A 57,671-nucleotide genomic window follows, 5' to 3' on the forward strand; every position below is an offset into this window, starting at 1 on the left:
TTCCCCCACCGGAATCATGCACCAATTCTACCGCTAATTCCATTGCGACAGAACAGAAATAACCATGTGATATCGAAATCTTCAGTTCGACTGCTCACACTTTCGGATTTTTCGGACAACCGATCAGGCTCACACATCGAAATACAGATCGAATTCGAACGGGTGCGGCCGTACGTTGATTTCAGCGATTTCGGTGTAGCGCTTCAGTCGGATCCAAGTGTCGATGAGGTCTTCGGTGAAGACGTTGCCTTGGGTGAGGTAGTCGTGGTCGGCTTCGAGGCGGTCGATGACGGCTTCGAGGCTGGGTGGGGTTTGGGTTACCTCGGCGGATTCTTCGGGGGTGAGTTCGTAGAGGTCCTTGTCGATGGGGAGGGCCGGTTCGATTTTGTTCGTGATGCCATCGAGTCCGGCCATCATCATGGCGGCGAAGGAGAGGTAGGGGTTGCCGGAGGAATCGGGGCAGCGGAATTCGAGGCGTTTGGCGCTGGCGCTGGCTCCGGTGACCGGGATGCGGACGGCGGCGGAGCGATTGCGCTGGGAGTACACCAGATTGACGGGGGCCTCGAAGCCGGGGACGAGGCGTTTGTAGGAGTTCACCGTCGGGTTCGTGAAGGCCAGCAGGGACGGTGCGTGGTGCAGCAGGCCGCCGATGTAGTGACGCGCCAGATCCGACAGTCCGGCGTATCCGGCCTCGTCGTAGAACAGCGGGGTGCCGTCCTTCCACAGCGATTGGTGCACGTGCATTCCGGAGCCGTTGTCGCCGAAGAGCGGCTTCGGCATGAAGGTCACCGTTTTGCCGTGCGCCCAGGCGGTGTTCTTCACGATGTACTTGTAGTGCTGGAGGTCGTCGGCGGCGGCCAGCAGGGTGTTGAATTTGTAATTGATCTCCGCCTGTCCGGCGGTGCCGACCTCGTGATGGCCCTTCTCCAGTTCGAATCCGGCGCGTTGCAGATTGCCGCACATGTGATCGCGCAGATCCACATCGTGGTCGTAGGGCGCGACCGGGAAATAGCCGCCCTTGGGCCGTATCTTGTACCCGCGGTTGAGGGTGCCGTCCGCGTTGTACTCGGCGCCGGTGTTCCAATCCGCCGACGCCGAATCCACCTCGTAGAAGGCCCCGTTCATGGTGGTGTCGTAGCGCACCGAGTCGAAGATGTAGAACTCCGCCTCCGGACCGAAGTACGCCGTGTCGGCGATGGCGGTGCTGCGCAGATACTCCTCCGCCTTGCGCGCCACATTGCGCGGATCGCGGCTGTAAGCCTCGCGGGTGTGCGGATCGTGGACGAAGCAGTCCAGATTGAGCGCCTTGGCGGCCCGGAACGGATCGAGCTGCGCGGTCCGCAGATCGGGCAGCAACAGCATGTCGGATTCGTGGATGGCCTGGAATCCGCGCACCGACGACCCGTCGAAGGCGACACCGTTCTCCACCAGTTCCTCGCCGAACATGGCGGCGGGAATCGAGAAGTGCTGCTGCACCCCCGGTACGTCACAGAAGCGGATATCGACGTATTCGACATTCTCGGCACTGATGAAGTCCAGGATTCCGCTGGTCGTGGGAGTGATCACCGCTGGCTCCTCAAAATTCGCGCGGCACCCGTGCAATCTCCCACGATACGACTCCGGCCCGACCTTTGTACCCGAAACCGATTGTGGCGCAAGATCATTCGTGTCCACGGTGGTTGACGACCCGCTGAGACCGCGCCGCGCCGATCCGGCCACCGAATTGGGCATTGTGCACAAATCTCCCCGTCGGCAACTGCCCGGTTGGCGGTACCGCGACCGCCCCGCGTGGGGTGTCCTGGAACACACGATCGAGGCCGACTGCGGCCTCGACCAGGAGTGAACCAGAGGTAGGTCGTGAGTTCATCGTCAATCGCGGGCCGAGGCGCGCCACGCACCCTTTGTGAGGCGTTCCAGTCGGTGGTCGCCGCCTATCCCGACGCGGTGGCGCTGCGCACCCTCGGCGGCGGGGTGTCGCTCACCTGGCGCGAGTACGGGGATCGGGTGCGCGCCATCGCGTCGGGGCTGGCGGCGCTGGGCATCGGGCGCGGCGACACGGTGGCGCTCATGATGACCAACCGCCCCGAGTTCCACCTGTGCGACACCGCCGTGCTGCATACCGGCGCGACCCCGTTCTCGGTGTACAACACCAATCCGGTGGACCTGCTCGTCTACCAGTTCGGCAATGCCGAGAACAAGGCCGTGATCTGCGAGGAGCAGTTCGCGCCCACCGTGCTGGAGGCGGTGGCGAAGGCCGCCGCGCAGGGCATTCGGGTAGAGCACGTGATCTGCGTGGACGGCGCCCCGGCGGGCACCATCGCGCTGTCCGCGGTGGAGTCCGCCCGCTCCGACGACCTCGATTTCGAATCCACCTGGCGCGCTGTCGATCCCGAGGATCTGCTGACCATCGTCTACACCTCCGGCACCACCGGCCCGCCCAAGGGCGTGGAGCTCACCCACACCAATTTCATCGAGAACGCCCGCGTCATCGACGAATTCGGCGGCGGCGGTCCCGACGACCGGGTGGTGTCGTATCTGCCGGACGCGCACGCCGCCAACCGCTGGTTCGCGCACTACCTGTCCATGCTGACCGGCGGCCAGATCACCACGGTGCCGGATCTGAAACAGGTCGCCGAGGCGCTGACCGAGGTGCACCCGTCGGTGTTCCTGGGGGTGCCGCGGGTCTGGGTGAAGGTCAAAGCCGCACTGGAGGAACGCTTCTCGGCCGAACCGCGGCCCAAGCGCGCGCTGGTGGAGTGGGCGATCCGCACCGGACGCGCCCGCGCCCGCGCCATCTCCGACGGCCGCGCACCGAACCCCCTGGACACCCTGCGCCACCGGGTGGCCGACCGCCTGGTGCTCGCCGCCGTCCGGGAGCGGCTCGGCCTGGACAAGGTGCGGGTGGCGGTCACCGGCTCCGCGCCCATCCCACCCGACACCCACGAGTTCTTCCTGGCCCTGGGCCTGCCGCTGTGCGAGGGCTACGGCATGACCGAGTGCACCGCGGGCGCGACGATCTCCCGCCCCGGGCGCATCAAGATCGGCACGGTCGGCCTGCCGCTGCCCGACACCGAGGTCCGCATCGGCGCGGACGGCGAGGTGCTGGTGCGCGGTCGCAATGTCATGCGCGGCTACCGCAAGGCCCCGGAGAAGACCGCCGAGACCGTCGACGCCGACGGCTGGCTGCACACCGGCGATATCGGCAGCCTCGACGACGACGGCTACCTGCGCATCGTCGACCGCAAGAAGGAGCTCATCATCAGCGCGGCGGGCAAGAACATGTCGCCCACCAATATCGAGAACACCGTCACCGAGAACTGCCCGCTGGCGGGCACGGTGGTCGTCATCGGCGAGGCCCGCCACTACAACACCGCGCTCATCTGCCTGGACCCCGATCTGGCCGCCGCCTTCGCCGAGCGTCATCAGCTACCCGATCGCGACGTGGCCGCCCTGTCGCAGCACCCGCTGGTGCGGCAATCCCTGCAAGAGGGCATCGACGCGGCGAACGCCAAGCTCTCCCGAGTGGAGCAGATCAAGCGGTTCGCGGTGCTCCCGGATGTGTGGACACCGGGCAGCGACTGCCTCACGGCCACCGGAAAACTACGCCGCAAACCAATAGCTACCCACTACGCCGCTACCATCGAATCGCTGTACACGACATGAAGGCGGTACCCGAGATGAACGCGGAACAGCCATGCACCCGCTGACCCGCGACCGAGCGCTGGAGGACCTCTACCGGCGCGCGACCGCGTTCCGGGACGATACGGCGGCCGCGCTGCCGCCGTATCGCACCCTGCCCGCGCCCCTGGTCGCCGACGGACTCGAGCGCGGCGCGAAGCTCAATATCGACCTGTTCTTCGACTTCCTGCGCACCGGCAGCCTGCCGAGCGAGACCGACACCCGGGAAGTGGTCGAGATCGCCGTGGGCCGGGTACGCGACGGCGAACCCCTCGAAGAGGTCCTCGACCGCTACCGCATCGGCGCGGAGTACATCTTCTCCAAGGTGCGGGCCACGGCGCCGGACGCCGAGCGCGACCTGCTGCTCGACGCCGCGCTACCGCTGCTGCAATACATCACCCTGGTGACCGGCCGCATTGCCACCGCCTGCGTGCACCGGGTCAGCGATCCGCGCTGGGAACTGTTGGAACGCCGCCGCGCCATCGCCGACGCGCTGCTCACCGGCCGCGATCCGGTGGAATGGGCCGACGAACCCGCCATCACGGTGCCGGACTCCTTCCTCATCGCGGTGTTCCGGCTGGGTACGGGCCGCTCCGCCGAGACCGGCGAACTGCGCCACCGCATCGAGGCCATCCCCGGGGTGTTCCTGCGCCTGGACAGCGGCGGCTGGACCGCGCTGCTGCCGCTGCAACCCGGTGACGACGGCACGGCCACCGCCACCGCCCTCAGCGCCCGGCTGCCGGTGCGCCCGCCGGGCCGTCCTGCCCCGTTCTGGGTGGGAGTCGCCACCGCGACCCAGCGCGCGGACATCCCCGACCGCGCCACCGAGTCCCGCACCCTCGCCGAGCTGGGCCGCTGTCTGGAACGCTCCGACACGCTGTGTCGGCGCAGGCAGCTGTTGTTCGAGTACACCATCGCCACCAGCGGCCCGGCCCGCCCCGGCCTGGCCGCCGTGCTGGCGCCGCTGGATCCGCAGCCGCTGCTCGCCGAGACCCTGGAAGTGTTCGTGGACAGCGGATTCAACCAGCTGGCCACCGCCCGCATGCTCAATATCCACCGCAATACCGTGACCTACCGGCTGGCCCGGGTGCACGAACTCACCGGCCTGGACCCGCACCGCCCGACCGACGCCATGACGCTGTCGGCCGCGCGCATCGCCCGCCGCCTCGAGGCCGCCGACTTCGCACCCTGAGCCCGGCGGCGGCACCGTCTCGCCCGGGCCGCCGCGACGCGGCGCGCAGCCGCCGCCCGTCCGCGCGATGTGGGCCGAGTGCACAATCCGCCCGCCCCCGCTCTTGGCTATTGCCGGTACCGGCCACCCGGGACTGTGCGGTGTGCTGAATCCGACGAAGAGGTCGTGTCGCGGCACCGGGTGCGTCCCGCCCCGCGCGGCGGCCTCCTGACATCCGCAGAGGTAGATCGTTGAGAATTTCGACCCGGCCGCGCAGGGGCGGCCGTCTCGTCACCCTGGCCGCCGCGTGCCTGACCGCGGTCGCCGTGACGGCGACCCTCGCGCCACCGGCGTCGACGGTGCCCGCCGCGGGTCCGGTGCCGACCGCGCCCACGAACTTCGGACTCCCGGACGGCTATCAGCCGACCCCCGAAAAGTACGGCGTCGGTTACGAATTGGGCCATGTGGTGCCGCTCGCCGACGGCACGCAGATCCAGGCCGAGGTGCGCTACCCCACCGATCCGGCCACCGGGCAGCGCGCCGCCGGTGAGTTCCCGGTGGTCCTCAACGTCACCACCTACGGCGCGTTGAGCAGTGCCCTCACCGCGGCCCTCACCGGCGTGATCGACCAGTTCCAGATTCCGCTGCCCGATCAGCTGCGCGATGTGCGCCGGGTGATCAACCAGGCCACCAGCGCCCAGGATGTGCTGGTGCGGCGCGGCTATATCGAGGTGGTCGCCGATGTGCGCGGCACCGGCGGCTCCACCGGTGCGTGGAATCCGGCGTCGAAGCAGGACGGCCTGGACGGCGCGCAGCTGGTGGACTGGGCGGCGCAGCTGCCCGGCTCCAATGGCAAGGTCGGCATGTACGGGTACTCGTTCCCGGCGCTCACCGCACTGCGCACCGCCCAGTCGGTGGGCCCGGATTCGCCGCTGAAAGCCATTGTGCCCATGGCGATGCCGAACAATATCTTCAACGAGGTGCTGGGCCACGACGGCATGATGAGCCCGATCCTGCTCACCGCCATCTCGCTGCTGGTGCCCTATCTGAGCCTGATCGGCCCGTTCATGACGGCCGTGGTGTCACCGCAGCAGTTCATTCCGGCGCTGGTCGATCATCTACAGGCGCTGGTGTCCTCGGACAGCACCATCAAACTGCTCATCGAGGCGTACGCGGGCGGGCCGCTGGCCTACGACACCGCCTGGTGGCAGGAGCGCCGCTTCGAGACCGAGATGCACAATCTGGTGGACAAGGGCATCGCCATGTACCAGGTGGGCGGCTTCTGGGACCTGTATCAGGAAGGGCCGCTGCGCAATTACTCGCAGCTGCAGAATCTCGCGGCGGGTCGCGACCAGTTCGCGCCCATGGCTGCCGACCAGCGCGCCGACGGCCGCTATCAGCTGCTCATGGGCCCCTGGTATCACGTGGGCCTGGGCGTCGGGCCCGGATCGCGGCTGGACACGAATATGATCACGCTGGCCTGGTTCGACCGGTGGCTCAAGGACATTCCCAACGGCGTCGACGAGACAGACACGCCGCTGCACGTCATCGACGCGAACAACAATGCCGCCGATACCGCCCGCTACCCGTTCGAGCAGGCGCGCATCGAGCAGCGCTGGTTCGACGGCGACCGGCTCACCGCGCGGCCGCCGACCGTCGACGACGCCTCGGATCGCCTGGACTACACCGGCATCGACAATATCTGCAACCGGCAGAGCCTGGCCCAGTACACCGGCGGCCTCCTCGACTTCCTGTTCCGGGTGTTCAATGCCTACAACCCGTGCACGGAGTGGGTGCAGGAACCGACGGCGGGCCTGAAGTACACCACCGATCCGGTGGCCGAGGCGACCGTGCTGGCCGGACCGGCGAGCGTCACCCTGTACGCGTCCTCCACCGGAACCGACGCGGCCTTCCAGGTCTGGCTCGACGACGTGGCTCCCGACGGCACCGTCGTCAACATCACCGGGGGCTCCCAGCTGGCCAGTCAGCGCACCCTGAACGAGGACAAGACCTGGCGCGGACCCGACGGCACGATCTACGCGCCGGAACATGTGCTCAGCAAGGAGACCGAACAGCTGCTGGTTCCCGGCGAGGTGACCCGGATGGAGATCAAGCTGCGCCCGGCCTTCCACCGCCTGGAGCCGGGTCATGCGCTGCGCCTGCGCATCACCAGTGGCACGTTCCCGTCCACCATGCCGATTCCGACCGATCTGCCGCGCCTGCTGGGCACCTCGCAGCAGATCCACCGGGACGCCGTACGGCCTTCGAGCCTGGTACTACCCCTGGCACCGGCGGGTGCGTTCACCCGCTGAGCGCAGGAGGTCCGCCGACGGTGGCACGGCCGGTCGCCCCGGCCGTGCCACCGTCCCGGCGGTCTCGGGCACCAGCCGCCAACCTTGGCGTCCGGCGACTTCGGGCACTGTCGTCCGGCTCGTGGCCGTGCCACACTGGGGCAGTCGATCATCGGAGGTCAGAGATGCCCGATCCGCGACCGGGGGGACTGCGTCGGCTGTCCCGGCGCACCCCAGCCGATCCCAGCGGTGATCCGCCGACCCGGTCGGCCGTCCGCAATGCCAAACTCGCGGCGCTGCCCCTCGCGTACGCGGGACGCCGGGTGCGCGGGGTGGGGCGACGCGCCTTCGGCGAACCGGCGGGCGCGGTCGAACTCGACATCCAGGCCCGCACCGCCCAGCACATGTTCGAGGTGCTCGGCGAACTCAAGGGCTGCGCGGCCAAATTCGGGCAGATCCTGGCGCTCTACGAACTCGCCCTGCCGCCTGATCTCGGCGCACCCTACCGGGAGGCGCTCAGCCGCCTCCAGGACTCGGTGCCCGCCATGCTGCCGCGCGCCGTCACCGGTGTGATGGCCGCGCAGCTGGGGCCGGACTGGCGGCGCGCCTTCACCGATTTCGACACCCGGGCCTGCGCCGCCGCCTCGGTCGGGCAGGTGCACCGGGCGCGCTGGCACGACGGCCGCCGGGTCGCCGTCAAGATCATGTATCCGGGTGCGCGCGAGGCCGTCCTGCACGATCTCGAGCACCTGCGCCGCATGGCACCGCTGACCTCGGTGCTGCTGCCGGGCGCGGATGTGCGCGCGCTCAACGACGCGCTCGCCGCCTGCATCCACGAGGAACTCGACTACGCGCGTGAAGCCGAGACCCAGCGCGTCTTCGCCGCCGCCTATGCCGACGACCCGGATTTCGCGGTGCCGCGCGTGGTGCATCAGCAGGGCGATGTGCTGGTGTCGGAATGGGTGGACGGGATTCCGCTGCAACGACTGCTGGTGTCGGGTTCGCCCGCCGAGCGCGACCGGGTCGGCAGGCTGGTGCTGCGTTTCGTCGTATCCAGCATCGTGCGCACCGGCCTGCTGTACACCGACCCGCATCCGGGCAATTTCCGTGTGCTGCGCGACGGGCGGCTCGGCGTGGTCGACTACGGCGCCTGCTCCCCCGTTCCGGCCGATTTCCCGGCGCTGGTGGGCGATATCGCCGACGCGGTGTTCAACGGCGGGCCCGATGATCTGGAGACGGCCCTGCGGCAGTACGGATTCGTCCCGCCCGGCGGCGGTTTCGACGCCGTGGCGTTCAGCGAACTGATCGACCCCATTCGCACCCTGTTCCGCACCGATACCGTGCGTATGACCACACCGTGGCTGCGCGAGCAGGTACTGCGCATCACCGATCTCAGCCTGTCCAATGTGAGCAGGCAGCTGACCGCGCCGCCCGCGCTCACGCCCGTGGGCCGCACCATCGCCGCCACGGCGGGCGTGCTGTGCCAGCTCGGCGCCGGAGGCGCGCTGCGCGCGGAGATCCTCGCCCATCTGCCCGAGGCCGCCGACGCCCTCCACCGCGCCGAGCGCGGTGCGGGCATGCGGCCGCGTACACCGGTCGAGCGGTTCGGCAACTCGGCCTGAAGCAGCACCGAGAATCCTCGCGCCCGCGTCGGCGCGTCACCCGTGCGGGGCCGACCGCGTCATCCGTGCGGATGGCATTCGGTCACTCTGCGATGCGCGCCTGGACGTAGTACTCCGCCCGCAGCGCCACCAGCCACTGCCGGACGCCGACCGGGGCCCAGCTGGCGCTGGCGTCGTGGCCGACCACCGGATCGGTGAGCATGACGGTGCGGCCGCGGGACTCGAAGCCGAAGGCTCCGGCGGCGCGAATATTCTTCAGCCAGTCCACGTCCCGGCCGTAGGTGAGTGCGATGCGGTAGCCGCCGTCGCGGTCGAATACCGCGACCGGGGTGCGGTAGACGCGTCCGGACTTGCGCCCGACGTGCACCACGACGCCGAATCCCGGTGTGTAGCGGGCCAGCACGCCCAGCACCGGATTGGTGACCCGCCGATTGATCCTGGCCAGAGCCTGTGGCAGCGGCATGGGAATCGTCCTCTCCGACGAAAGCTGTTGCGTCCCAGAGGCTACGCCGCGCACGCGCCGACCGCTCCGGACTCGCCATCCGGATGCGCCGACGCGAGTGCTCAGCCGGTTCGGGTGCCCGACCGCATCCGCCACCCCGGTCGGCGACGACGAGCGCGGACAGCGGTCCCATGACCGATTTCGCGCCGACGCGGGTGATCCCGCGCAGGGCGGGGGACCTCGACCGGCTATCGTGCCCCGAGATAGGAGCGGAGCGCCCTGCGCGAGCGGGTCCGGCGTGGAAACCGGGTGGGCAGCCGCCGCGAATGCGGAGCTGGGCGACGGGCAAGCCTCATCCGGTCGCGATGGGTCGCCGGGATCCGCTTCCGAGCCGTGAAGAGAGGCAGGGCCGCCATGGTGGAGATGATCGCGCTGTACGACGCGGCCGGGCGTGAGGTCGGGGCCGAGGACCGGTCCGTGGTGTACGCCGAGGGGCTGTGGCATGCCAGTGCCGGGGTGCTGGTGCGGTCCGGGGACGGGTCGCGGGTGTACGTGCACCGGCGCACCGAGACCAAGTCGGTGTTCGCCGGTATGCACGATTGTCTGGCGGGCGGGGTGGTGGAACCCGGGGAGCGTCCGGCGCAGACCGCCGTGCGGGAACTGGCCGAGGAGCTGGGCATCGTGCTGGACGACGCTGCCGAGCCGCCGCGACCGGTGGCGCGCGCGTCCTGGGACGGCAGCTGGGCCGGTCGGCCCATGCGATGTCATCTGTTCGCCTACGAGCTGCGCTGGGACGGGCCGATCCGGCATCAGCCCGAGGAGGTCGCCGACGGCTGGTGGTGGACCGATGCCCGGTTGCGCGAGCGGCTGGCCGATCCGGTGTGGCCGTTCGTCCCCGACACCCGCGTGCTGGTTCCCGATCTGCTGCGCTGAGCGCCCGCGCTCGGCACCCGGAAACGCCGACAGCCCACCGGACCCGCGCGATCCGGTGGGCTGTCACGTCTGCGACTACTGGCCGCCGGCGCTGCCCGTGAACAGGCCCTGAACCATCTTGATCAACACGTCGGCCAGGAAATCGGAAGCGGATCCGGACATGCGTATCTCCTCATCTCTGTGTCTTGCCATGTCGGACATCTGAAGCATGACCGATTCACAAAAGTCGTACGATGATTTCACGTGACTGTGAGATGGATCACATCCTCAGCTCGACGAGGTCACCCTCCCGATCCAGGCCGAGAAAGCCCCGGGATTGCGCGTCTGCAACAGCACCCGACCCGGCCCGGTGAAATCGAAGACGAAACCCTCGCCGGAGGTCAGCGACTGGATGGACCGCCCCGACACCGCCCGCCGGATGGTGAACCGCATGGCCAGGTCGTAGGCCACCACATGCCCGGTGTCGATGGTGACCGGCTCCCCCGGCGCGAGATCGATGACATCGATGGCACCGAAGACGCCGAGCACCACCTCACCCTGCCCGTGCGCCCGCAGCCCGAAACCGCCCTCGCCGCCGAACAGATTCGCGAAGCCACCCCATTTGGCCTCCACGGTCACCCCGTGCGAGTTGGCGATCCACCCGCCGCGATTGATGAAGAACGGCCGGTCCGGGGTGATGGTCAGCGGCAGCATATCCCCGGGCAGCGCGGGTGCGACATCCACCCATCCGCCCTCCGGCGGCGCGGTGAAGGTGGAGACGAAGAACGACTCCCCCGCCAGCACCGACCGCTTGATCCCGGCGAGGATGCCGCCCTCGGCCCGAGCCTGCAGGGTGACCCCCGCCGAATGTGCCACCATGGCACCGCTTTCCACCCGCAGGGGCTCGCCGCCGGCGAGGAAGCAGCGCGCGATCGTCGACGACGGGCTGTGCCGCAGTTGAACTTTCATATCCGGCGACGCTAGCAGCGCGCGGTGACCGGACGGCCCGGAATCCGGTTGCTACCGGCCGCCCTCGGTCAGCACCACCTGCACCGGCGCGTAATCGGTGCCGGTGACGTCCACGCCGTCGGCCTGCAACAGGTCCAGCGCCCGGGTGACGTAGGTGTTGGTGTAGGCGTCGGCATCCGGCTCCCGGGTGAGCACCGTCGCGCCCTCCTGGTTGCGGGTCTGCCGGGCGATGGTGACGGTCTGGTTCCACGCCGTCTCGTCGACCGTGCCGATGCCGTCCGGCGAGGGCCAGATGAGCTTGTTGACCTCGTTGATCTGCCACTGCTGATGGCTGGCCCCGAGGGTGCTGCCCGCCGCCACGGTGATGTCGCGGCACTGGTCGACATTGTCGCGGCAGAAGATCCAGCCGCGCAGCGAGGCGGCCAGGAACCGCACGGTCAGATCCTGGTAGGAGCTGTCACCCAGCCGTTCGGTATTGGCCCACACCGCGTCCTGGAGCATGGCCACACCCTGTTCGTTCCAGTCGATAGTGGTGAAATCGGCGGGGGTGTAGAGCTCTCCGGTGGCCGGGTTCCTGGTTTCGAGCAGCTGGGCGTACTCGTTGTAGGACATGGCCTGGGCGGCCGCGATATCCCCGGCGAGGAAGGCGTTCATATCGAACTGCTGCTGAACGAGGCGCACATCCGCGGCAGGGTCGAGTCCGGCCTTGGTCATTCCGGCGAAGAGTTCGAATTCGTTGCCGTAGCCCCAGTTTCCGACGGTCTTGCCGCGCAGGTCGGCCGGGCCGTCGATACCGGCGGAGGCGAAGGCCACCTGTTTGGTGCCCGAGCGCTGGAAGATCTGCGCCACCTCGGTGATTCCGGCACCGGCCTCGCGGGAGGCGAGCGCCTTGGGCACCCAGGCGACGGCGAAGTCGGCCTGCCCCTGGGCGAGCACGGTCTGCGGGACGATATCGGTGCCGCCGTCGAGGATGTCGACGTCGAGCCCCTGTTCGCGGTAGAAGCCCTGGTCCACGGCGGCGAGGTAGCCCGCGAACTGGCCCTGTTTGAACCACTGCAACTGCAACCGCACCTTGGTGAGCCCGTCGGCCGTCGTGGTGGTGCCGCCCTCGGTGGTGCCGCACCCGGTCAGTGCCGCCAACGACACCGCCACCACGGCCAGGCAGGTGCGCAATTTCCTTGTGGTACTTCTCATTTCGATCTCCAACTAATGGTGCGGGGTCGGCGGGTCAGCTGTTCGGCGACGACGACGGCGGCGAGGAAGAGCAGGCCGAGCAGCATGGCGGCGATGACATACGCCCAGGCCCGCGGATAGGCGGTGTTGGCGGCGGCGGAGATGATGCGGCTGCCCAGCCCGTGCTGCAGCCCGCCGAAGTACTCGGCGATGATGGCGGCGATGACCGCACCGGGCGCGGCGATGCGCAATCCGGTGAACAGGTGCGGTAGGGCGGCGGGCAGCCGGATGGCGCGGGTGACCTGCCAGCCGGTGGCGGCATAGGAGGTCATCAGGTCCACGTGCACGCGCGGAGCCTGCCGCAGCCCCTTGACCGTGCTGACGTACACCGGGAAGAACACCACGATGGCGGCCACCATCCGGCGCGGCAGGTCGGTGGTGCTGGAGTACAGCGAGTTCAGCAGCGGGGCCAGCGCCACGATGGGGACGGCGGCGGCCGCGGCGGCCAGCGGTCCGAGCAGGCCGTCGACGACCCGGAACCGCACCGCCACAATGGCCGCGGCGATGCCCGCCGCGATGCCGACCAGCAGCCCGATGAGGGCATTGCGGCCGGTGGCGATGGTGGCGTCGAGTATGCCGGACCGATTGTCCCCGAACGCCTCCGCGATGGCGCTCGGCGAGGGCAGCAGGAAAGAGGGCACCCCGGCGGCGACCGTGAGCACCTGCCACAGGCCCAGGATCGCCACGCCCACCAGCAGCGGCGGCAGCCAGGTGCGCATCACCGCTCCCGTCCCGCGTGCCCGTCGTGCAGGGCCGCGCGCACGGCCGCCACCGCCTCGAAGAACGGTTCCGTCGCCCGGACATCGATGTCCTCCGATTCGACGCCGGTGCCGCCGGTGTCGAGGACGGCGGTGATGCGGCCGGGGCGCGGCGACATGACCACCACCCGGTCGGACAGGTACACCGCCTCCGGAATGGAGTGGGTGACGAAGACGACCGCCGCACCGGTCTCCCCGGCGATGCGCAGCAGTTCGCCCTGCATGCGTTCGCGGGTCATCTCGTCGAGCGCGCCGAAGGGTTCGTCCATCAGCAGCAGCGGTGGTCTGCGGGCCAGGGCGCGGGCGATGGCGACGCGCTGCTGCATGCCGCCGGACAGTTCGGCCGGATAACGGCGGGCGAAGTCGCCGAGACCGGCCATCTCGAGCAGTTCGGCACTGCGCCCGCGGCGTTCGCGTTTGGGCACGCCGTGCAGTTCCAGCGGCAGCTCCACATTCTCCTGCACGGTGCGCCAGTCGAGCAGGCCCGCCTGCTGGAAGGCGATGCCGTAGTCCTGGTCCAGCCGCGCCCGCCGGGCCGTCTTGCCGTGCACGGTGACGCTGCCGCCGGTGGGCTCCTCGAGGTCGGCGATGATCCGCAGCAGGGTGGACTTGCCGCAGCCGGACGGCCCGATGAGGGAGACGAACTCCCCGGCGGCGACGGTGAGCGAGACGTCCTCCAGCGCGGTGACCGCACCGGCGGAGTAGATCTTGCCGACCGCGCCCAGTGCCACGGCGGGCACCGGACCGTCCGGCCGATCGGGCGGATGGTGTGGTGGCACCTGCGCCGCGGGCGCGGCGGTGGATGGTTCGACGGTCAACGGGTACCTCCTGACGAGCGGCCGCCCCCGGCCGGGCGGCTGTAGCGCCGCAGCGCCACTTCCACGAGTGCCACCAGTCCCGCGATGGCCACGCCGAGCAGGGCGGCGGCCAGCACCGCCGCGTACAGGCGCGCGGCGTCACCGGTGGACTGCTGGGAGAAGACGATGATCTGGCGGCCGATGCCGCCCGCGGTGCCGGTGGAGATCTCGGCCACCACCGCGCCGATCACCGCCGCCGCACCCGCCAGCCGCAGCGCGGGCAGCAGATGCGGGACGGCGGCGGGCAGGCGCAACCGCAGCAGCGTCGCCCACCAGCCCGCGGCATAGCTGTGCAGCAGCTCCACCGCCGCCCGCGACGGCGATTGCAGGCCGCGCAGCATCCCGATGGCGACCGGGAAGAACACCAGATAGGCGGCGATGACCACAATGCTCATCCAGGGCTGCCAGGGCCGCCCCGCGATGGCGATCTTGCCGCCCCACCCGGCGACCAGCGGCGCCAACGCGATGAGCGGAACGGTCTGCGACAGCACCACATACGGCAGCAGTCCGCGCTCCACCCAGCCGAAGCGCTGCATGAGCACCGCCAGCGTGATCCCGACGACGGTGCCGAGCAGCAGGGCCAGCAGCGCCAGGCCGAAGGTGAATCCGGCCGTGCGCAACAGGGTTCCGCCCACGGTGCCGGCACCGTCGGGTTCACCCAGCACGGTCAGCACCGACCAGGTGTGCGGGAGTGCCGCGTCGGTGGTGCGCGGCAGCACGCGCTGCTCGCCGATGCTCACCCCGTCGGCCGGAACGAGCGCCTTCACCAGTTCCCAGATCGAGGCCACCAGCACGAAGGCGGCGATCGGGTACAGCACTGTGCCCCAGCGCGATCCGGCCGTATCCCCGCGTGCGCCGCGACCGCGCCGACGGGACGGGCGCACGACCCGCTGGGCGGCCGCGGTGCGGCCGCCCTCGGACAGCGCGGTCATGTCGTACTCGCCGTCGCCACGATCGGTTGCGCCAGGCGCGGCACGATCGACTCCCCGTAGGCGTCGAGGGTGGCGGTCTTGGCGTCGTGCTGGAGGTAGACGGCGAACTGGTCCACGCCCAGCGCCTCCAGCTCCCGCAATCGCACCACATGCTCGTCGGGGGTGCCGAGCAGGCAGAACCGGTCCACGATGGCGTCCGGCACGAAGTCGGCGTGGGTGTTCCCGGCGCGGCCGTGCTGGTTGTAGTCGTAGCCGCGGCGACCGGCGATGTACTCGGTGAGCGCGGCGGGCACCTCACTGTCCGCACCGTACTTGGCGACGATATCGGCCACATGGTTGCCGACCATGCCGCCGAACCAACGGCATTGCTCCCGGGCGTGTTTCATGGCCGCGTCCGAGCCGTCGGTCACGTAGGCGGGTGCGGCCACGCAGATGGTCACCTCCTTCGGGTCACGTCCGGCGCGTTCGGCGGCGGCGCGCACCCGGGCGACGGTCCAGGCCGTGATATCCGGATCGGCGAGTTGCAGGATGAACCCGTCGGCCACCTCGCCGGTGAGATCCAGTGCGCGCGGCCCGTACCCGGCCACCCACACCGGCAGCCGGGAGGCGTGCGCCCACGGGAACCGCACCGTGGTCTCCCCCACCCGGGCGCTGCGGCCGTTGCCCAGTTCCCGGATGACACCGATGGATTCGCGCAGCGTCGCCAGGGTGGCGGGGGCGCCGCCGAGGGTGCGCACGGCGGAATCGCCCCGCCCGATCCCGCAGACGGTGCGGTTGCCGAACATATCGTTGAGCGTGGCGAAGGTCGAGGCGGTGACGGTCCAGTCCCGGGTGGACGGATTGGTCACCATCGGCCCGACCACGACTTTGCGGGTGGCGGCCAGGATCTGGCTGTAGATGACATAAGGTTCCTGCCACAGCAGATGCGAGTCGAAGGTCCACACGTGCGAGAAGCCGTGCGTCTCCGCGATTCTCGCCAGTTCCACCACTCGCGACGCGGGCGGTGTGCATTGCAGCACCACACCGATATCCATGGGGCACACTCCGTTCCGGATCAGATGAGGTTCTGGGAAAGTTCGCGCTTCACGAACCGGCCGTGGCCAGCACGCCCCAGATAGTCGCCGTTGTCGACGATCACCCGGCCGCGTGAGAGCACCGTGTCCACATGACCGTCGACCTCGAAACCCTCGTAGGCCGAATGGTCCATGTTCATGTGGTGGGTCTTGCCCATCCCGATGCTGGTGTGGCCGTTCGGGTCGTAGAGCACGATGTCGGCGTCCGCGCCCGGGGTGATGGCCCCCTTGCGCGGATACATGCCGAACATGCGGGCCGGGGTGGTGCAGCAGACGTCCACCCAGCGCTCGAGCGAGATGCGGCCGTCCTTGACGCCCTGGAACATCAGGTCCATGCGGTGTTCGACGCCGCCGATGCCGTTGGGGATCTTGGAGAAGTCGCCGATGCCGAGTTCCTTCTGATCCTTCATGCAGAACGGACAGTGGTCGGTGGCGACCGAGGTGACGTCTCCGGTGCGGATGTAGCGCCACAGCTCGTCCTGATGCCCCTCCGCCCGGGAGCGCAGCGGCGTCGAGCACACCCACTTCGCGCCCTCGAAACCCGGTGCGCCCAACTGTTCCTCGAGCGAGAGGTACAGGTACTGCGGGCAGGTCTCGCCGAAGACGTTCTGGCCGTTGCCCCGCGCGGTGGCGATCTGCTCCAGCGCCTGCTTGGCCGAGACGTGCACGACGTACAGCGGTGCGCCGGTGACCTGGGCCAGCATGATGGCGCGGTGGGTGGCCTCCTCCTCCAGCTGCCACGGCCGCGAGGTGCCGTGGAAGTACGGCGCGGTATCGCCGCGCTGGAGCGACTGTTCGACGAGAACGTCGATGGCGATGCCGTTCTCGGCGTGCATCATGAGCAGTGCGCCGAGGTCGGCGCTGCGCTGCATGGCGCGCAGAATGCGGCCGTCGTCGGAGTAGAACACCCCCGGATAGGCCATGAACAGCTTGAAGCTGGTCACCCCCTCCGACACCAATTCCGCCATGCCCTTCAGGGATTCGGGGTTCACGTCACCGACGATCTGGTGGAAGCCGTAGTCGATGGCGCACTGCCCGCCCGCCTTGTCGTGCCACAGGGCGAGGGTGTCCTGTATCGACTCACCCGGTTTCTGGACGGCGAAGTCGACAATGGTGGTGGTGCCGCCCCAGGCCGCGGCCCGGGTGCCGGTCTCGAAGGTGTCGGATGCCTCGGTGCCGCCGAAGGGCAGCTGCATGTGGGTGTGCGCGTCCACGCCGCCGGGGATCACGTATTTCCCGGTGGCGTCGATGATCTCGGCGTTGGCCGCCACCGCGCCGAGCGCGGTGGAGCCGGGTTGCAGGACGGCGGCGATGGTCTCGCCGTCGATCAGGACGTCGAGGGGCTGGGATCCGGTGGCCGACACCACCGTTCCGCCCTGGATGAGGATTCGGCTCATGGCTGCACCAGCGGTCCGTAGGCGTCCGGGCGGCGGTCGCGGTAGAAGGCCCAGCGGTCGCGCACCACCTTGATGAGGTCCAGGTCGAGATCGCGGACCACCAGTTCCGGGGCGGTGTCGGAGGCGACCTCGCCCACGAACTTGCCCTCGGGATCGACGAAGTAGCTGGTGCCGTAGAAGTCGTCGTCGCCGTAGTCGGCCTCGATGCCGACGCGGTTGATCGCGCCGACGAAGTACTCGTTGGCGACGGCGGAGGCGGGCTGCTCCAGCTTCCACAGGTAGCCGGACAGCCCGCGGGAGGTGGCCGACGGATTGAACACGATCTCCGCGCCCGCCAGGCCCAGCGCCCGCCAGCCCTCCGGGAAGTGCCGGTCGTAGCAGATGTACACCCCGACCCGGCCGACGGCGGTGTCGAAGACCGGCCAGCCCAGATTGCCCGGCCGGAAGTAGAACTTCTCCCAGAAGCCGTTCACGTGCGGGATGTGGTGCTTGCGGTACTTACCGAGGTAGCTGCCGTCGGCGTCGATGACGGCCGCGGTGTTGTACAGCAGGCCGGGCTGCTCCTGCTCGTACACCGGCAGCACCATCACCATGCCGAGTTCGGCCGCCAGTGCGGCGAACCGGTCCACGGTGGGGCCGGGCACCGATTCGGCGTAGTCGTAGAACTTGGTGTCCTGGAGCTGGCAGAAGTACGGCCCGTAGAACAACTCCTGGAAGCAGATCACCTTCGCTCCCGCCGCGGCGGCCTGCCGGGCGTAGTCCTCGTGCGCCTTGATCATGGACTCTTTGTCGCCGGTCCAGTTGGTCTGAACCAGCGCTGCTCGAACGATTGCCATGCTTTGTGATACTGCACTGGGAACCAATTCCGCTGTGTTACAGAATGACGGAAACAGTTTCGTAACCGTAAATCCTCGGGGTGGCCGTGGTCGCGCCCGTGCCGCCATCGCAGAATGACGCTGTGACAACCGAACTCGGCCCGCTCGACACGACCGCCCCCGACCCGGCCACCACGGGGTTGTTCGCGGGTGTCCACGACCGCACCGCCGCCGGTATCGCCGCCACCGTCGGCGGCCGCATCCGCTCGGGCGCGCTGTCGCCCGGCACCCGGCTGCCCACCGTGCGCGAGGTGGCGCGGGAGCTGCGGGTCTCCCCGGCCACCGTCACCCAGGCGTGGCGGGCGCTGGCCGCCGCGGGCGCGATCGTGGCGCGGGGGCGGGCGGGCACCTTCGTGGCGGACGCGCCCGCGCGGCCGGTGGCGGCGGGAGGGCGCTATCAACGGCTGCACTCACGGTCCGACAGCGTGTTCCGGGTCGACCTGTCCCGGGGCATTCCGGATCCGGCGCTGCTGCCCGATCTCACGGCGGCGCTGCGCCGGCTCGGCGACGACGACTCCATCGACGACCTGTCCGCCACCTATCTGGGCGAGGCCATGCTGCCGGAGCTGGATCGGGTGGTGCGCGCGGACTGGCCGTTCCGGCCGGACCGGCTCACCGTGCTCGACGGGGCGCTCGACGCCATCGACCGGCTGCTGACCGCACAGGTGCGCCTCGGGGACGCGGTGGTGGTCGAGAATCCCTGCTTCCCACCGTTTCTGGACCTGCTGGCGCGGCTGGGGGCGCGGGCGGTCCCGGTGGAGTTGGACGAGTCGGGCATGCGGCCGGGCGAGCTCGCGGCGGTGCTCGCCGAACACGCCCCGACCGCCCTGCTGCTGCAACCCCGCGCCCAGAACCCCACGGGCGCTTCGCTGTCAGCCACCCGGTTGCGCGAACTCGCCGATGTGCTCGCCCAGCACGATCTCGTCGTCATCGAGGACGATCACTCCGCGGGCATCGCCCACGCTCCGCCCCGCTCCCTGGGCACCCGGCTGCCGCGGCACACCGTGCACGTGCGCTCGTACTCCAAATCCCATGGCGCGGACCTGCGTCTGGCCATTGTCGGCGGCCCGGCCACACTGCTCGACCCGGTGATCGAGCGTCGGATGCTCGGCCCCGGCTGGTCCAGCCGCCTGCTCCAGCGCGTCCTGCTGCACATGCTCACCGACGACGCCGCCCGCGCCCGGGTCGCCGCCGCGCGCGCCGAATACCGCCGCCGCACCACGGCCCTGCGCAAAGAGCTCTCCCGCCGAGAGGTTTCGGTCTCCCCCGCCGACGGAATCAATCTGTGGCTACCCGTCCTCGACGAATCGGCGGCCATGATCTCCCTCGCCGCCGCCGGCGTCAAGGCCGCCCCCGGGACCCCGTTCGAGGTGATCGGCCTGCCCGCCAGCGACCACCTGCGCATCACCCCCGCCGCCGTGGCGGACACCGATATCCCTTGGCTCGGTGCGGAATTGGCGGCAGCGGCCCAGGCCGCGCCAACCTATCGGCGCGTGCGGCGCTGACCACCGCCGGGCCGCGTGGCCGCGCCGACAACGCCGCGGCCACGCGGTCACCCCGCACGGGTCAGAAGGTGACTACCTGCCAGGTCTGCAGTGTGAACGGCAGGTCGCAGCTACTCCAGGACTGCTGCGCGCCGACCGCCGGATTGCCCCAGCGTTCGTAGCTGGAGAACCAGGACCACCATGCCCAGCAGGTGATGCGCACCTGGTGGTGGACGAGGCCCGCGCACTGGGAGTAGGCGGCGGTGGCGGCGACCGGATTCACCGAACACCAAGGACCGGGTTGCGCTTGTGCGGCGGGGGCGACGGCGAGGGTGCCCGCCCCGAACAGAGTGACGGCGGCGGCGCTCACCACCATCCGCTTCAGCTTTGCGTTCATGACGACCTCCGGGTTGGGCCGATACCCCGACCGCCAGCGGCCCACGCGCTGTGTTCCCTACGTGAGCTATATCACCTCGATCGTCCGATCGTTACGCGGATCGCGCCGAGCAGCGGTCCGGAACGGGTGCGAATCCGCCCGATCGGTGGCGCGGACACCCGTAACAGCGGCATGATCGGTCCTCGATTCCCCAGCGGTGCCATACCGCCATTCGACCGATAGTGACCGATCGCCGACAGTGGGAGAGCCGATGACCTCGATTGCCCGCAGCATCACCCGTATCACCGCGACCGCCGCCGTCGCCGGAGCCGCCCTCGCCCTGGCAACGGGCGCGGCCGCCGCCGACGACTGGCCGGTGCAGCAGCCGAACAGCCCGGTCTCGGTCTTCGAGGCCGAGGGGTTCCTGACCCCGACCGACCTCGACTACTGGAACCCGCTGAACACCGGCTACCGCCTGACCTCGCCCTACGGCAACAGCACCCGCATCGTGTGCACCGCCTTCCACGGCGTGATCATGGAGTGCTACCAGGCCGACCGGGACGGCAATCCGCACCGGCTGGCCCGGCTGCCGTTCAACTTCCCGAATATCACCGGGTCGTCGCAGCCCGGCGGCGGTCCCAGCCATTTCGTGTACCCGGGCTATCTGCCCGGCGTCGGCTGACCCGCACGCGACCGCCGTCCCTCGACACACCGATGCCGCCGTGACGGGCGCGGACCCCTGCGCATCCCGGGCCACAGCGCCCCCGCGTACCGTCCCGGTGACAGCGGACGGGGCGCGCCTCCCGAAGGAAACGCGCCCCGTGCGTGTCGTACCGCTTACAGGTCGTGTCGTACCGCTTACAGGTACTGACCCGTATTCGACTCGGTGTCGATCGCCCGGCTGGCCGAGGCGTTCTTGCCGGTCACCAGCGTGCGGATGTAGACGATCCGCTCGCCCTTCTTGCCCGAGATGCGGGCCCAGTCATCGGGATTCGTGGTGTTGGGCAGGTCCTCGTTCTCGGAGAACTCGTCCACGATCGAATCGTAGAGATGCTGGAGCCGCAGGCCCGGATTGCCGGTTTCCAGGACGGACTTGATGGCGTACTTCTTGGAGCGGTCCACGATGTTCTGGATCATGGCGCCGGAGTTGAAGTCCTTGAAGTACAGGACCTCCTTGTCGCCGTTGGCGTAGGTGACCTCCAGGAAGCGGTTGTCCTCGCTCTCGGCGTACATCCGCTCCACGACCCGCTCGATCATGGACTGCACGCACTTGCCGCGGTCGCCGGGGAACTCGTTGAGATCGTCGGCGTGCAACGGCAGTTCGTCGGTGAGGTACTTGGAGAAGATGTCGGCCGCGGCCTCGGCGTCCGGGCGCTCGATCTTGATCTTCACGTCGAGACGTCCGGGGCGCAGGATGGCCGGGTCGATCATGTCCTCGCGGTTGGACGCGCCGATCACGATGACGTTCTCCAGGCCCTCCACACCGTCGATCTCCGACAGCAGCTGCGGCACCACGGTGGTCTCCACGTCGGAGGAGACGCCCGAGCCGCGGGTGCGGAAGATGGAGTCCATCTCGTCGAAGAACACGATCACCGGGGTGCCTTCGCTGGCCTTCTCGCGAGCCCGCTGGAAGATGATGCGAATGTGACGCTCGGTCTCGCCCACGAACTTGTTGAGCAGCTCGGGACCCTTGATGTTCAGGAAGAACGACTTGGCTTCCTTGGCGTCCTCACCGCGCGCCTCGGCGATCTTCTTCGCGAGGGAGTTGGCGACGGCCTTGGCGATCAGGGTCTTGCCGCAACCGGGCGGGCCGTAGAGCAGCACGCCCTTCGGGGGCCGCAGCGCGTACTCGCGGAACAGATCCTTGTGCAGGAACGGCAGTTCCACCGCGTCGCGGATCTGCTCGATCTGGCGCGTCAGGCCGCCGATGTCCTCGTAGTCGACATCGGGCACCTCTTCCAGCACGAGGTCCTCGACCTCGGCCTTGGGGATGCGCTCGAAGGCGAAGCCCGCCTTGGTGTCGACCAGCAGCGAATCGCCCGGCCGCAGCTTACGAATCGGGGAATCCGGATCGTCCAGATTGTCGACGTCGACCAGACCCGACAGCGGGCCGGACAACCACACCACGCGCTCCTCGTCGGCATGGCCGACCACGAGGGCGCGGCGGCCGTCGTCGAGAATCTCGCGCAGCGTGCCGATTTCACCGATGGCCTCGAAGCGTCCGGCCTCCACGACGGTCAGCGCCTCGTTGAGGCGCACGGTCTGCCCGTAGGTGAGTTCGGAGGTGTCGATATTCGGTGAGCACGTCAGTCGCATCTTGCGCCCAGAAGTGAACACGTCGACCGTCTGATCGTCGTACACCCCGATGAGAACGCCGTAGCCGCTGGGCGGTTGCCCGAGGCGGTCCACTTCCTCGCGGAGGGCGACCAGTTGCTGCCGCGCCTCTTTGAGGGTGTCCATCAGCTTGGTGTTGCGAATTGTCAGCGAATCCACCCGGGCTTCCAATTCCCGTGTGCGATCCGGCGTGTCGGCGAGTTGCCTCCGGAGTGCAGCCGCCTCGGCGCGTACTACCTCGAGTTCCCTCCAGGCTGCCGAATCCGAATGTTCGATGGGGCTCATGATGCTGCTCCTCCCAGTCCCGGTCTATCAACGCTACCGGGGACAAGCCGTTCCCGCTTTCCGACATGGTTTCGTCGTGATCACATCTAGGCTGCGGTCACCGGGCCGGACGACCATGTTAGCCTGCCCTAACCTGTTTCCGGCGAGCTATTTCGCCGACCGAGCCGAAAGGGTGCTATCGATGCTCCTTCCCAGCAGTCGTACCCGTTACCGGGTTAACGCCACAAGGACGCTTCGTGTTTCCGTGGCTACCGTCGCGGCGGCCCTCGCCGTTACCGGAACCCTGGCGGGCTGCGGCTCGGACGACACCGATTCCGGGTCCACGACCGCTCCCGGCAGCGTTTCGGCCACCACGGTCGCACCAGACGATAATGCCGCCGCACCCGCCGCCGACGCGGCGGAGTTGCAGTCCACGCTGACCACGTTCGCCGATCCGGCGGTTCCCGCCGCGGAGAAGGCGAAACTCGTCACCGACGGCGACAAGCGGGTGGCGCTCATCGAGCAGATGAACCAGGGCCTGGCCAACTACCAGGTCTCCTTCACCGTCACCGAGGTGCGGCAGGACGGCGACCGCGCCGACGCCGAGGTGGATGTCACCAGCCCGCACGGCACCATGCCCGGCGTGGCCATGACCTGGGAATACGACGACAGCACCTGGAAGATCTCGGACGCCTCCGCGTGCACCATCCTCGGTATGGCGCGCGCCGCCTGCCAGCCGTAGCGCCCCGGGGTCCCGAGCCGGTCAGCCCGCCGCCGACGACACATCCGGCACCGGCACCGGCCGGGAACCCCGCCGCGAGCGACGCCGCGCCCGCGACGCCGACCAGGGAGGCGGCCACCGCCGCCCGGACCGGGACGGCCGACCGCAGCAGCCGCACGTGCGGGTGCAGCACATAGTTCTCGGCGAAGGAGTAGGTGGCGGTCGACCGCTCGGCCGCCGCGATCAGCCGGAAGCCCTCGTCGTCGCTCGCACAGGCGGCCGTTTCGGACAGCACGTGGATGCCGCGCTCGAGGAACGCCATCGCCAGCGGAGCGTGCGCGTCGAAGTCGTTGGCCAGCACGACCCCGTCGATATCGGCGTCGAGCAGCTCCCGCCACCCGGCGGTGGTGCGGGCGGCGGGGAATCGCCAATGCGCCGCCGCCAGCCGCGCCGGATCCCTATCACACAGTGCGGCGACGGTGATACCGGCGCGTTCGGCCCATTCACCCAGATACAGCCCCCGCAGCAAACCCACGACACCAATGCGCACGCGCTCCACCCTGCCCCACGAATTCCACGGCCGACAAGGCATTTTCGACCGACCGCGACCCGCCCCTCACCCCTTGGACGGTCGCCGCTGCGGTTTGGGCGCCACCACCCCGTCGGCCAGTCGCCGCGCGCTCACCAGGAACGCCGTATGCCCCTGCATGCGGTGTTCGGGCCGCACCGCGAGCCCGACCACGTGCCAGGGCCGGATGAGCGACTCCCATGCCCGCGGTTCGGTCCAGCACTGCTGGCGGCGCAGCGCCTCCACCACCTCGGAGAGCTGGGTGACGGTCGCGACGTAGACGATGAGCACGCCGCCGGGGATGAGCGCCTTGGAGACGGTGTCGAGGACGTCCCAGGGCTTGAGCATGTCGAGGATGACGCGGTCGACCTGCTCGCCGGAGTATTCGGCGAGGTCGGCGACGGTGAGGTCCCAGTTCGCCGGGCGTTCCCCGAAGAACTTCTCGACATTCTTGACGGCGTGTTCGGCGTGGTCGTCGCGCACCTCGTAGGAGATGACCTTGCCCTCGGGACCGACCGCGCGCAGCAGCGAGCAGGTGAGCGCACCCGATCCGGCACCGGCCTCCAGCACCTTCGCGCCGGGGAAGATGTCACCCTCGTGCACGATCTGCGCGGCGTCCTTGGGGTAGATGACCGCCGCACCGCGCGGCATGGACAGCACGTAATCGGTGAGCAGCGGTCGCAGCGCCAGATACGGCGTGCCGTTGGCGGAGTTCACCACGGTGCCCTCGTCGACGCCGATCAGGTCGTCGTGGCGGATCTGCCCCTTGTGGGTGTGGAACTCCTTGCCCTCCTCCAGGATCACCGTGTGCTGGCGGCCCTTGGCATCGGTCAGCTGCACCCGGTCACCGCTGCGGAAGGGGCCGGTCCGTCTGGCCGTCATGTATCTCCTGTCCCGTATCCATGGGCATGGTCGCTGGCCCTACGTGGTCACGCAGGCTGCCGCCTCCGGGCCTGACCGATCATGCCGTTTGCCGGGCTGTCGCCACGGCGGTCGTCCGACGCACCCTGTCGGTGCCTGGGTTTAGCCTGCCAGGTATGCAGGTGCCCGCGTCCACGACCCCGGATTCCGCGGGCGGTACGCCCCCGCCGTCCGAACCGTTCGTGGGGCGGCGGCTCGCGCTGTCGCCCTCGCGGGCAATCGATTTCAAACAGTGTCCGCTCAAATACCGGTTGCGGGCAATCGACCGGATACCGGAACCACCGTCCAGGACGGCGGTGCGCGGCACCCTGGTGCACGCCGTCCTCGAGGCCCTGTTCGGCCTCCCCGCGACCGATCGGCTACCGGAGGCCGCCGCGGCCCTCGTCGAGCCCGCGTGGACCCGGCTGGTGGCCGACCGGCCCGAGGTGGCGGCGGTGGTGGCCGACGGCGGGCTGCCGGTGCTGCTGGCGGAGGTCGGCGACCTCGTCCGCGTGTACTTCACGCTGGAGGACCCGACCACGGTCGATCCGGAGTCGGTGGAGTTCTTCCTGGAGACCGAACTCCCCGACGGTTCGCCGGTGCGCGGCATCGTGGACCGCATCGACAAGGCGGCCGACGACACCCTGCACATCGTCGACTACAAGACCGGCCGCTCCCCCGCCCCGGCCTACGAGGCCCGCGCGCTGTTCCAGTTGAAGTTCTACGCCCTGGTCCTGTTGCACACCCGCGGCGTGGTGCCCGCCCAGCTGCGGCTGCTCTACCTGGCCGACGGGCAGACGCTCACCTACGAACCGGACGCCGACGAGCTGCGCCGCTTCCAGCGCATCGTGTCGGCACTGTGGGCGGCCATCGACGCGGCCGCCAAGACCGGCGACTTCCCGCCCAGCCGCGGCTGGATGTGCGATTACTGCGACTACCGCGCCCTGTGCCCGGAATTCGGCGGCACGCCACCGCCGTATCCGGGCGTCGCGGACGCGATCGCGGAGTCAGGCGCAGAAGGCGTGGCCTGAGTCGTCCTGGCGCGCCGTGGTACCCGGCGCGCAGGCGCGGACGGTCCAGCGTCCGTCATCGCAGATGGCCAGGTGGGTCCAGTCCCAGATGACGGTCTCACCGCGATCGTGGGCGGGGCAGGGCAGTTCCTCGGCCGCCGCGGGGCCGCCCGGCAACGCGGTCAGGACCGCGGCGGTGCCGAGAACGATTGCGACGCAGGACTTCCGCAGAATGAACATCGAGCCTCCGTGGTGTCGTTCGAGCGAGCGATATGACACGAAGCAAGATGACGCAGGGTCACGCTAACAAGCACCCGCCGCGGATGGCCACGGCGGGTGCTCAATTGTGATGTGGTCGTGCGTGCGCCGCGCCGGAGTCAGAAGGCGCGGCAGGAGCGGATATCGGTGGCCAGAATGGCCTTCGCGCCGAGATCGGCGAGCCGGTCCATGAGCTCGTTGCCGTCCTTGCGCGGCACCAGCGCCCGCACCGCCACCCAGTCCGGATCGGTGAGCGGGGAGACCGTCGGCGACTCCAGCCCGGGGGTGATCCGCACGGCGGCGTCGAGCAGCGACTTGGGGCAGTCGTAGTCCAGCATCAGGTACTGCTGGGCGAAGACCACGCCCTGGACGCGGGCCACCAGCTGGTTGCGCGCCTTGTCGCGCTGATCCGCGCCCTCGGCCTCGATGAGCACGCCCTCGGAATCGCACAGCGAGTCACCGAAGGCGACCAGGTTGTGCTGGCGCAGGGTGCGGCCCGAACCCACCACATCGGCGATGGCGTCGGCCACGCCGAGCTGGATGGAGATCTCCACCGCGCCGTCGAGGCGGATGACCTCGGCCTCGATCCCGCGCGCGGCCAGATCGGCGAGCACCAGATTCGGGTAGGAGGTGGCGATGCGCTTGTCGTGGAGATCCTCGACCTTCCACTCCCGCCCGGCGGGGGCGGCGTAGCGGAAGGTGGAGCGGCCGAAGCCGAGCGAGAGCCGCTCCTGCACCGGTGCGCCGGAGTCGAGGGCGAGATCACGGCCGGTGATGCCGAGGTGGAGTTCGCCGGAGCCGACATAGATGGCGATGTCCTTGGGCCGCAGGAAGAAGAACTCCACCTGGTTGGCCGGATCGAGCACGCTCAGATCGCGGGAGTCGGTGCGCTTGCGGTAGCCCGCCTCGCTCAGGATGGCGACGGCGGATTCGGAGAGGGCGCCCTTATTGGGGACGGCGACGCGCAGCATAGGGTGTCCTTTCGGGACGGGTGGGGGGACGTGAGGACGGCGGTCGAGTGGGGGTCGGCCGTACGGCGTGTACGGCGATTCGGCGCGTCACAGATGTCGGTACACGTCCTCGAGCCGCAGTCCGCGGCCCACCATCAGCACCTGTACCCAGTACAGGAGCTGCGAGATCTCCTCCGCGAGCGATTCGTCGCTCTCGTGCTCGGCGGCCAGCCAGACTTCCCCGGCCTCCTCCAGCACCTTCTTGCCCTGCGCATGCACGCCGGCGTCCAAGGCGGCGACGGTGCCCGACCCCTCGGGTCGGTTGACGGCACGATCCTGCAGCTCGGCGAACAGGGCTTCGAAAGATTTCACGAGCAGATATTGTCGCAGACCAGGACCGGCCCGCTGTGGCCGGGCTGGCGCGCCCGGCCGCCGCCCACGGGTCACATCCCGTTCCGGACGGCAGCGGCGACCGCTCCGGATGCGCCCGACCGGCACGCGCACGCGCCGGCCGGGCGGAGCTCAGCCCGCTGTCGAGGTCTCGGGCACGCGCAGCAGCTCGGTGAGTTCGGCCACCGCCGCCCGCAGGTTGCCCGCGAAGGTGTGCATCTGCGCGGCAACGGATTTGGGTGTGGCGAGGTAGACATTCCAGCGATCGGGCAGCATGACGTAGGCGACGCCGATGCAGGTGGGGCTGGTGGAGCCGAAACCGAAGTACTGGATGTTCACCGACGGCGCGGAGCTGGTGCTCAGATAGTCGTCGCGGGTGATGCGCCAGCCGGGGCTGTCGTAGAACGGCATCGGATCGGTGGCGCCCAGCCGCTCGCCGCGACGGCCCTGGATCAGTTGCAGCTCCCACAGATGCTGTTCGGGCGCCTCCCCACGCTGGCATTCCTTGGCGCGCGCCACATGCGCGTCCGCGGCGGCGCGCAGCGCCTGCCGCCGCCGGTCCGGGTCGGCGTCCGGATCCTCCATGGCGGCGATGAATTCCAGGATCTCCGGGGTCACCACCCGCATGGCCTCGGTGCGGCCGTTGCGGAAGTGGCGGGTGGCGATGGACTCGTAGGTTGCCCCGATCATGCCCTTGCTGCGCTGATGGGCGAGCTGATAGCTGAGCTGGGCGAACGCGTCCGGGGAGATGCCCAGCTCCTTGGCGCGGGCGGTGCCGAAGTCCTCGAAGGACACCGTCGAGGTGGCGTTGTCGGCCGCGTACTGCGCGAAGGACGCCGCCGCGCTCGCGATCTCACGCTTGCGGTCGTCGTCGAGCACGAACACGACCGGTTCGACCGCGGGCATGCCCTGCGGCTGCGCACCCGAGCGGGCCGCATGCTCGGCCACCGGTGTCTCCAGCAGCGCATCGACGAAGGACAGGATGGTGGTGCCGTCCAGTCCGCAGTGCTCGACATTGATTCCGGCGGTGCCGTCGGCGAAGACGACGAACGACACCGCCTTGTCGAACCAGCGGTTGCCGCTGTCCCCGTGCAGCAACTGGTCGCACGCCTGCAGCGTGTCGCGCGGCGCGAAGTCCTCCAGGCAGACGAAGAACAGCGCGGTCTCGATGGTGTCGAGGGCCGCGGCGTTCAACGGCACCGCGCGCAGCGCGCCGCGCACCCGCGCCCATTCCGCCCGGGCCATGGTGGTGAGGTGGCCGGGCGAGGTGTTGACCGGCGCGCGCCGCGCCCCGGCCTTCATCACCGAGCGCAGCCCGTCGACGATGTCGCCGGGGGCGTAGGGAGCGCCGGCCGGGCCGATGACATCCATGCGGAACATATTGCCGCGGTAGCAGACCACGATGTGCCGGGCCTGCGACGGTCCGGGCCAGTCCGGGCTGTAGGGCACCCGCACCCCGTCCTGCGGATCGCCGGGAATCCGGGTCTCGGAGAACAGGAACTTGTGCTGCGCCATGTTCAACCGCTGCCCGCGCTGGGTCGCGGGTGGGACCTGCTCGGCGTCGAGCAGCAGTTTGTAGTTCACCGCCGCGCTCACCAGCGCCCCCGCGCGCTCGGCCTGGTCGGCGGCGGTGGCGGCGGCGAGCACGGTGTCGTCGCGGAACAGGAAGAAGAAATTCGCGTTGAGCGCGATCCGGTCCCGTCGCCCCAGATAGCGCGACGGCCAGAATTCGTCCAGCCAGCTGCCCACCCCGGGAGTGCTGTCGTAGCGCTCGAGATCGGCCTGTAGCGCGCGGGCCGGACTGTCGGGGCGGAGCATGAGCTCGACCGCGGCGGCGGTCGCCGCGTATTCATCGCCGGTGAGCAGTGGTGCGCACCAGTGCAGGAACCGCGTGCAGCTGTCCTCCAGGGTGGGCAGCGGCACCCGGGGCAACTGGTCGTCGTGGGCGAAGGTCGGTTCGCTCAAGAGAGGTCCTCATGGTCGAAGGATAGGGTCGGGGACGGGCGAGACACGTAGAGCTGGGCGTAGAGCCAGCCGTCGGATTCGTGCCCCTCGGTGTCGACGCCGTTGTCGGCCAAGGTATTCAGGACCTGGGTCCGTTCGTCGGCGGCCGCGAAGCGGCGCTGCCGGAACGCCCCGGGCACGCGTTCTGTCCGGTAGCCGAGTTCGGCCAGCCGCGCGGCGATGGGGTCGAAGGAGAACATGCGCAGCACGAAATGCGCCATCCAGGGCAGCTTTCCGCCGTGTGCGCGGGCGACCCGCAGCAGCGTACGGTCGGTGATGTAGCCGACGCAGCCGGTGGAGATGACGAGATCGGCGGTGGCGAGGGTGGCGCGCTGCGCCTCGGTGGGGTCGGCGGATTCGAGATCGGCGTGCACGGTGTCGTGCAGCAGCCCGGCGGCGCGGGCGTAGTCCAGTGCCGGGCGGGAGGCGTCCATGCCGAGGAAGCGGACGCCGGGCAGCCGGTCGGCGGTGGTGAGGCGGGCGCGGTCACGGGCGATGAGGGCGGCGGTGGCGTCCTCCCCGTTCGCCGTGCCGGCCGCGTCCGCGTCGCGATAGTGTCGGGTGAGTTCGGCCATGGTGATGCCCAGCCGCAGCATGGCCGCGTTCACGCCGTAGGAGCAGCCCAGATCGAGGACGGTCGGGGCGGCGATGCCGGTGGCCTCGCGGTAGTCGGAGATGAGGCGCGCGAAGTGCGGTGTCGCCAGTTCCGGTATGCAGTAGTCCAATTCGGCCATCCGCGCGTAGTACTCGCGTGGGTCGGGCCGGTCGTAGATGTGGTCGAACGAGGCTTTCCCGGTGCTGTGCAACGAAACCGGCACGTGTTCTCCTTCTTGGTCGAGCACTCAATCCAGCAGTCGGTCGCCGCGTACGGCCGTCGCGCCGCCCAGGTGCTCGGGCAGCACCCGGCCGAACAGCTGCCGACTGCGTTCCGCGGTACCGATCACCCCGGTGGTCCGGCTGTAGGCGAAGATGGCGGTGTGCCGCTGCGCGGCCCCGGTGACCGGTGACACCCGGTGCAGCGAGTAGCGGCCCTGGAACAGCTGTAGATCCCCGGGGCGCAAGTCCAGGCGGCGAATCAGCTTCTCCCCCTTGCCCTCCAGGACGGCGCGCACATCGTCGAGGTGTTCCGCCTCCGGAGTGCGGATGCCCGGGCAGTATTCGAAGACGCCGCCGGATTCCGGTCGCTGGGTGAGCATGCTGACGGTGAATTCGTTGGTGTCGAAGTGCCAGGGGTGCGACATGCCCGGTGCGACCACGTTCAGGCAGAGCCCCGCCAGCGGGTCGGTGTACTCGTGCAGCTGCTCGAGCTCGAAGCAGTCGGCCACGAAGCGCTGGAAGACCGGGCTGGTGTAGAGCCGCTGGATCAATGTGTGCGCGGGGATGAGATCCCTTGCCACGAAGGCGTTCCCACGCTCGAGCACGATGCGTCCGGGATGCCCCTCGGGTAGTGCGGCGTCCAGCGGGATGTTGTAGGCGTTGACCCGTTCGACGGTGTAGTAGGCACGCGGGGCCAGCTCCGCACCCTCGGCGCGCAGCGTCTCCAGGAATTCCGGGCGCACGAATCCGGTGAGCACGCTGCACCCGTCGGCGGCCAGGTCGGCGCGCACCGCCCGCACCGCCCGCACCCAGCCCGCGCCGCCGGGCGCGTCCAGCGGGTAGCGCTCGATGTCCACCACCTCGGACACCGAATCGCCCACCACCCCATCGCCAGTGGATGGGCACACGTCGGTCCAGCCCCCGCTCGTAGCCATGCCGATCATTCTCACCGGAGGGGCTGTCGGCGCGCCAGGGATTCGCTGGAATCGGTCATCCTGCATACTCACATAGTTTTCCTGAGCCTCAATAGAATTCATGCGAACGGCCAGCGCCGTCGGTGCGACGAACTCCGTGGCCGACAGGTGGTGACCGGTCCGCCCGAGATCACCGATGCCCTCGCGCCCCTGGGGACACCCGTCCTCCCGTGCTTCGATTCGGCGTGACCAGTGACCTCGCGAAGGCGTTTCAGCGAATGGTTCGGCGCCTCTCCTCGGCGTTGCAGTCGACGGCGTCCGATGACGCCCTGCGGCTGCGCTCGAGTATCGCCTGCCCGGAGAACGCGCCGACGGTCTACGAGTCCTTCACAGCCGGTGTACCGGTCACCGCTCCCGCCCGCACCATGGCCGAGGCCGTGCACGATGTCCGCGGTCAGGAAGTGCTCACCGTGGTCACCGGCGGCAATGTCGACCCTGGTCACGGGGTGTGATCACGCCCATGGCGCAGACTGCCCGAGTACCTCGCGGCGGACGGTGCGGATGGCGACACGGCCGCACGGCCCGGTCACCCGCCGATGGCCGTGCTGTCGACCGTTACGCCGGTCGGTTCTCCCGCCGTCGGGGCACGGCCGCGACCCGGCCGAGTTCGGCCACGGTTATGCCGATGAGAGAGTCGCGAAAGACCCGGCCGGACCCGGCGGGGACCGGGATCTCGCACGGTACGACCAGGACCGGGCAGCCCGCTGTTTCGGCGGCCTGGACGCCGGTGGGGGAATCCTCGATGGCCACGCAGCGTTCGGGGGCGACGCCGACCAGTTCGGCGGCGCGCAGGTAGCTGTCGGGGGCCGGTTTGCCGTGCGGCACTTCGTCTCCGCAGACGGAGACGTGGAAGTGGTGGCGGCCCAGGGTGTCCAGGCCGAATTCGGTGAGGGAGCGTTTGGTGTTGGTGACCAGCGCCATGGGCACCTCCGCCGCGGCGAGGGCGGCGAGGGCGTCCCGCGCGCCGGGCCGCCAAGGGATCTCGCCGGTGGTGAACAGCTCGGTGACGCGGCGTTCCAGCCAGTGGCCCGCCTCGCCCAGGGCCGCCGGGGTCGGGTCCAGGCCCAGGCCGTTGAACATGATGCGCAGCGCGTTGGGGCCGGACGCGCCGATCAGCGCGTGCCGGATCTGGTCGGTCATCTCGCGGCCGAGTTCGGCCGCGAGTTCCCGGACGGCGACATCCCAGAGCTTCTCCGAGTCGAGCAGGGTGCCGTCCATATCCCAGAGAACGGCGGCCGGGCGGGTCATCGGAGCAACTCCTCGGGGTCGGGGTCAGAGGCCGGAGGCGGTGATGAGCATACGGCCACCGCTGTCGTCGACCTGGATCCAGCGGTTCTCGCTGTCGGTGGATCCGTTCTTCAGCACATAGGTGAGCGAGACGACGGCCCGGTGGTCGCCCTGCGGGGTGACCGCTCCGATGCGCACCGCGGCGATGGTGCCCCAGAACTGGGCGTAGGAGTTGAATCCGCCGGTGGCCGCCTGGTAGGACGGCGACAGCATGGACCACGCGCCGCTCACATCGCCGGGCAGCATGCCGTAGTAGTTCCGCACGAAGGCGGTGACATTGCCCGGGGTAGGGGCGGTGGTGGTCGGCGGCGTTGTGGTCGGCGTCGTTGTCGTGGTCGTCGTGCCGGGATTCGTACTCGTGGTGGTGGACGGCGGCGCGGTGGTCGTGGTCGGCGCGGCGGTGCGCGACGGCTCCTGGCTGTCGGCCTGGCCGATCACCGCCGGTGAGGTCGACGCGGTGCCCGAGGTCTCACCGACCGGCGGCGCGACCGCCGACGTTCCGGTGGCGACCGGCGGATTCTCCTCTCCCCCACCGCGATTCACGGTGGTGGCGATCACGGCAGCGAGCAGCAGCGCGGCGGCCACCCCCAGCCCGGCCAGGGCGAGCCGACGCCGATCGCGCCGCGGCCCGTCCGCACCGGTACGCGGCACCGGCGGCAGCGGACCACTCGGCGGCCGCCCGGACGTGCCGGTGCCCGGGTGCCGTGCGGGCGTGCCCATGTCCACGTGCATGGTCGGATCGGTGCTGTTGCCCGTCACGCCGTGCGAATTGGACAGCACCGTGGTCTGCGCCGCCGCGTCCGCGGCGACGGCGGTGCTCGCCGAGGGCAGCACCTTGGTCGGATTCGGATGCGCGTGCGCGGGCACGCCGCGCCCCTCGGCCACGGCCTCCAGCGCCTCGTGCGCCTGCTTCATGGTGGGCCGCGCGTCGGCTTCGGCCGCGAGCAGTTCCATGAGCACCGGTCCGAGCGGTCCGGCCCGCCGGGTGTCGGGCACCCGGGCCCGCGCCACCGAGTGCAGGACGGCGAGGGGGTTGTCGCCCTCGCCGAAGGGTGGGGCGCCCTCCACCGCCGCGTACAGCGTGGAGCCCAGCGCGAACACGTCCGAGGACGGTTCCGGATTCTCACCCCGCGCCACCTCCGGCGAGAGATAGGCCGGTGTGCCCGCGAGGAATCCGGTGGAGGTGACGGTCACATCGCCCACGGCCCGCGAGATGCCGAAGTCGGTGATCTTCACGGTGCCGTCCTCGGCGACGAGGATATTGGCGGGCTTCACATCACGGTGCACGATCCCCGCGTCATGGGCCGCCGCCAGCGCCGCCGCCACCTTGGCCCCGATGCGGGCGACCTCGGTGGGCGGCATCGGACCCTTCTCCCGCATGACGGCGGCGAGACTGGGCGCGTTCACGTACTCCATGACCAGCCATGGCTGGCCGTCCTCCTCGGCCACGTCGAAGACGGTGACGGCGTTGACGTGGTGCAGTCGCGCCGCGATCCGGCCCTCGCGCATGGCCCGCATCCGGGCCTCGATGGCCTGGGATCGGGACAGCCCCGGACCCAGCAGCAGCTGCTTGACCGCGACCGTGCGCCGCAGGCGCACATCGGTCGCACGCCACACGACTCCCATCGCACCGGTGCCGATCGGATCCGTGAGCCGATATCGTCCCGCAATCAGCCGGTCTGCCGTCATGTGGTTGTACCCCTCCTGCTGGCGTCACGCCGAGTCCACCCTGCAACTCCGCGCGATAGCCCGGAAAACTTCCGAAAATCCTATGCGTTGAAGTACTTTGCCTCCGGGTGCAGCAGTACGAACGCATCCGTCGACTGCTCCGGATGCAATTGCAGCTCCTCCGACAGCGTCACTCCGATGCGGCCCGCTTCCAGCAGGTCCACCAGCTTGGCGCGGTCTTCGAGGTCCGGGCAGGCCCCGTAGCCGAAGGAGTAACGTGCTCCACGGTATCCGAGTTTGAAGTAATCCAGCACATCGGCCGGGTCTTCGTCGGCGACCGAATGTCCTTCCAGCACAAGCTCTTCCCGAATACGGCGGTGCCAAAACTCGGCCATCGCCTCGGTGAGCTGCACCCCGATGCCGTGCACCTCCAGATAGTCGCGGTAGTTGTTCTCCGCGAACAGCACGTTCGCGAAATCGGCGATGGGCTGGCCCATGGTGACCAGCTGGAACGGCAGCACATCCACCTGGCCGCGCTCGCGCGCCAGCTCCCGGGAGCGGATGAAGTCCGCGACGCACAGGAACCGGTCGCGCTGCTGGCGCGGGAAGGTGAACCGATACCGCTGCGGCGCATCGGGATCGGGTTCGGTGAGGACGATCACGTCGTCACCCTCGGATACCGCCGGGAAGTAGCCGTAGACGAGCGCCGCGTGCGCGAGCACCCCCTCGGCGGTGAGCCGGTCCAGCCAGTAGCGCAGCCGCGGGCGGCCCTCGGTCTCCACCAGTTCCTCGTAGGTGGGTCCGTCACCGGCGCGCTGGCCGCGCAGCCCCCACTGGCCCAGGAACAACGCCCGTTCGTCGAGCAGGCCCGAATACTCCTGCACCGACAGCCCTTTCACCACGCGGGTGCCCCAGAACGGCGGCACCGCCACGGGCAGATCGGCGGCTACGTCGGAGCGTTCGGGCACCTCGATCGGTGTCTCCTTGGCGCGGCGTTCGGCGGCGATGCGCTTGGACCGCTCGTGGCGGGCCTTGCGCTCGGCGGCCTTCTCCCGCTCCGCGATGGCCTCCGGGGAATCCGGGTCGGGCCCGCCGCCGCGCTTGCGGGTCATGATCTCGTCCATGAGCCGCAGTCCCTCGAAGGCGTCGCGCGCGTAGTGCACGTCACCCTCGTACACCTCGGTGAGATCGTTCTCCACGTAGGCGCGGGTGAGCGCCGCGCCGCCGAGCAGCACCGGGAACTGCTCGGCCACCCCCTTGGCGTTGAGCTCCTCCAGGTTCTCCTTCATGATCACCGTGGACTTGACCAGCAGCCCGGACATGCCGATCACATCGGCCTTCTTGTCCACGGCGGCGTCGAGAATGGTCGCGATCGGCTGTTTGATGCCGAGGTTCACCACCTCGTAGCCGTTGTTGGACAGGATGATGTCGACCAGGTTCTTGCCGATGTCGTGCACGTCACCCTTGACGGTGGCCAGCACGATGCGCCCCTTGCCGGAGTCGTCGGTGGCCTCCATATGCGGTTCCAGGTGCGCCACCGCGGCCTTCATCACCTCGGCGGACTGGAGCACGAAGGGCAGCTGCATCTGGCCCGAGCCGAACAGCTCGCCGACGGTCTTCATCCCGGCCAGCAGCGTCTCGTTGATGATCCGCAGCGGCGGCACTTCCCTCATGGCCTCGTCGAGATCGGCCTCCATACCGGCCTTCTCGCCGTCGACGATGCGGCGTTCGAGCCGTTCGAACAGCGGCAGCGCGGCCAGTTCCTCGGCGCGTGAGGCCTTGGAGGAGGCCGCCGAGACACCCTCGAACAGCGCCATCAGCTTCTGCAGCGGGTCGTAGTCCTCGCCGCGGCGGTCGTAGACCAGATCCAGCGCCGCCTGGCGCTGCTCCTCGGGGATCCGGCTGATGGGCAGGATCTTGGAGGCGTGCACGATGGCCGAATCCAGTCCGGCCTCGACGCATTCGTGCATGAACACCGAGTTCAGCACCTGCCGGGCGGCGGCGTTGAGACCGAAGGAGATATTGGACAGACCCAGCGTGGTCTGCACCCGCGGGTGCCGGCGCTTGAGTTCCCGGATGGCCTCGATGGTTTCGATGCCGTCGCGGCGCGACTCCTCCTGGCCGGTGCCGAGCGTGAAGGTCAGGGTGTCGATGATGATGTCGGATTCGGCCAGCCCCCAGTTGCCGGTGATATCGGCGATGAGGCGTTCGGCGATCTCGACCTTCTTCTCGGCGGTGCGGGCCTGCCCCTCCTCGTCGATGGTCAGCGCCACCACGGCCGCGCCGTGCTCGGCGACCAGGCGCATGGTCTGCTGGAACCGCGAGTCGGGTCCGTCGCCGTCCTCGTAGTTGACCGAGTTGACCGCGCAGCGCCCACCGAGGTGCTCCAAACCCGCCTGCAACACCGGGGTTTCGGTGGAGTCGAGCATGATCGGCAGGGTGGACGCGGTCGCGAGCCGGCTCGCCAGCTCCCGCATGTCCTTGGTGCCGTCGCGGCCGACGTAGTCCACGCACAGGTCCAGCATGTGCGCGCCGTCGCGGGTCTGGTCCTTGGCGATGTCCAGGCACCTCTGCCAGTCCTCGGCCAGCATGGCATCACGGAATGCCTTGGAGCCGTTGGCATTCGTGCGCTCGCCGATCATCAGGACGGAGGCGTCCTGTTCGAACGGCACCGAGGTGTAGATCGACGACACGCTCGGCTCGTGTTCGGGCTCCCGATGCGCGGGCGTGAGTTCGCGCACCGCCTCGGCCACCTGGCGGATGTGCTCCGGGGTGGTGCCGCAGCAGCCGCCGACCAGTGCCAGCCCGAATTCGGAGACGAACTGGCGCATGGCCACGGCCAGTTCCTCCGGCGTCAGCGGGTACACCGCGCCGTTCGCGCCCAGCACCGGCAGGCCCGCGTTCGGCATGACCGAAACCGGCAGGTTGGCGTGCTTGGACAGATGCCGCAGATGCTCGCTCATCTCGTCCGGGCCGGTGGCGCAGTTCAGACCGATCATGTCCACGCCGAGGGGTTCGATGGCGGTGAGCGCCGCGCCGATCTCCGAGCCGACCAGCATGGTGCCGGTGGTCTCCACGGTGACGTGGGTGATGATCGGAATCCGGCGACCCGCCCGCGCCATGGCGTGCTGGCTGCCCACGATGGCCGCCTTCACCTGGAGCAGGTCCTGGCAGGTCTCCACCAGGATGGCGTCCGCGCCGCCGTCGAGCATGCCCAGCGCGGCCTCGGTGTAGGCGTCGCGCAGCGAGGCGTAGGGCGCGTGCCCGAGGGTGGGCAGCTTGGTGCCGGGCCCCATGGATCCCAGCACGTAGCGGGGCGTGCCGTCGGCGGCGGGCCCCATCTCGTCGGCGACCTCCCGGGCCAGGCGGGTGCCGCGCTCGGACAGGTCGCGGATGCGGTCGGCGATGTCGTAGTCGGCCAGGTTGGGCAGATTGCAGCCGAAGGTGTTGGTCTCCACCGCGTCGGCGCCGGCCTCGAAGTACGCGCGGTGGATGTGTCGCAGTACGTCGGGGCGGGTTTCGTTGAGAATCTCGTTACAGCCCTCGAGCCCCCGGAAGTCGTCCATGGTCAAATCCGCCGCCTGCAACATCGTGCCCATCGCACCGTCGCCGATCACGACACGCTTGCGGAGCGTGTCGAGTAGGGTGGTGTCGAACTCGGCGCGGGGGGACACAGACATGTACTCAAGAGTAGTGGTCTGTCCCGACAATCCGGGCCCCGGTGCCGCCGGTCCACGCTATGAGACGCGGCGTGTCCGCGCGCCTCGCCGCTGACAGTTCGCCGTGTCACACCGCGGGCGATGTCGGCGTGTCCCGGAGGTGCGCGTCGTTGGCGCGTCATCCCGGCCGACACCGTAGGCTGACCGGGTGAACGCCAGTGAACCCCCGGTGCCTGCCGAGACGGACCTCCCTACCCTGCGGGATCCGGTCCTCGTCGCGGCCTTCGAAGGCTGGAACGATGCCGCCGATGCCGCCAGCGGAGCGGTGGAACACCTCGAACTCATCTGGGACTCGCAACCGCTGGCCGAACTCGACTCCGAGGACTATTACGACTATCAGGTGAACCGTCCGACCGTCCGCCAGGTCGACGGTGTCACCCGTGAGATCCAGTGGCCGTCCGCCATGCTGTCGGTGTGCTCCCCGCCCGGCAGCGAGCGCGATGTGGTGCTGCTGCGCGGTGTCGAACCGAATATGCGGTGGCGCAGTTTCTGTGACGACATTCTCGAGTTCGTCGAACAACTCGGGGTGTCGACGGTGGTGATCCTCGGCGCGCTGCTGGCGGACACCCCACACACCCGGCCGGTGCCCGTCACCGGGACCGCGTACAACAAAGAGGCCGCCGAGCGCTTCAATCTGGAGCAGACCCGCTACGAGGGACCGACCGGCATCACGGGCGTCCTGCAGGACGCCTGCGTCAAGGCCGGGGTCCCGGCGGTGTCGTTCTGGGCCGCGGTTCCGCACTATGTCTCGCAGCCGCCCAATCCGAAGGCCGTGATCGCCCTGCTGCACCGTGTCGAGGATGTGCTCGATGTGGAGGTGCCGCTCGGCGGCCTGACCGGACAGGCCGACGAGTGGGAGGAGGCGGTCAACGAGATGACCTCGAGCGATGAGGAGATCACCGAGTACGTGCGCTCGCTCGAGGAGCGCGGCGACGCGGAGGTGGATCTCAACGACGCCATGTCCAAGATCGACGGTGACGCCATCGCCGCCGAATTCGAGAAGTACCTGCGCAGACGCGGACGGGGCAGCTTCGGGCTGTAGCGGGGGCGAAGTTAGGGCACCATTACACTGGACCGGATGACCTCGCCACGGATCGCCGCGTATCTGCACGGATACGGTGACCGTATCGCGGCGGTCCAGGATGGTCACGAAGTCCGATACGCCGAATTAGCCGGATCAGTCGCCGAATTCGCGGAACGCCTCGGTACGGGACGTCGGCTTGTCGCCCTGGCGGCGCGCAACGACATCGGATCGCTGGTGGCCTATCTCGGCGCGCTCGAGGCCGGATGCGCGGTGCTGCTCACCGAGACGGTGACCGAGGAACTGGTCGACATCTACGACCCCGACGTGGTCATCGCGGCCACCGCGGACGGCTCGACGCCCGCACCGCTCGTCCGGCGCGACGGATCGGCGCACACCCTGCACCCGGAGCTGGCGCTGCTGCTGAGCACCTCCGGCTCCACCGGCTCGCCGAAGCTGGTGCGGCTCTCCTATACCAATGTGCTGTCGAACGCGGCGGCCATCGCCGAGTACCTGGAGATCGAGCCGACCGACCGCGCCGCGACGACGCTGCCGCTGTTCTACTGCTACGGGCTGTCGGTGGTACACAGCTATCTGCTGCGCGGTGCGAGCCTGCTGCTGACCAGCCGATCGGTGGTGGAGCCGGAGTTCTGGGCCGAGTTCGGCGCGCAGCGCGCCAGCTCCTTCGCGGCGGTGCCCTACACCATCGATCTGCTCGATCGCATCGGGTTCGAGCGCATGTCGCTGCCGCATCTGCGCTACGTCACCCAGGCGGGCGGGCGGCTCGCGCCCGCACGGGTCGCCGCCTACGCCCGGCTGGGCGCACGCCGCGGGTTCCGCTTCTATGTCATGTACGGGCAGACCGAGGCCACCGCCCGCATGGCCTACCTGCCGCCCGACCTGGCGGCCGCCCATCCCGACTGCATCGGCATCCCCGTCCCCGGCGGAGCCTTCACGCTGGAGGCGGTCGACGAGGGCGGGCACGAACTGGTCTACCACGGCCCCAATGTGATGCTCGGCTACGCCGAAACCCCGGCGGACCTCGCCCTCGGCCCCACCCACACCGCCCTGCGCACCGGCGATCTGGCCTGCCGCACCGAGGACGGGCTGTACCGGGTGATCGGCCGCCGCAGCCGCTTCGCCAAGATCTACGGCCTGCGCATCGACCTGCAACGCATCGAATCCGGGCTCGCCGCCGCCGGTTTCACCGCCTGCTGCACCGATGACGGCGAGACGCTGGTCGTCGCCGTCGAGGCGGAGGCCCCCGCGAGCGCGGATATCGCGAGTGCGGAACCGACCGGAGCCGCAGGCTCGACCGCCCGCGCCGCCACGCCCGGCCGGCGCACCGCGTCCATCGTCACTCTGCTGAGAAGTGCCGGGCGAAGAGCACATCCGCTCGGTAAGCATGCCCCCTCGTTCGGAAGGTCCGTGCGCACGGGCGTTCCCGGCGTCGCGATCGCGCGCGCGGGCAGCCGTCATCTCGGGAGTGCCGTGGGCGACGAGGCGGTCGCGCCGCACGGTGCGGCAGCCGCACGGGAGGCGGCGCGCCTGTCCGGGCTGCCGGTCGCCGCGGTGCGGGTCGGTGTGGTGGCGTCGATTCCACGGCTACCCAATGGAAAACCGGACTATCCGAGCATTCGTCGCTTGGCGGGCGCGCACGACGCCACTCTCCCGCCGGGTGCCCATGGGGAATCCGGCACGGATGTCCGTAGCCCCTTCGCCCAGGCGCTCGGCCTCGATCGCGAGCGCATCGACTCCCGCGCCACCTTCGCCGAACTCGGCGGCGACTCACTGACTTTCGTCGCCCTGGCGGTGCGGCTCGATCGGGCGTTGGGGCAGCTTCCGGCCGACTGGCCGTCGCGCACCATCGCCGAACTCGAGGCGCTCCCCCGGCGGCGGACCCGATTCGGACGGTCGCTCGATACCAGCACCCTGTTGCGGGCGATCGGCATCATGACGGTAATCGGCTCACATATCGGACTTTTCGCCCTCTGGGGCGGAGCGCACGTGCTGCTCGCGGCGGCGGGATTCAATTTCGCGCGCTTCGCCGTCACGGCGGCTCCGGCCGCCCCGCGCCTGCGCCACACCCTGCGCACCGCGGCCTTCATCGCCGTGCCGACGGCCGCCTGGGTGCTGCTCACCCTGCCGTTCACCGATTACTACGGCTGGCAGAATGTGCTGCTGCTCAACAAGATCCTGGGTCCGCACGACAGTCCGACGGCCGGGCACCTGTGGTTCATCGAGGTGGTGCTCTACCTCATCGTGGGCGCCGCGCTGCTGTTGCGCCTGCCGGTGGCCGATCGCTGGGAACGGTTGTCGCCGTTCTGGTTCGCGACCGGTCTGCTCGGCGTGGCGCTCATCTTCCGATATCGGACATTCGATCTGTACCGGCCGGACGATGCGCCCTTCTCACCGCTGGTGGCATGGTTCTTCCTGCTCGGCTGGGCAGCGGCCAAGGCCGAGACGGTGTGGCACCGGCTGTTGCTCAGCGCGATCGCGGTGGCGACGGTGCCGGGCTACTTCGGCGAAACCGACCGAGAGCGCATGATTCTCGCCGGAATCCTGCTGCTCGTCTGGCTGCCGTCGGTGCGGGTGCCCGCACTGGTGGCGGGCACGGCCGCCCTGCTCGCGGAGGGCTCGCTGTTCGCGTATCTCCTGCACTGGCAGGTGTATCCGCTGTTCGGGCAGTATCACCTGGCGGCGCTGGCGGCCTCGCTGGCGGCGGGGTTGGCCGCCGCGCGGCTCACCGGATGGGCTCGTTCCGCGCTCGTGCGCGCCGATATCGGTCGGAATGCGGCAGTGGGCCGCCGGTCAGCTGTCGATCGTCCAGACCTTCGCGGCCGCCTCCTGGGCCAGCTTCGCGATCAGAATGTCACGCGGAATCGTCTGACCGGCAAGGTGATCGAGTGACGGCACCACGACATGGTGGGCATCGGCTCGCTTGAGTTCGGCGGTCAGCTCCGCGAATGCGGTGCCGTCGCCCGGAGTCGATTCATGGAACGTGGCGGCGAAGCAGAATCCGGCCGAGCTGGCGAGGGTGCACATGGCGCTCTCCCACTCGTCACCGCGGCCGTCGGCCAGATCGTCACGCACGTACCCATAGATCAACGCTTCCACCCGAACCTCCGTTGGATTGGGGATCTCGCTGTTCTGTTGTGTGCCCACTAACGACTATGGCGTTCTCGAAGATGCAATTGCAGATGTCAACCCACTGACATCCAGATGCCCTATCCGGGTCCACGCGGGGTTAACTGGTGAGATACTACAGAGCGTGTCCGGTGGCGACGATCGACCTGTCTGGGCTGTCCGAATGCGTGCCGAACGGGATGCTCGGGGGTGGTCACAGGCCGACGCCGTCCGCGCCATGCGCGGGAAGTCGAGCCACAACCTCCCCACCGACTCCACGTTGCTGCGCAACTGGCGGCGGTGGGAATCGGGCGAATCCCGCCCGGACGACTTCTACGCGCCCATTATCGCGGCGGCCTTCGACACCGTCACCGCGGCCTTTTTTCCCAAGTCACGGCCGAATCGGGACGATGAGATGCTGTCGGCGACCGGGATGGACACGCTCGAGTTCATCGGGCGGCTGCGCATGTCGGATGTCTCGGCGGCGACGCTGGACGCCATCCACATCACCGCCGACCGGCTCTGCTCGGAGTATCCGTGCACCGATCCGCACGAGCTGCACGCGGAGGGGACGGCGTGGTTGCGGCGAATTACCTCGCTACTGGACGGTCGTCTTACTCTCGCCCAGCATCGCGAGGTGCTGGTGCTCGCCGGGTGGGTCGCCCTACTGGTCGGTTGCGTAGATTACGACCTGGGCTGGCGCACCTCCGCCGAGGCCACCAGGCGGGCCGCCCTGTCCCTGGGCCAGGAGGCCGACCATGCCGAAATCATCGGCTGGGGTGCGGAAATGGCGGCGTGGTTCGCCCTCACCCAGGGCAACTACCGCGGCGCGATCGACGCCGTGGACTGCGCCCTCCCCGGTGCGGGCGCGCTCGGCGTCGGCGTGCAGCTCTCGGCGCAGCGCGCCAAGGCGTGGGCGCGCATCGGCGATCGCCGCGAGGTGGAATCGGCGCTGGCACAGGGCCGCTCGATACTCGACAAACTTCACCATCCGACCAATCTGGACAACCATTTCGTGGTGGACCCGCAGAAATTCGACTTCTACGCCATGGACTGCTGCCGCGTCGCCGGGGACGACCGCCTCGCCGAAAGCTATGCGTGGCAAGTCATCCGCAACTCCACCGCACCCGACGGCACCATCCGCAAACCCATGCGCGTCTCCGAGGCGCACCTCACCCTCGCGGTGGTGGCGGTGCGCGATCGCAATCTGGAGCTCGCCGTCGACGAGGGAATCCAGGCGCTCACCGGCAAGCGCCGCTCCCTGCCCTCCCTCATGTGGATCGCGAGCGAGGCGGCACGCGAGATGATCGAACGCTTTCCGGGTGATCCGCGCACCCGCACCTATCTCGATCAGCTGCGCACCCTCGCCGCCAGCTGATACCGCCGCGCCGCGGCCGACCTCGTCCACCGGTGCCGGAATCCGGGAACTTGATCGTGAATTCGCGCCCACGGGCACGGCCGAGCACATCGAGTACCGCTCAACGGCCTCGAGGGCGTGGCCACCGGACGCATTGCCGGCTGATCCGGCCGTGCCCTGTCGAGTCGGACTTACCACGCAATTCAGCGCTGCCACGTCGGCATTCGGGCGCTGTGGCGCGCCGAACAGCGGCCGCATTGGGGACTCGGGCGGCAGCGGTATTAGTCTCACCCCGGTGACCGAGACCGCTGCCGGATTGCTGCCCGACCCGTCCGGGGTCGGTGGAGGGGATCTGCCGCACGCCGATCGGCTCCGGCTGTTCTCCTTCGCCACCGCCGAGAAACGGGCCGATTACCTGTGGGTGTTGCGCGCCTTCGACACCGCGCGGGCCGCCTACGTGGTGCTGCTGCACGCCAGCGACGTCGTGGAGACGCTCGGACGTTGCCCGGGGGCTCCCGCGCTGACCGCGACCGAGGTGGGACCGCTGCTGGAGCAGTTGCACCAGTGGGGCGTGCTGGAGCGCAGCTACGACGGCACCCGGGCGGCGACGCTGGCCGAGTACCGGAACCGGCATTTCGTCTACCAGTTCTCGCAGGCGGGCTATCAGGCGTACCGGGCGGTCTCCGACGTCTTGGACGCGCGCCTGGACGAGGCGGCGCTCTCACGCCTGCTGCTGCCGGAACTGCTGGCGGATCTGCACACCCTGGCCGAGGCCAACCGCACCGGCGACGCGCCCCGGGTGTACCGCGTGCTCAACCGGCTCGACCGGGCGCTCTCGGATCTGGCCGACCGGGCCGCGCACTTCTACCTCACCCTGGGCGATCTGGTGCGCACCACCGAGGTCACCCCCGAGGCATTCCTCGTCCACAAGGACGCACTGCTCGCGCATATGCGCGAGTTCTCCATGGACCTGGCGCGTTTCGCACCCCGGCTGGCCACCGCCATCCGCGAGGTGGAGGCCACCGGGGTGGCGGAGCTGATCGAGCGCGCCGCCCGCTGCGACGAACGCGTCCTGCTCGATACCGCTGCGCGACAGGCGGATTGGCGGGCGCGCTGGCAGGGCCTGCACGCCTGGTTCTTGCCGTCGGACGCCGAGGGCGCGCTCACCGAATGCGAACGCCTGCGCGAGGCCACCATGAGCGCCATCGCTGCGGTGCTGTCGCTGCTGCGCCGCGTCACCGAGACCCGCAAGGGCGGCGTCTCCCGCGAATCGGCGCTGCGCCATCTGGCGGGCTGGTTCACCGCCGCCCCCACCGCCGAGGCCGCGCACGCCCTCTACGACGCGGTCTTCGGTCTCGGCCGCCCGCGGCACCTGTCCATGCGGCATCCCGACGCGGACATCATCCCCGCCATCCGCTCCTGGTGGGACGCCCCGCCGCTGGAGATCGCCCGCACCCTCGCCGAGACCGGCCGCCCGCCGACGCCCGGCGCGCCCGCCCGCATCCAGCGCAACGACGCCGGTATCCGCCGCCTGCGCCAGGCCCAGCTCGACGCCCAGCGCGCCCGTGCCGAGGCCGCCCGCTCCCTCGCGGCCGCCGACCTCTACGACCGCGTTCTCGACGAGGGCGAGACCGAGGTGCTGCTGAAGCTGCTCGACGCCGCCTCCACCGCCTGGGTCCCGGTCAGCGGCCGCGTCGGCGGCACCACCGGCACCGACAACGGCGTCACCCTCACCGTGCGCGAACACGCCGGCTCCACCGCCGTCCGCACCTCCCGCGGCCTGCTCCACCTCAACGGCCGCACGCTCGAGATCCGCGAGAACACCGGCCGCCGCCAGCGCGCCGCGGCAGCAGCCGGGAAGGCGGAGAAGAGCACCACACCACCGGTGCCCCCGGAGCCGCCGGGCGACGCCCCGGAGGTGCGCGGCTGATGCATGCCCGCTCCATCGACTCCCTGGCGCTGGACAGCTATCAGCGCGCCGCCCGGGTGATCCTGGCCAACCACCTCGTCACCCGCACTTATCCGGATCGCATCGCGCTGGCCCTCATCCGCCGCTGGGCCACCGAACTGCGGGAGGATCTCGCCGAACTGTTCGGCTACCGCTTGGAGGTCACCGAGACCACCGCGCGCCTGTTCCCCATCGTGGATCGTCTCGACGGCGCGCGACCGGCCCGCACGGTGGCCGACCGCGTCTTCGACCGTCGCCGCTACGCCTACCTGTCCCTCGCCCTGGCGGCACTGGGCCGCGCCGGTGACCAGATCACCCTGTCCGAACTGGCCGACCAGGTGGCCGCCTACGCCGAGCAGGTGGACGGTCTCGAGCTCGCCCCCGACCGGGCCGCCGACCGCGACGCCTTCGTCGATGCCGTCGGCTGGCTGGCGGCCCGCGGGGCGGTGGCCCTGGCCGACGGCGACGCGGGCGGCTGGGCCGCGGATCCCGAAGCGGGAGAAGCGCTCTACGACATCGACCGGGCGGTGGTCTTCGCCCTGTTCCGTCCGCCGCGCGCCCTCCAGCACCTGCACAGCGTCACCGGGCTGCTCGGCGACGAGGCCACCGCGGCCGACACCCGCTCCCCCGCGGCGGCGCTGGCGGCCCGCCGGGTCCGGCGCGCGCTGGTGGAACTGCCGGTCGTCTACGCCGCCGACCTCCCGCCCGCCGAACGCGCACTGCTGGCACAGGACAAACTGGTGGCCGAGGTGGAATTGCTCACCGGCCTGCCGGCCGAGCGCCGCGCCGAGGGCGTGGCGCTCATCGACAGTTCGGGCCGGCTGTCCGATATCCGGTTCCCGAGCACCGGCACACTGGCCCAGGTGGCCCTGCTGCTGGTGGGCGAGATCGCGGATCTGGTACTGGATATCGACAATCCGGTGCCGCGCCGTCCCCGCCCGGAGCGCCCGCTGACCGACCTCACCGAACAGCTCGATGCCGCCATTCCGATGCGGACTGTCTTCACCCCGCTGTCGGACCCGGCCGATTTGTTCGTCGCGGACGGGGACGCCGACGACGAGCCGGAACCGGCCGAGATACCCGAGTACCCCTTCATCGCGTCCTCCTGGATTCTCGACACCGTCCGGGCGCTCACCGACCGCTACGGCGCGACGTTCGCCGCCCAGTGGCAGGCCGACGCGCCCGGCCTCACCGGTGAGGTGGTGGCGCTGCTGGAGCGGCTGCGCCTGGTGGAGGTACTGGACGGCGGCCTGCTCGTGCTGCCCGCCCTGGCCCGCTACCGGGGTGCGGTGGTGACCGTCCGCACGCGGGCGGAGACCGAACTCTTCGTGGCACCCGGCGATATGGAAGGGACTGTCTGATCCATGGGCGACCTCATTCACGGTGGCGTGCGCTTCGTCCCGACCCGCGCGGGGATCGTGAACCTGTGGGACTACCGCGATCAGGAGTTCTGCTTCGCCGACGGGCGGCTGGTGTTGCGCGGCCCGAACGGCTCGGGCAAGACCAAGGCGCTCGAGGTGCTGTTCCCGTTCGTGCTCGACGGGCGGATCGAACCGCGGCGGTTGAATCCGTTCGCCGGTGAAGAGCGCACCATGAAATCGAATCTGCTGTACCGCAAACAGGAATCGGCGTACTCGTACGTGTGGATGGAGTTCGCGCGCGGCAACTGGGACGAGCCGGAGGTGGTGACCGTCGGCATCGGGATGCGCGCCACCCGATCCGCCGACAAGGTGACGCGGTGGTATTTCGTCGCCGACGGCCGGGTGGGCGTGGACTTCTCGCTGCTGGACTCCGAGGACCGGCCGCTGACCCGCAAACAGCTGGCCGAGCAGATCGGCACCGACGCCATCGTGGACCGGCCGGTGGAGTACCGCGCCGCCATCGACGCCCGCATGTTCGGGCTCGGCCAGCAGCGCTACGACCAGCTCATCAATCTCATTCTCACGCTGCGCCGCCCGCAGCTGGCGAAGAACCTGGACCCGCGCGGGCTGTCGCAGGCGCTCACCGACGGCCTGCGCCCGCTCGACGAGCAGCTGATCCTCGACGCCGCCCGCTCCTTCAGCGATATGGAGGAGGTGGGCCGCACCCTGGAAGGGCTGGTGCAGGCCGACACCGCCACCCGCACCTTCGTCAACGTCTATCGCAAATACCTTGCGGTGCAGGCGAAGACCGATGTCGACCAGGTGCGCACCCGGCTCGACGCGGTCACCAACGCGGCCACCGCGCTGCACGCGGCCTCGGCGCTGCGGCAGCGCCGCGACGCCGAACGCGCGGCCGCCGAGACCCGCGCCGACGATGCCGACCGCGGCTACGAGCAGGCCCTCGCCGACCGCGAAACCCTCCAGCGCTCCAGCGCTTACGAGGGCAAACAGCAGCTCGACGACCTCGCCGACGCGGTGCGCCGCCTGGAGACCTCGTCGGCCGTGCACCGCGACAAGGCCACCAAGGCCCGGCAGACCGTCGACCAGCGCGCCGAGGAATTCGAGCGCGCCGAGGCCGCCGTGCAGCACGCCGCCTCGGCCCTGGCCCGCGGTGAGGACGAATTGCGCGGCGCCGCAGCCGAAGCCGGTATCGAGTGGGCGGCGCTGCCCGAGCAGGCGCGCGGCGACCAGCTCACCACCACGGTGCGCAGCCACGCCGAGGAGCGCGACGCCGACGTGCGCGCCGTCCGCCGTGCCCTCACCCTGGTCGACACCGCCGCCACCGAACGCACCCGCGCCGAACGGGCCGCACAGCGCGCCATCGAGCTCCGCGATGCCGCCGCCGCCGAACTCGCCGAGGCCGAAGCCGCCGTCACCCTCGCCCGCTCGGACACCGCCGCCGCCCTGCGCGACTGGTGGAACGACCACCGCGACGTCTACGGTCCCGTCCGCGACGGCCTGGTCGACGCCCTCGAGCAGGCTCTCACCACCACCGGCACCGAACCCGCGCCCGCCGCGGGCACCGCCACCGGCGAACGTGCCCCCGCTTGCTCCGGCACCGAATTCCTCACTCCGGCAGAGGTTCTCGCCGAGCACACCGAACCCCTCACCGAGGACATCCGCGCCCGCCGCCTGCACGCCCGTACCCGGGCCGACCAGTCCACCGCCCATCTCGCCGACCTGCGCGCCGAACAGCGGCGCATCGCGGCCGAACGCGACGACGCCCCGCCGCCCTTCGCGGCCCGCACCGCCGAGCGCGACGGCCGCCCCGGCGCGCCGCTGTGGCGACTGGTCCGCTTCGCGCCGGACCTCACCCCCGCGACAGCCGCCGGTGTCGAGGCCGCCCTCCAGGCCGCGAACCTGCTGGACGCCTGGGTGAGCCCGGACGCCGATATCCCGGCACCCGACTCCGAGCAGTTCCTGCTCCCCCTCCCCCCGGCGGACCGCCCCACCGGCCCCACCCTCGCCGACGTCCTGGCGGTCGAGGACGACACCTTCGGCGTCCCCCGCACCACGGTCGACGGCATCCTCGCCTCGATCGCCCTCCACGAGAGCGCCCCCACCGCTCCCGCGCACGCCGAGGCCCGCCCCTCGTCGGGTCGGCGCGTGGAACCCACCGCACCCCGGGAAACCTCGGGCACCAGCCGCACGCCCGGCCCGGCATCGCTGGCCGCCGTCACCGCGCATCCGCGCCTCACGGTGACCACCGACGGCCACTTCCGCCAGGGCATCCAGTTGGGCCGCCACACCAAGCCCGATGCCGAATTCATCGGCACCACCGCGCGCGCCCGCCGGCGCGAACTGCGGTTGGCGGAACTGGCATCCGCCATCGAGGCGGCGGAGGCCGCGATCGCCGAGGCCGAGGCCGAGGAAGCGGCCGCCATCGCCGAACTGGCGCGGATCACCGCCGCCGCCAAGGCCTTGCCGCGCACCGCCGCCGTGACCGCGGCCCTGCGCGCGGTGTCCGAGGCGGCGGGCATGCTGCGCTCGCGCTCCGAGGCCGCCGCCCAGACCGAGCGCGACCTCGATCAGGCGATCGCCGACTGCACGGCCGCCGACAAGAAGGTGCGCGCCATCGCCGCCGACCATCGCGCCCCCCGCGATCCGGCGGAACTGGATGCCCTGGCCGCCGCCGTCCGGCATTTCGAGAACGCCGGGACCGCCCTGCTGCGGCTGCGCGGCGATCACCAGCGCGAGCACGAACGGGCCCGTGAGGCGCGCGACCGGCTCGACGAATCCCGGGATCTGGCCGAGGCTTTCGCCGAGGAGGCCGAGGCCGCCCGGAGCGGCTACGAGGAGCAGCTGCGCAAACTGGAGACGCTGCGCGAGGCGCTGGGCGCGGGCGCGGCCGATATCGACCGCGAACTCGAGGCCGCACGGGAGAAGATCGACGCCGCCCGCGCCGAGCAGAAGGCCGCCCGCAAGGCCGCGCACGAGGCCATCGAGGCGGTCGGCAGCGCCGAGGGCGCGCACCGCGCCGCCCATGACGCGCTCGGCACCGCACTCACCGAATTGCGCACCGACGTAAGGACACTCGCCCCCTACGCCCGCCCGGATCTGCTCACCCTGCTCGGCGCGCAGGCCGACAGCCTCTGGCCCAGCAGCGATGCCGCCTGGTCCACCCCGGAGCAGCTGCTCTACCGCATCGAGAACGGTGATCCGGAGCAGCAGCCGCAGGTGCTCCCGGCGGAGGTGCTCGAATTGTTCGAGAACCTTTCCGCCGCAACCGCTTCGGTGCGGGCGGGCGAGGCGGCCCGCAAGTCCACCCGCAGTGCGGTCACCACCGCGCTACAGGAGTTCGACGCCGCCCTGGCCGCCTCCCGCCAGGACTACCGGCTGCACTGGGACGCCGCCGACGGTCTCACGGTGGTGCAGGTGCACGACGAGCACGGTCTGTCGGCGCTGGCCGATTTCGCCGAGCGCATCGCCGCCGCCCGCCGCGATCAGGAACTGCTGCTCACCGACTCCGAGCGCCGCATCCTCGAGGACGCCCTGCTGACCGGTCTGGCCCAGCAGATCCACGAACGCACCGGGGACGCCCGCGATCTCATTGCCAAGATGGGTGCGGAGATGAAGCAGCGGCACATGTCCTCGGGCAATACGATCGGCGTGCACTGGGTGCTCGCGGATACCCTCTCCGACCCGGCGCGGGCGGTCTGCAAGATTCTCGACCGCGACTCCTCGGAGCTCACCGCCGACGATCTGTCCACCATCCGCTCGCATTTCGCCGCGGAGATCCGGGCCGCCCGCGCCGCGCATCCGGAGCGGTCCTTCCCGGAGATCCTCGCGACCACGCTGGACTATCGCACCTGGCGGGTGTTCTCCTTCACCATCATCACCGCCGACGGCACCGAGGACCGGCTCACCGTGGCCCGCCACAGCGCGCTGTCCGGCGGCGAGCAGTCGGTCTCCCTGCATCTGCCGCTGTTCGCGGCGGCCCACGTCATGCTCGATTCGGCCGATCCGCAGGCTCCGCGCCTACTCGCCCTGGACGAGGCGTTCGCCGGCGTCGACGACAACGGCCGCAGCGAATTGCTCGGCCTCTCGGTGCAATTCGATCTCGACCTGTTCATGACCGGCTACGACCTCTGGATCACCTACGACCACGTCCCCGCCTGCGCCCACTACGATCTCGCCCACTCCGCGGCCGAGAACACCGTCAGCGCCACCCTGCTCGTCTGGGACGCGGGCGATCTGCTCGCCGAGCACGACGGCACCGACCTCACCACCGCCCTCGGCTCCCCCAACCGCCGCCGCACCCCGCACACCATCGAAGGCGGCATCCCCCTCACCGATACCCTCCTCGCCGACGCCTGAGCGCGGGGGGGAAGTGGTTCCCGATACCGCCGCCCCGCCCCGATTGTCGCCCTACTCGGCGCGGGCGGGGACACGGTGCAGGAAGTCGGCGAGCGAGGCCAGTTCGGGGATGTGGGCGGCGGTGGCGAGTGTTTCCTCGAGGACGCGGTCGTGGGTGGGTTTGGACAGCGCGTACAGGGCGCGGCCTTGATCGGTGAGTTCGGTGTAGATGCCGCGGCGGTCGTCGGCGCACAGGACGCGGACCAGCAGGCCGCGGTCCTCGAGGCGATTGACCAGGCGGGTGGTGGCGCTGGGTGAGAGGGCGGTGGCGCGGGCGAGCTGGGAGATGCGCATATGCCAGCCGTCCTGGCGGGACAGCGCGTCGAGAACGGTGAATTCGACCACGGACAGCCCGTGTTCACGCACCAGTTCCTTCTCCAACGCGGCCTCGATCAGGCCGTGTAGCGCGGCAAGGGTGCGCCAGCCGGTGGCTCGGACTTCGACGGCGTCGTCGGCGATTCCCATGCCCCCAGCATAGCGACGAGTTGCAATAGTCGGCGCGTGCAACTACTTTGTTGCATACGCATTTAATTGCACACGCGTTATATTGTCTTGCGCAGCTCTTGCGCGCGCTGCTGGTATCGCCGGAAAGGAAGCGCAGCTCATGCCGCTCGGCCTCATCGCCCTCGCACTCGGGGGCTTCGGCATCGGACTCACCGAGTTCGTGATCGCCGGACTGCTGTCGTCGGTCGCCGACGATATGGATGTATCGGTGCCCACCGCCGGATATCTGATCTCCGGGTACGCGCTCGCCGTCGTATTCGGCGCGCTCGCCCTCACGCCCGTGGTGAACCGCTGGAATCCCAAGCGGGCGCTGCAAGTGCTCATGGTGCTGTTCACCGTCGGCAACGTGGTCTCGGCGCTGGCCCCCGGGTACGCCGCGCTATTGGGCGGGCGGGTGCTCGCCGCGCTCGCGCACGGCGCCTTCTTCGGCATCGGCGCGGTACTCGCCGCCTCACTGGTCGGGCCGGAGAAGAAGGCCGGAGCCATCTCGATCATGTTCGGCGGCTTGACGATCGCCACTGTGCTCGGGGTTCCGCTGGGTACCGTCATCGGACAGCAATGGGGCTGGCGGGCCACCTTCGCGGTCATCGCCGTGGTCGGCGTGCTCGCCCTCGCGGGTATCACGGCGCTCGTGCCCACCGCCGTCACGCGGGCCGCTCGCCCGGGCCTGCGCTCGGAGCTGGCCGCCTTCCGCAACCGTCAGGTCTGGTACTCGCTGCTCATGACGGTGTTGGTGTTCGGCGGCATGTTCGGCGCGTTCATGTATATCGAGCCCCTGCTCACCCGGGTCACCGGCTACTCCGACTCCGCCATTCCGTGGCTGCTGATCCTGTTCGGCGCGGGCCTGTTCGCGGGCAATCTCCTGGGCGGCCGCTGGGCCGACCGCGATCTGACGCGCACCCTGGTCACCCTCACCCTCGCACTGGGTGTCGTGCTGGTGGCCTTCGCCCTGCTCACGGACAACAAGCTGGCATCGGCCGCGCTGCTACTCGCCATGGGCTTCTTCGGTTTCGGTGCCACGCCGGGTTTGCAGATGCGCGTCCTCGACTACGCCGCGACGGCCCCCACCATGGCCTCGTCCGCGAATATCGCCGCCTTCAATGTCGGTAACTTCCTCGGTGTCTGGCTCTCCGGCTCGGCCATCGCCGCGGGTTTCGGTTGGGTGTCACCGCTCTGGGTGGGTGCGGGATTCGCGTTCACCGGTCTCGCGGTGCTCATCGCGGCCACCCGTGACCGGCGGCCGCTCCGGAACGCCGAGGTTCGGTCCGCGGACGAGTTCGTGGCCTCCTGAATCCCGCCGCGATCAGGGGTGCTGGTCGGGGGCGGGTGATTCCACCGGGACCACCACGGCGGGCTGGGGTTGGGCGGGGCCGGTGGGGTGGGCGTAGCCGAGCCAGCCGGTGCCGATGAAGACGGCCAGCAGGATGGCGGTGGGGAGTTCGAGCAGCAGCCAGCCCGGCGGGTAGAGGGGTTCCCGCGAGGTCGGGCGGCGGCGGACGGGGGGTCTGGGATGTGCGAGGGCGGAGCGTGCCGTGCGGTTGGTGCTGCGGTTGCCGTGCCTGACCACCCGAAAACCTCCCGAATCGTCCCCGCGGGTGTGCGGGGCGCAGTGCTGCCTGTCGACTGTCGACCGTCGTGACGACGGAGTGCTGGCACCTGCGCCAGCGTCACACTATGCCCAACCACCTGCGCACACACCGGGCGAATGTGCGGACATCGCCTTGTCCGCGAGTTTGTCGCCCGGTGCGGCGCTCAGCGCGCGGAGGCGTCGGGTAGTCGGGCGGGGCAGGGCATGCCGGGGAGAGTGGCGAGTTCGAAATGCCACCATTCGTTGTCGAAGGTGCGGCACAGACCCCAGCGATTGCCATTGGCCTCCAGCCACGCCGCGCCCTCCCGCGGGCCGACATCGACGGCCTGGCCGGTGACATGGGTGGACTCCTCGGGCGGCAGCACCCAGCGGCGGGCCTCCTCCGGGCTGCCGTGGGTGGCGATGCCGTCCTCCCACATGGCCTGCTGTTCACCCGGGCTGCGGTAGCCGGAGGTGATGGACAGCGGAACGCCCTGGGCGTGCGCCTCGGCGGCGGCCAGGTCGTAGGCGATGGCCAGCAGCGGGTCCAGGCCCGCGGTGGTGGCGGCGACGGACTGCGCGGGCGGTTGACCGGCTCCGGCGGAGACCAGATGGGTGGCGAAGTCCGCCACGCGGGTGCCACCGAAGACGAGCAGGGCGGCGGCGTCCGACGGCGTGAACGACCGCGCCGTGGACTCCCCGTCGGCGACCGACGGCCACACCGCGCCCACACCGTCCAGCGGCGACTCCATCGCGCCGCCGTCGACCGACGGCCACACGGTCGCTGCCGCACCGGCGCGCGGCGATGTCACCTCGGCGACACCCGCCGGTGCGGTATTCGCTTCGTCGGCGGCGGTGGGAACGGCGGGCTCGGGATGCGCGTGCGCCACCGGTGTGCCCACGCCGCCGAACGCGGTACCGGCCAGCAGCGCGAGCGCGGCTCCACGCCGCACCCCGCGCCCGCCCTCGGCACCGCGAGAACCACCCTCGCCCTTGTTCATCCGCATCCGCTCACCTCCACGTATTCGTTCGCACACCCGATTCGGATCGGTCTGCGCACAACCGTGCCCGACCCGCTGCCACACCACATCCGGCCCCACCGGAGAACGCCGAAAGCTCGCGAATTCGATCTTCCGCGCACCGACCGTCCGCGCATCCTATCGACCCCACGGCCCGCGGCGTTTCGCACGGCAGTGCGCCGGTGCGCCGTGCGGAGTCGGCGGGTACGACCGGAACCGCACGCGCGGGGACACCCGACCGACCGTGGCAGCGGCTCTTCCGACGGCCCTGGCTCGGCGGGAGTGCCGTTGTCGGAACGGCGGTCCGACCCGGCTCGGCGGCTACCTCACCGCGTCAGACGCGTTCCTTGGACCGCGTCCGCACCCGCAGCGCGACGGGCTTCTGGGTCTCGGCGAAGAAGTCGTTGCCCTTGTCGTCCACCACGATGAAGGCCGGGAAGTCCTCGACCTCGATCTTCCACACGGCTTCCATGCCGAGTTCCGGATATTCGAGCACCTCGACGGATTTGATGCAGTCCAGGGCCAGCCGCGCGGCCGGGCCGCCGATGGAGCCGAGGTAGAACCCGCCGTATTCCTTGCACGCGCGGGTGACCTGCGCGGAGCGGTTGCCCTTGGCCAGCATGACGAACGAGCCGCCCGCGGCCTGGAACTGGTCGACGTAGGAGTCCATGCGCCCGGCGGTGGTGGGGCCGAAGGAGCCGGAGGCGTATCCGTCGGGCGTCTTGGCCGGTCCGGCGTAGTAGACGGCCATATCGCGCAGGTACTGCGGCATCTCCTCGCCCGCGTCGAGCCGCTCCTTGATCTTGGCGTGCGCGATGTCACGCGCCACCACCAGCGGCCCGGTGAGCGAAAGACGGGTCTTGACCGGGTATTTCGACAGTTCGGCGCGGATCTCGGACATGGGCCGGTTCAGGTCGATCTCGACGACGTCGCCGCCCAGGATCTCGTCGGTCTGCTCCGGCAGGTACTGCGCCGGTTCACGCTCCAGCTGCTCCAGGAACACGCCCTCGGGGGTGATCTTGGCCTTGGCCTGCCGGTCCGCCGAGCAGGACACCGCGATGGCCACCGGGCAGGACGCGCCGTGCCGGGGCAGCCGGATGACGCGCACATCGTGGCAGAAGTACTTGCCGCCGAACTGCGCGCCGATCCCGAAGGACTGGGTGAGTTTGAACACCTGCTCCTCGAGTTCGAGGTCGCGGAACCCGTGCGCCGCCATGGAGCCCTCGGTCGGCATATTGTCCAGGTAGTGCGCGGACGCGTATTTGGCCGTCTTGAGGGCGAATTCGGCCGAGGTGCCGCCGATCACGACGGCCAGGTGGTACGGCGGGCAGGCGGCGGTGCCGAGCGAGCGGATCTTCTCGTCCAGGAACTCCAGCATGCGGTCCGGATTCAGGATCGCCTTGGTCTCCTGGTACAGGAACGACTTGTTGGCCGATCCGCCGCCCTTGGCCATGAACAGGAACTTGTAGGCCGGATGCGCGGGATCGCCCGCCGCCGAGTACAACTCGACCTGCGCGGGCAGATTGCTGCCGGTGTTCTTCTCGTCCCACATGGTGAGCGGCGCGAGCTGGGAGTAGCGCAGGTTGAGCTTGGTGTAGGCGTCGTACACACCGCGCGAGATCCATTCGGCGTCGTCGACGCCGGTGAGCACGCCCTCGGACTTCTTGCCCATCACGATGGCGGTGCCGGTGTCCTGGCACATGGGCAGGATGCCGCCCGCGGAGATATTGACGTTCTTGAGCAGGTCCAATGCCACGAAGCGGTCGTTGCCGCTGGACTCCGGGTCGTCGATGATCTTGCGCAGCTGCCGCAGGTGATCGGGCCGCAGATAGTGGCTGATGTCGTGCATGGCCTCCTGGGTGAGCATGCGCAGCACCTCGGGCTCGACCTGGAGGAAGGTGCGACCGCCGGTCTCGAAGGTGCTGACGCCCTCGGTGGTGAGCAGCCGATACGGGGTGTCGTCGGCACCCGTCGGCAGCAGATCCGAGTACAGGAAGTCAGGCGCGGTCACGAATCGCACTCCTCGAGCAGGGCCGGGGGCGGCCGGGGCGTGTTGAAGCACCGGAGAGCCTAGCCAGCACGCCGCCGACGCCGCGTCTAAGGCAAACCTTATCTCTGCGAACCATGCAAAGGTTGCACCTTCAACCCACACGGTGTTACCTGTCCATGATGCGGCCGTCTGCGGTGGGGAGGGAATAGCATGACTTCAGAACCCGGGAGGGGAACCGTGACCGAGACCCGTTGGCTCGACGAGGTCGAGCGGCGCGCCTGGCTCGGCTTCGTCTTCACCCGCGACCTGATCGCCGCCGCGGTCGGCCGGGACTCCCTACGCGAGTCCGATCTCACCTATGTCGAGTACACCGTGCTGGCCCGCCTCGCCGACGCGCCCGACCACCGCCGCAGTTTCGCCGAACTGGCCGCGGTCCTGGAGTGGTCGCAGAGCCGCCTGTCCCACCAGATCACCCGCATGGAGAAGCGCGGCCTGGTGGCCCGGGAGTCCATTCCCGACGATGCCCGCCGCACCGCCGCCGTCCTCACCGACAAGGGCGCGCAGGTGCTGGAATCCGCCGCTCCCGCCCACGTCGACAGCGTGCGCCGGCACATGATCGACGTGCTGGACCGCGACCAGCTGGCGGCCCTGGCCGATATCTACGACACACTGCTGGACCACCATCGAAGACCATCGGCCCAGCAACAACCGCGGAACCGTCATTCCGCCTGACGATTTCTCCACCCCCGCCCGTGTTTGGTTTCGCCCGCATCGGGTATTGGGTAAGACTAGGCTCGGCAACGGCTGCTCTGTCCTGTGTTCCACGCAGACTGTCGGCAACCGAGCGCACACCGAGCACCCGAACCTGGCCTTAGTGAAAGGGGCAGGAGTTTCCATGTCCGACGTGTCCATCGGCCTTCCGGCGGATTCACTGCCCGCGGGGTCCGTCGACAACCTGCTTCCACAGCTGGTCGAACACCTGCGGCAGAATCGCACCGAGCTGCGCGAGGAGTGGGCCCGCCGTATCACGGACGCCCAGCTGCTGACCGCCATGACTCCGGAGGAGATCTTCTCCGAGGCCACCTCGATCTTCGACAACTACGTCGAGGTTCTCGAGACCGGCAGCGTCGAGGCGCTGCAGGCGTACGCCCGCGACCTGTCCGAGCGCATCATTCCCAGAGGAGTCGAGACCGACGAGGTCCTCGGCATCGTGCTGTTGCTGCGAGATGTGCTGGCGCGCTCGCTGTTCGAGAAGTACCAGTCGAACTTCGAGCTGCTGAACCAGGTGCTCGACGCCTACGAGCCCGCGGCCAACCGCATCGCCAACACCGTGGGCGTGTCCTTCGTGCAGGAGCGCGAACGCGTCATCCGCCAGCAGCAGGAGGCCATCCGCGAGCTGTCCACGCCCGTTCTCCAGGTGCGCGAGCAG

The 57,671-nt window shown here is 69.7% G+C and carries 47 protein-coding genes and 1 pseudogene (1 of these 48 running past the window's edge); 20 read left to right on the top strand and 28 right to left on the bottom strand.

The window, feature by feature from the left end:
* Nucleotides 1–129 precede the first annotated feature (129 nt).
* A complete protein-coding gene (gene glnA / locus QMO76_RS30315) occupies nt 130–1,566 on the bottom strand; it encodes a type I glutamate--ammonia ligase (RefSeq protein ID WP_306364777.1) in 1,437 nt (478 codons plus the stop codon).
* Between the two features lie 100 nt (nt 1,567–1,666).
* Between glnA and QMO76_RS30320 the strand changes: the two genes are divergently transcribed.
* The 5 genes from QMO76_RS30320 to QMO76_RS30340 all read left to right on the top strand — a co-directional run bounded on the left by QMO76_RS30320 (nt 1,667) and on the right by QMO76_RS30340 (nt 8,762).
* The gene (locus QMO76_RS30320; protein WP_306364778.1) at nt 1,667–1,843 is read left to right on the top strand and encodes a hypothetical protein; all 177 of its coding nucleotides are present in this window, start codon (nt 1,667–1,669) and stop codon (nt 1,841–1,843) included.
* A 14-nt stretch (nt 1,844–1,857) separates the two neighbouring features.
* The gene (locus tag QMO76_RS30325; protein WP_306364779.1) at nt 1,858–3,663 is read left to right on the top strand and encodes a long-chain fatty acid--CoA ligase; all 1,806 of its coding nucleotides are present in this window, start codon (nt 1,858–1,860) and stop codon (nt 3,661–3,663) included.
* Between the two features lie 31 nt (nt 3,664–3,694).
* Entirely contained in the window at nt 3,695–4,870 is a 1,176-nt protein-coding gene (locus tag QMO76_RS30330) for a CdaR family transcriptional regulator (RefSeq protein WP_306364780.1), read from the top strand.
* A 230-nt stretch (nt 4,871–5,100) separates the two neighbouring features.
* Nucleotides 5,101–7,161, top strand: coding sequence for a CocE/NonD family hydrolase (locus QMO76_RS30335; protein WP_306364781.1), 2,061 nt, complete (start codon nt 5,101–5,103; stop codon nt 7,159–7,161).
* A 164-nt stretch (nt 7,162–7,325) separates the two neighbouring features.
* Nucleotides 7,326–8,762 carry an AarF/ABC1/UbiB kinase family protein gene (locus QMO76_RS30340; RefSeq protein ID WP_306364782.1) on the top strand — a complete coding sequence of 479 codons (1,437 nt, stop codon included), beginning with the start codon at nt 7,326–7,328 and terminating at the stop codon, nt 8,760–8,762.
* 82 nt (nt 8,763–8,844) lie between these two features.
* On the opposite strand, the gene QMO76_RS30345 is transcribed toward QMO76_RS30340, so the two are convergent.
* Nucleotides 8,845–9,225 carry a nitroreductase family deazaflavin-dependent oxidoreductase gene (locus QMO76_RS30345; protein ID WP_306364783.1) on the bottom strand — a complete coding sequence of 127 codons (381 nt, stop codon included), beginning with the start codon at nt 9,223–9,225 and terminating at the stop codon, nt 8,845–8,847.
* 402 nt (nt 9,226–9,627) lie between these two features.
* Between QMO76_RS30345 and QMO76_RS30350 the strand changes: the two genes are divergently transcribed.
* The gene (locus tag QMO76_RS30350; RefSeq protein WP_306364869.1) at nt 9,628–10,137 is read left to right on the top strand and encodes an NUDIX domain-containing protein; all 510 of its coding nucleotides are present in this window, start codon (nt 9,628–9,630) and stop codon (nt 10,135–10,137) included.
* 267 nt (nt 10,138–10,404) lie between these two features.
* Here the strand turns inward: QMO76_RS30350 and QMO76_RS30355 are convergent, their stop codons facing one another.
* Genes QMO76_RS30355 through QMO76_RS30390 form a run of 8 tightly spaced genes read right to left on the bottom strand, consistent with a single transcriptional unit; the run spans nt 10,405 to nt 18,171 of the window.
* On the bottom strand, nt 10,405–11,085 hold the full coding sequence (locus QMO76_RS30355) for a TIGR00266 family protein (protein WP_306364784.1): 681 nt from the start codon (nt 11,083–11,085) through the stop codon (nt 10,405–10,407).
* A 51-nt stretch (nt 11,086–11,136) separates the two neighbouring features.
* Entirely contained in the window at nt 11,137–12,279 is a 1,143-nt protein-coding gene (locus tag QMO76_RS30360) for an ABC transporter substrate-binding protein (protein WP_306364785.1), read from the bottom strand.
* A complete protein-coding gene (locus tag QMO76_RS30365; RefSeq protein WP_306364786.1) occupies nt 12,276–13,037 on the bottom strand; it encodes an ABC transporter permease in 762 nt (253 codons plus the stop codon). Before QMO76_RS30365 ends, QMO76_RS30360 begins: the two co-directional genes overlap by 4 nt.
* Nucleotides 13,037–13,894, bottom strand: coding sequence for an ABC transporter ATP-binding protein (locus QMO76_RS30370; protein WP_306364787.1), 858 nt, complete (start codon nt 13,892–13,894; stop codon nt 13,037–13,039). Before QMO76_RS30370 ends, QMO76_RS30365 begins: the two co-directional genes overlap by 1 nt.
* Nucleotides 13,891–14,865: an ABC transporter permease gene (locus QMO76_RS30375; RefSeq protein ID WP_306364788.1), complete on the bottom strand. Its 975-nt coding sequence runs from the start codon at nt 14,863–14,865 to the stop codon at nt 13,891–13,893. The genes QMO76_RS30370 and QMO76_RS30375 overlap by 4 nt, the downstream gene beginning before the upstream one ends.
* Nucleotides 14,862–15,899 (bottom strand): TIGR03842 family LLM class F420-dependent oxidoreductase, encoded by a 1,038-nt coding sequence (locus QMO76_RS30380; RefSeq protein WP_306364789.1) that lies wholly within the window; start codon nt 15,897–15,899, stop codon nt 14,862–14,864. The genes QMO76_RS30375 and QMO76_RS30380 overlap by 4 nt, the downstream gene beginning before the upstream one ends.
* A 20-nt stretch (nt 15,900–15,919) precedes the next feature.
* The gene (hydA, locus tag QMO76_RS30385) at nt 15,920–17,335 is read right to left on the bottom strand and encodes a dihydropyrimidinase (RefSeq protein ID WP_306364790.1); all 1,416 of its coding nucleotides are present in this window, start codon (nt 17,333–17,335) and stop codon (nt 15,920–15,922) included.
* Nucleotides 17,332–18,171 carry a nitrilase-related carbon-nitrogen hydrolase gene (locus QMO76_RS30390; protein WP_306364791.1) on the bottom strand — a complete coding sequence of 280 codons (840 nt, stop codon included), beginning with the start codon at nt 18,169–18,171 and terminating at the stop codon, nt 17,332–17,334. The genes hydA and QMO76_RS30390 overlap by 4 nt, the downstream gene beginning before the upstream one ends.
* Nucleotides 18,172–18,293: 122 nt before the next feature.
* Here QMO76_RS30390 and QMO76_RS30395 point away from each other — a divergent pair, with 122 nt between their 5' ends.
* Nucleotides 18,294–19,715: a PLP-dependent aminotransferase family protein gene (locus QMO76_RS30395; RefSeq protein ID WP_306364792.1), complete on the top strand. Its 1,422-nt coding sequence runs from the start codon at nt 18,294–18,296 to the stop codon at nt 19,713–19,715.
* 61 nt (nt 19,716–19,776) lie between these two features.
* On the opposite strand, the gene QMO76_RS30400 is transcribed toward QMO76_RS30395, so the two are convergent.
* Complete coding sequence (locus QMO76_RS30400; protein WP_306364793.1) at nt 19,777–20,091, bottom strand: hypothetical protein; 315 nt, start codon at nt 20,089–20,091, stop codon at nt 19,777–19,779.
* 250 nt (nt 20,092–20,341) lie between these two features.
* Here QMO76_RS30400 and QMO76_RS30405 point away from each other — a divergent pair, with 250 nt between their 5' ends.
* The gene (locus QMO76_RS30405) at nt 20,342–20,752 is read left to right on the top strand and encodes a hypothetical protein (protein WP_306364794.1); all 411 of its coding nucleotides are present in this window, start codon (nt 20,342–20,344) and stop codon (nt 20,750–20,752) included.
* 176 nt (nt 20,753–20,928) lie between these two features.
* Here the strand turns inward: QMO76_RS30405 and arc are convergent, their stop codons facing one another.
* Nucleotides 20,929–22,689: a proteasome ATPase gene (arc, locus tag QMO76_RS30410; protein WP_306364795.1), complete on the bottom strand. Its 1,761-nt coding sequence runs from the start codon at nt 22,687–22,689 to the stop codon at nt 20,929–20,931.
* Between the two features lie 244 nt (nt 22,690–22,933).
* Here arc and QMO76_RS30415 point away from each other — a divergent pair, with 244 nt between their 5' ends.
* Entirely contained in the window at nt 22,934–23,410 is a 477-nt protein-coding gene (locus QMO76_RS30415; RefSeq protein WP_306364796.1) for a hypothetical protein, read from the top strand.
* Between the two features lie 199 nt (nt 23,411–23,609).
* Here the strand turns inward: QMO76_RS30415 and QMO76_RS30420 are convergent.
* Nucleotides 23,610–23,981 (bottom strand): annotated as a pseudogene (locus QMO76_RS30420) (Gfo/Idh/MocA family protein); the annotation flags it as partial.
* Between the two features lie 24 nt (nt 23,982–24,005).
* Nucleotides 24,006–24,839, bottom strand: coding sequence for a tRNA (adenine-N1)-methyltransferase (locus QMO76_RS30425; protein WP_306364797.1), 834 nt, complete (start codon nt 24,837–24,839; stop codon nt 24,006–24,008).
* A gap of 155 nt (nt 24,840–24,994) precedes the next feature.
* Between QMO76_RS30425 and QMO76_RS30430 the strand changes: the two genes are divergently transcribed.
* Nucleotides 24,995–25,888: a PD-(D/E)XK nuclease family protein gene (locus tag QMO76_RS30430; protein ID WP_306364798.1), complete on the top strand. Its 894-nt coding sequence runs from the start codon at nt 24,995–24,997 to the stop codon at nt 25,886–25,888.
* Here QMO76_RS30430 and QMO76_RS30435 read toward each other — a convergent pair.
* From QMO76_RS30435 to QMO76_RS30460, 6 genes are all read right to left on the bottom strand, one after another.
* Nucleotides 25,865–26,107 carry a hypothetical protein gene (locus QMO76_RS30435; protein ID WP_306364799.1) on the bottom strand — a complete coding sequence of 81 codons (243 nt, stop codon included), beginning with the start codon at nt 26,105–26,107 and terminating at the stop codon, nt 25,865–25,867. The genes QMO76_RS30430 and QMO76_RS30435 overlap by 24 nt on opposite strands.
* 137 nt (nt 26,108–26,244) lie before the next feature.
* Nucleotides 26,245–27,096: an ATP phosphoribosyltransferase gene (hisG, locus tag QMO76_RS30440; RefSeq protein ID WP_306364800.1), complete on the bottom strand. Its 852-nt coding sequence runs from the start codon at nt 27,094–27,096 to the stop codon at nt 26,245–26,247.
* 87 nt (nt 27,097–27,183) lie between these two features.
* Nucleotides 27,184–27,465 (bottom strand): phosphoribosyl-ATP diphosphatase, encoded by a 282-nt coding sequence (locus QMO76_RS30445; protein ID WP_306364870.1) that lies wholly within the window; start codon nt 27,463–27,465, stop codon nt 27,184–27,186.
* Nucleotides 27,466–27,597: 132 nt separating this feature from the next.
* Entirely contained in the window at nt 27,598–29,430 is a 1,833-nt protein-coding gene (locus QMO76_RS30450; protein ID WP_306364801.1) for a choline/carnitine O-acyltransferase, read from the bottom strand.
* The gene (locus QMO76_RS30455; protein ID WP_306364802.1) at nt 29,427–30,287 is read right to left on the bottom strand and encodes a class I SAM-dependent methyltransferase; all 861 of its coding nucleotides are present in this window, start codon (nt 30,285–30,287) and stop codon (nt 29,427–29,429) included. Before QMO76_RS30455 ends, QMO76_RS30450 begins: the two co-directional genes overlap by 4 nt.
* 24 nt (nt 30,288–30,311) lie before the next feature.
* Nucleotides 30,312–31,220 carry an arpA protein gene (locus QMO76_RS30460; protein WP_306364803.1) on the bottom strand — a complete coding sequence of 303 codons (909 nt, stop codon included), beginning with the start codon at nt 31,218–31,220 and terminating at the stop codon, nt 30,312–30,314.
* A 257-nt stretch (nt 31,221–31,477) separates the two neighbouring features.
* Here QMO76_RS30460 and QMO76_RS30465 point away from each other — a divergent pair, with 257 nt between their 5' ends.
* Entirely contained in the window at nt 31,478–31,711 is a 234-nt protein-coding gene (locus QMO76_RS30465; protein WP_306364804.1) for a hypothetical protein, read from the top strand.
* A gap of 103 nt (nt 31,712–31,814) precedes the next feature.
* Here QMO76_RS30465 and QMO76_RS30470 read toward each other — a convergent pair whose 3' ends face one another.
* The 3 genes from QMO76_RS30470 to metH all read right to left on the bottom strand — a co-directional run bounded on the left by QMO76_RS30470 (nt 31,815) and on the right by metH (nt 37,894).
* Nucleotides 31,815–32,507: an HAD family phosphatase gene (locus tag QMO76_RS30470; protein ID WP_306364805.1), complete on the bottom strand. Its 693-nt coding sequence runs from the start codon at nt 32,505–32,507 to the stop codon at nt 31,815–31,817.
* Nucleotides 32,508–32,531: 24 nt separating this feature from the next.
* The gene (locus QMO76_RS30475; RefSeq protein WP_306364806.1) at nt 32,532–34,235 is read right to left on the bottom strand and encodes a serine/threonine-protein kinase; all 1,704 of its coding nucleotides are present in this window, start codon (nt 34,233–34,235) and stop codon (nt 32,532–32,534) included.
* 80 nt (nt 34,236–34,315) lie between these two features.
* The gene (gene metH, locus QMO76_RS30480; RefSeq protein ID WP_306364807.1) at nt 34,316–37,894 is read right to left on the bottom strand and encodes a methionine synthase; all 3,579 of its coding nucleotides are present in this window, start codon (nt 37,892–37,894) and stop codon (nt 34,316–34,318) included.
* 187 nt (nt 37,895–38,081) lie between these two features.
* Between metH and QMO76_RS30485 the strand changes: the two genes are divergently transcribed.
* Nucleotides 38,082–38,975, top strand: coding sequence for a PAC2 family protein (locus QMO76_RS30485; RefSeq protein WP_306364808.1), 894 nt, complete (start codon nt 38,082–38,084; stop codon nt 38,973–38,975).
* A 36-nt stretch (nt 38,976–39,011) separates the two neighbouring features.
* On the top strand, nt 39,012–41,864 hold the full coding sequence (locus QMO76_RS30490) for an AMP-binding protein (protein WP_306364809.1): 2,853 nt from the start codon (nt 39,012–39,014) through the stop codon (nt 41,862–41,864).
* Here QMO76_RS30490 and QMO76_RS30495 read toward each other — a convergent pair.
* Nucleotides 41,766–42,071 carry a hypothetical protein gene (locus tag QMO76_RS30495; RefSeq protein WP_306364810.1) on the bottom strand — a complete coding sequence of 102 codons (306 nt, stop codon included), beginning with the start codon at nt 42,069–42,071 and terminating at the stop codon, nt 41,766–41,768. The two genes, QMO76_RS30490 and QMO76_RS30495, sit on opposite strands and share 99 nt — an antisense overlap.
* A 193-nt stretch (nt 42,072–42,264) precedes the next feature.
* Here QMO76_RS30495 and QMO76_RS30500 point away from each other — a divergent pair, with 193 nt between their 5' ends.
* The 4 genes from QMO76_RS30500 (at nt 42,265) to QMO76_RS30515 (ending at nt 51,123) form a co-directional block, all read left to right on the top strand.
* Nucleotides 42,265–43,458 (top strand): XRE family transcriptional regulator, encoded by a 1,194-nt coding sequence (locus QMO76_RS30500; protein ID WP_306364811.1) that lies wholly within the window; start codon nt 42,265–42,267, stop codon nt 43,456–43,458.
* A gap of 295 nt (nt 43,459–43,753) precedes the next feature.
* Nucleotides 43,754–45,367 (top strand): TIGR02677 family protein, encoded by a 1,614-nt coding sequence (locus tag QMO76_RS30505; protein ID WP_306364871.1) that lies wholly within the window; start codon nt 43,754–43,756, stop codon nt 45,365–45,367.
* Nucleotides 45,367–46,746 (top strand): TIGR02678 family protein, encoded by a 1,380-nt coding sequence (locus QMO76_RS30510; protein ID WP_306364812.1) that lies wholly within the window; start codon nt 45,367–45,369, stop codon nt 46,744–46,746. The genes QMO76_RS30505 and QMO76_RS30510 overlap by 1 nt, the downstream gene beginning before the upstream one ends.
* 3 nt (nt 46,747–46,749) lie before the next feature.
* Nucleotides 46,750–51,123 (top strand): SbcC/MukB-like Walker B domain-containing protein, encoded by a 4,374-nt coding sequence (locus QMO76_RS30515; protein ID WP_306364813.1) that lies wholly within the window; start codon nt 46,750–46,752, stop codon nt 51,121–51,123.
* Between the two features lie 51 nt (nt 51,124–51,174).
* Here QMO76_RS30515 and QMO76_RS30520 read toward each other — a convergent pair whose 3' ends face one another.
* On the bottom strand, nt 51,175–51,627 hold the full coding sequence (locus tag QMO76_RS30520; RefSeq protein ID WP_306364814.1) for a MarR family winged helix-turn-helix transcriptional regulator: 453 nt from the start codon (nt 51,625–51,627) through the stop codon (nt 51,175–51,177).
* Between the two features lie 139 nt (nt 51,628–51,766).
* On the opposite strand from QMO76_RS30520, the gene QMO76_RS30525 reads away from it, so the two are divergent.
* Nucleotides 51,767–52,957 (top strand): MFS transporter, encoded by a 1,191-nt coding sequence (locus QMO76_RS30525; protein WP_306364815.1) that lies wholly within the window; start codon nt 51,767–51,769, stop codon nt 52,955–52,957.
* 12 nt (nt 52,958–52,969) lie between these two features.
* Here QMO76_RS30525 and QMO76_RS30530 read toward each other — a convergent pair whose 3' ends face one another.
* The 3 genes from QMO76_RS30530 to QMO76_RS30540 form a co-directional block, all read right to left on the bottom strand.
* On the bottom strand, nt 52,970–53,233 hold the full coding sequence (locus QMO76_RS30530; protein ID WP_306364816.1) for a hypothetical protein: 264 nt from the start codon (nt 53,231–53,233) through the stop codon (nt 52,970–52,972).
* A 185-nt stretch (nt 53,234–53,418) separates the two neighbouring features.
* Nucleotides 53,419–53,844: a M15 family metallopeptidase gene (locus QMO76_RS30535; protein ID WP_306364872.1), complete on the bottom strand. Its 426-nt coding sequence runs from the start codon at nt 53,842–53,844 to the stop codon at nt 53,419–53,421.
* Between the two features lie 742 nt (nt 53,845–54,586).
* On the bottom strand, nt 54,587–56,263 hold the full coding sequence (locus QMO76_RS30540) for a fumarate hydratase (RefSeq protein ID WP_306364817.1): 1,677 nt from the start codon (nt 56,261–56,263) through the stop codon (nt 54,587–54,589).
* A 216-nt stretch (nt 56,264–56,479) separates the two neighbouring features.
* Here QMO76_RS30540 and QMO76_RS30545 point away from each other — a divergent pair, with 216 nt between their 5' ends.
* Together QMO76_RS30545 and QMO76_RS30550 are read left to right on the top strand one after the other, a co-directional pair.
* Nucleotides 56,480–56,974, top strand: coding sequence for a MarR family winged helix-turn-helix transcriptional regulator (locus tag QMO76_RS30545; protein WP_306364818.1), 495 nt, complete (start codon nt 56,480–56,482; stop codon nt 56,972–56,974).
* Nucleotides 56,975–57,137: 163 nt separating this feature from the next.
* Nucleotides 57,138–57,671: the 5' portion of an STAS domain-containing protein gene (locus tag QMO76_RS30550; RefSeq protein WP_306364819.1), read on the top strand. 363 nt of this gene lie beyond the right edge of the window; the window shows 534 of its 897 coding nt (coding positions 1–534); its start codon is at nt 57,138–57,140; its stop codon lies off the right edge, out of view.

The organism is Nocardia sp. CC227C, from assembly GCF_030767025.1.
GTDB lineage: Bacteria > Actinomycetota > Actinomycetes > Mycobacteriales > Mycobacteriaceae > Nocardia.

Coding starts and splice junctions, on each gene's coding strand:
- QMO76_RS30390 (WP_306364791.1), bottom strand. CDS start 18,171: ATGGCAATCGTTCGAGCAGCGCTGGTTCAGACCAACTGGACCGGCGAC.
- QMO76_RS30490 (WP_306364809.1), top strand. CDS start 39,012: ATGACCTCGCCACGGATCGCCGCGTATCTGCACGGATACGGTGACCGT.
- QMO76_RS30470 (WP_306364805.1), bottom strand. CDS start 32,507: ATGACCCGCCCGGCCGCCGTTCTCTGGGATATGGACGGCACCCTGCTC.
- QMO76_RS30460 (WP_306364803.1), bottom strand. CDS start 31,220: ATGGCTACGAGCGGGGGCTGGACCGACGTGTGCCCATCCACTGGCGAT.
- QMO76_RS30500 (WP_306364811.1), top strand. CDS start 42,265: ATGCGTGCCGAACGGGATGCTCGGGGGTGGTCACAGGCCGACGCCGTC.
- hisG (WP_306364800.1), bottom strand. CDS start 27,096: ATGCTGCGCGTCGCCGTCCCCAATAAGGGCGCCCTCTCCGAATCCGCC.
- QMO76_RS30465 (WP_306364804.1), top strand. CDS start 31,478: ATGGTTCGGCGCCTCTCCTCGGCGTTGCAGTCGACGGCGTCCGATGAC.
- QMO76_RS30340 (WP_306364782.1), top strand. CDS start 7,326: ATGCCCGATCCGCGACCGGGGGGACTGCGTCGGCTGTCCCGGCGCACC.
- QMO76_RS30350 (WP_306364869.1), top strand. CDS start 9,628: ATGATCGCGCTGTACGACGCGGCCGGGCGTGAGGTCGGGGCCGAGGAC.
- QMO76_RS30355 (WP_306364784.1), bottom strand. CDS start 11,085: ATGAAAGTTCAACTGCGGCACAGCCCGTCGTCGACGATCGCGCGCTGC.
- QMO76_RS30405 (WP_306364794.1), top strand. CDS start 20,342: ATGACCTCGATTGCCCGCAGCATCACCCGTATCACCGCGACCGCCGCC.
- QMO76_RS30520 (WP_306364814.1), bottom strand. CDS start 51,627: ATGGGAATCGCCGACGACGCCGTCGAAGTCCGAGCCACCGGCTGGCGC.
- metH (WP_306364807.1), bottom strand. CDS start 37,894: ATGTCTGTGTCCCCCCGCGCCGAGTTCGACACCACCCTACTCGACACG.
- arc (WP_306364795.1), bottom strand. CDS start 22,689: ATGAGCCCCATCGAACATTCGGATTCGGCAGCCTGGAGGGAACTCGAG.
- QMO76_RS30510 (WP_306364812.1), top strand. CDS start 45,367: ATGCATGCCCGCTCCATCGACTCCCTGGCGCTGGACAGCTATCAGCGC.
- QMO76_RS30375 (WP_306364788.1), bottom strand. CDS start 14,865: ATGACCGCGCTGTCCGAGGGCGGCCGCACCGCGGCCGCCCAGCGGGTC.
- hydA (WP_306364790.1), bottom strand. CDS start 17,335: ATGAGCCGAATCCTCATCCAGGGCGGAACGGTGGTGTCGGCCACCGGA.
- QMO76_RS30435 (WP_306364799.1), bottom strand. CDS start 26,107: ATGTTCATTCTGCGGAAGTCCTGCGTCGCAATCGTTCTCGGCACCGCC.
- QMO76_RS30380 (WP_306364789.1), bottom strand. CDS start 15,899: ATGGATATCGGTGTGGTGCTGCAATGCACACCGCCCGCGTCGCGAGTG.
- QMO76_RS30345 (WP_306364783.1), bottom strand. CDS start 9,225: ATGCCGCTGCCACAGGCTCTGGCCAGGATCAATCGGCGGGTCACCAAT.
- QMO76_RS30515 (WP_306364813.1), top strand. CDS start 46,750: ATGGGCGACCTCATTCACGGTGGCGTGCGCTTCGTCCCGACCCGCGCG.
- QMO76_RS30475 (WP_306364806.1), bottom strand. CDS start 34,235: ATGACGGCAGACCGGCTGATTGCGGGACGATATCGGCTCACGGATCCG.
- QMO76_RS30365 (WP_306364786.1), bottom strand. CDS start 13,037: ATGCGCACCTGGCTGCCGCCGCTGCTGGTGGGCGTGGCGATCCTGGGC.
- QMO76_RS30400 (WP_306364793.1), bottom strand. CDS start 20,091: ATGAACGCAAAGCTGAAGCGGATGGTGGTGAGCGCCGCCGCCGTCACT.
- QMO76_RS30330 (WP_306364780.1), top strand. CDS start 3,695: ATGCACCCGCTGACCCGCGACCGAGCGCTGGAGGACCTCTACCGGCGC.
- QMO76_RS30430 (WP_306364798.1), top strand. CDS start 24,995: ATGCAGGTGCCCGCGTCCACGACCCCGGATTCCGCGGGCGGTACGCCC.
- QMO76_RS30360 (WP_306364785.1), bottom strand. CDS start 12,279: ATGAGAAGTACCACAAGGAAATTGCGCACCTGCCTGGCCGTGGTGGCG.
- QMO76_RS30525 (WP_306364815.1), top strand. CDS start 51,767: ATGCCGCTCGGCCTCATCGCCCTCGCACTCGGGGGCTTCGGCATCGGA.
- QMO76_RS30425 (WP_306364797.1), bottom strand. CDS start 24,839: ATGACGGCCAGACGGACCGGCCCCTTCCGCAGCGGTGACCGGGTGCAG.